Source organism: Caloranaerobacter azorensis DSM 13643 (assembly GCF_900129995.1).
GTDB lineage: Bacteria > Bacillota > Clostridia > Tissierellales > Thermohalobacteraceae > Caloranaerobacter > Caloranaerobacter azorensis.
On sequence record NZ_FQXO01000005.1, the window covers coordinates 1 to 57671 of the forward strand.

Annotated in this window: 49 protein-coding genes, 1 pseudogene, 1 riboswitch and 1 other annotated feature (1 of these 52 running past the window's edge); of the genes and pseudogenes, 42 read left to right on the forward strand and 8 right to left on the reverse strand. The window is 29.8% G+C overall.

Annotated elements, in window-relative coordinates; genetic code table 11:
* A partial coding sequence (locus tag BUB51_RS00405) for a hypothetical protein (protein WP_278293534.1) occupies nt 1-288 on the reverse strand: 288 nt, incomplete at its 3' end.
* 128 nt (nt 289-416) lie between these two features.
* Between BUB51_RS00405 and BUB51_RS00410 the strand changes: the two genes are divergently transcribed.
* From BUB51_RS00410 to BUB51_RS00430, 5 genes are all read left to right on the forward strand, one after another.
* Complete coding sequence (locus BUB51_RS00410; RefSeq protein WP_073194486.1) at nt 417-2000, forward strand: DEAD/DEAH box helicase; 1584 nt, start codon at nt 417-419, stop codon at nt 1998-2000.
* A 350-nt stretch (nt 2001-2350) separates the two neighbouring features.
* Entirely contained in the window at nt 2351-3100 is a 750-nt protein-coding gene (locus BUB51_RS00415; RefSeq protein ID WP_073194488.1) for a peptidylprolyl isomerase, read from the forward strand.
* A gap of 372 nt (nt 3101-3472) precedes the next feature.
* Nucleotides 3473-4015, forward strand: a complete 543-nt coding sequence (locus BUB51_RS00420) for a phosphatase PAP2 family protein (protein ID WP_073194491.1) — start codon at nt 3473-3475, stop codon at nt 4013-4015.
* 240 nt (nt 4016-4255) lie between these two features.
* Nucleotides 4256-4918 (forward strand): TMEM165/GDT1 family protein, encoded by a 663-nt coding sequence (locus BUB51_RS00425; protein ID WP_073194494.1) that lies wholly within the window; start codon nt 4256-4258, stop codon nt 4916-4918.
* A 528-nt stretch (nt 4919-5446) separates the two neighbouring features.
* On the forward strand, nt 5447-6481 hold the full coding sequence (locus BUB51_RS00430; protein WP_159430362.1) for a M28 family metallopeptidase: 1035 nt from the start codon (nt 5447-5449) through the stop codon (nt 6479-6481).
* Nucleotides 6482-6791: 310 nt separating this feature from the next.
* Here the strand turns inward: BUB51_RS00430 and BUB51_RS13655 are convergent, their stop codons facing one another.
* The 4 genes and pseudogenes from BUB51_RS13655 to BUB51_RS00450 all read right to left on the reverse strand — a co-directional run bounded on the left by BUB51_RS13655 (nt 6792) and on the right by BUB51_RS00450 (nt 8607).
* Nucleotides 6792-6974, reverse strand: a complete 183-nt coding sequence (locus tag BUB51_RS13655; protein ID WP_081943478.1) for a thioredoxin family protein — start codon at nt 6972-6974, stop codon at nt 6792-6794.
* A 66-nt stretch (nt 6975-7040) separates the two neighbouring features.
* Nucleotides 7041-7280 (reverse strand): thioredoxin family protein, encoded by a 240-nt coding sequence (locus BUB51_RS00440; RefSeq protein ID WP_035162076.1) that lies wholly within the window; start codon nt 7278-7280, stop codon nt 7041-7043.
* Between the two features lie 19 nt (nt 7281-7299).
* Nucleotides 7300-8283: pseudogene (locus BUB51_RS00445) on the reverse strand (permease).
* Nucleotides 8284-8607: an ArsR/SmtB family transcription factor gene (locus tag BUB51_RS00450; protein ID WP_073194497.1), complete on the reverse strand. Its 324-nt coding sequence runs from the start codon at nt 8605-8607 to the stop codon at nt 8284-8286. It lies immediately after the preceding pseudogene.
* Nucleotides 8608-8801: 194 nt separating this feature from the next.
* On the opposite strand from BUB51_RS00450, the gene BUB51_RS00455 reads away from it, so the two are divergent.
* From BUB51_RS00455 to ppsA, 18 genes are all read left to right on the forward strand, one after another.
* The gene (locus tag BUB51_RS00455) at nt 8802-9905 is read left to right on the forward strand and encodes a metallophosphoesterase family protein (RefSeq protein WP_035164343.1); all 1104 of its coding nucleotides are present in this window, start codon (nt 8802-8804) and stop codon (nt 9903-9905) included.
* Nucleotides 9905-12655, forward strand: a complete 2751-nt coding sequence (locus BUB51_RS00460) for an AAA family ATPase (RefSeq protein WP_073194500.1) — start codon at nt 9905-9907, stop codon at nt 12653-12655. The genes BUB51_RS00455 and BUB51_RS00460 overlap by 1 nt, the downstream gene beginning before the upstream one ends.
* 81 nt (nt 12656-12736) lie before the next feature.
* A complete protein-coding gene (locus tag BUB51_RS00465; RefSeq protein WP_035164346.1) occupies nt 12737-13423 on the forward strand; it encodes a metallophosphoesterase in 687 nt (228 codons plus the stop codon).
* Nucleotides 13424-13504: 81 nt separating this feature from the next.
* On the forward strand, nt 13505-14056 hold the full coding sequence (locus BUB51_RS00470) for a class IV adenylate cyclase (protein WP_073194503.1): 552 nt from the start codon (nt 13505-13507) through the stop codon (nt 14054-14056).
* A gap of 168 nt (nt 14057-14224) precedes the next feature.
* The gene (locus tag BUB51_RS00475) at nt 14225-14986 is read left to right on the forward strand and encodes a M48 family metallopeptidase (RefSeq protein ID WP_073194506.1); all 762 of its coding nucleotides are present in this window, start codon (nt 14225-14227) and stop codon (nt 14984-14986) included.
* Nucleotides 14987-15041: 55 nt separating this feature from the next.
* Nucleotides 15042-15887 carry a class I SAM-dependent methyltransferase gene (locus BUB51_RS00480; protein ID WP_073194509.1) on the forward strand — a complete coding sequence of 282 codons (846 nt, stop codon included), beginning with the start codon at nt 15042-15044 and terminating at the stop codon, nt 15885-15887.
* Between the two features lie 31 nt (nt 15888-15918).
* The gene (locus tag BUB51_RS00485; protein WP_073194511.1) at nt 15919-16434 is read left to right on the forward strand and encodes a hypothetical protein; all 516 of its coding nucleotides are present in this window, start codon (nt 15919-15921) and stop codon (nt 16432-16434) included.
* Between the two features lie 47 nt (nt 16435-16481).
* Complete coding sequence (locus BUB51_RS00490) at nt 16482-17180, forward strand: hypothetical protein (protein ID WP_073194514.1); 699 nt, start codon at nt 16482-16484, stop codon at nt 17178-17180.
* Between the two features lie 242 nt (nt 17181-17422).
* Entirely contained in the window at nt 17423-18376 is a 954-nt protein-coding gene (locus tag BUB51_RS00495; protein WP_035164356.1) for an ABC transporter ATP-binding protein, read from the forward strand.
* A 15-nt stretch (nt 18377-18391) separates the two neighbouring features.
* The gene (locus tag BUB51_RS00500; protein WP_073194516.1) at nt 18392-19138 is read left to right on the forward strand and encodes an ABC transporter permease; all 747 of its coding nucleotides are present in this window, start codon (nt 18392-18394) and stop codon (nt 19136-19138) included.
* 106 nt (nt 19139-19244) lie between these two features.
* Nucleotides 19245-20450, forward strand: coding sequence for a WD40/YVTN/BNR-like repeat-containing protein (locus BUB51_RS00505; protein WP_073194519.1), 1206 nt, complete (start codon nt 19245-19247; stop codon nt 20448-20450).
* 155 nt (nt 20451-20605) lie between these two features.
* Nucleotides 20606-21184 (forward strand): hypothetical protein, encoded by a 579-nt coding sequence (locus tag BUB51_RS00510; protein WP_073194521.1) that lies wholly within the window; start codon nt 20606-20608, stop codon nt 21182-21184.
* Between the two features lie 521 nt (nt 21185-21705).
* Entirely contained in the window at nt 21706-22566 is an 861-nt protein-coding gene (locus BUB51_RS00515) for a GNAT family N-acetyltransferase (RefSeq protein ID WP_073194524.1), read from the forward strand.
* Nucleotides 22567-22589: 23 nt separating this feature from the next.
* Complete coding sequence (locus BUB51_RS00520; protein WP_073194527.1) at nt 22590-23978, forward strand: TldD/PmbA family protein; 1389 nt, start codon at nt 22590-22592, stop codon at nt 23976-23978.
* A 2-nt stretch (nt 23979-23980) separates the two neighbouring features.
* Nucleotides 23981-25333: a TldD/PmbA family protein gene (locus BUB51_RS00525; protein ID WP_073194530.1), complete on the forward strand. Its 1353-nt coding sequence runs from the start codon at nt 23981-23983 to the stop codon at nt 25331-25333.
* Nucleotides 25334-25355: 22 nt separating this feature from the next.
* Nucleotides 25356-25718 (forward strand): hypothetical protein, encoded by a 363-nt coding sequence (locus BUB51_RS00530; protein ID WP_073194532.1) that lies wholly within the window; start codon nt 25356-25358, stop codon nt 25716-25718.
* Between the two features lie 226 nt (nt 25719-25944).
* Nucleotides 25945-26778: a carbon-nitrogen hydrolase family protein gene (locus BUB51_RS00535; protein ID WP_073194535.1), complete on the forward strand. Its 834-nt coding sequence runs from the start codon at nt 25945-25947 to the stop codon at nt 26776-26778.
* Between the two features lie 168 nt (nt 26779-26946).
* Nucleotides 26947-29295 carry a phosphoenolpyruvate synthase gene (gene ppsA, locus BUB51_RS00540; protein WP_073194538.1) on the forward strand — a complete coding sequence of 783 codons (2349 nt, stop codon included), beginning with the start codon at nt 26947-26949 and terminating at the stop codon, nt 29293-29295.
* Nucleotides 29296-29351: 56 nt separating this feature from the next.
* On the opposite strand, the gene BUB51_RS00545 is transcribed toward ppsA, so the two are convergent.
* Complete coding sequence (locus tag BUB51_RS00545; RefSeq protein ID WP_073194540.1) at nt 29352-30623, reverse strand: M14 family metallopeptidase; 1272 nt, start codon at nt 30621-30623, stop codon at nt 29352-29354.
* A gap of 184 nt (nt 30624-30807) precedes the next feature.
* Nucleotides 30808-30989: riboswitch (cobalamin riboswitch) on the forward strand.
* An 86-nt stretch (nt 30990-31075) separates the two neighbouring features.
* Here BUB51_RS00545 and cbiB point away from each other — a divergent pair.
* From cbiB to trpS, 15 genes are all read left to right on the forward strand, one after another.
* Nucleotides 31076-32032 carry an adenosylcobinamide-phosphate synthase CbiB gene (gene cbiB, locus BUB51_RS00550; RefSeq protein WP_073194543.1) on the forward strand — a complete coding sequence of 319 codons (957 nt, stop codon included), beginning with the start codon at nt 31076-31078 and terminating at the stop codon, nt 32030-32032.
* A gap of 29 nt (nt 32033-32061) precedes the next feature.
* Nucleotides 32062-33102: a threonine-phosphate decarboxylase CobD gene (cobD, locus tag BUB51_RS00555; RefSeq protein WP_073194546.1), complete on the forward strand. Its 1041-nt coding sequence runs from the start codon at nt 32062-32064 to the stop codon at nt 33100-33102.
* A 24-nt stretch (nt 33103-33126) separates the two neighbouring features.
* Entirely contained in the window at nt 33127-34368 is a 1242-nt protein-coding gene (locus tag BUB51_RS00560; RefSeq protein ID WP_083599450.1) for a helical backbone metal receptor, read from the forward strand.
* A gap of 13 nt (nt 34369-34381) precedes the next feature.
* The gene (locus BUB51_RS00565) at nt 34382-35437 is read left to right on the forward strand and encodes a FecCD family ABC transporter permease (RefSeq protein WP_035163658.1); all 1056 of its coding nucleotides are present in this window, start codon (nt 34382-34384) and stop codon (nt 35435-35437) included.
* 12 nt (nt 35438-35449) lie between these two features.
* A complete protein-coding gene (locus tag BUB51_RS00570) occupies nt 35450-36232 on the forward strand; it encodes a heme ABC transporter ATP-binding protein (protein ID WP_073194548.1) in 783 nt (260 codons plus the stop codon).
* A gap of 32 nt (nt 36233-36264) precedes the next feature.
* Nucleotides 36265-36825, forward strand: a complete 561-nt coding sequence (gene cobU, locus BUB51_RS00575; RefSeq protein WP_035163656.1) for a bifunctional adenosylcobinamide kinase/adenosylcobinamide-phosphate guanylyltransferase — start codon at nt 36265-36267, stop codon at nt 36823-36825.
* Nucleotides 36826-36832: 7 nt separating this feature from the next.
* On the forward strand, nt 36833-37567 hold the full coding sequence (gene cobS / locus BUB51_RS00580) for an adenosylcobinamide-GDP ribazoletransferase (protein WP_073194551.1): 735 nt from the start codon (nt 36833-36835) through the stop codon (nt 37565-37567).
* Entirely contained in the window at nt 37564-38142 is a 579-nt protein-coding gene (gene cobC, locus BUB51_RS00585) for an alpha-ribazole phosphatase (protein WP_083599451.1), read from the forward strand. The genes cobS and cobC overlap by 4 nt, the downstream gene beginning before the upstream one ends.
* A 16-nt stretch (nt 38143-38158) precedes the next feature.
* Nucleotides 38159-38677 carry an ECF transporter S component gene (locus BUB51_RS00590; RefSeq protein ID WP_073194556.1) on the forward strand — a complete coding sequence of 173 codons (519 nt, stop codon included), beginning with the start codon at nt 38159-38161 and terminating at the stop codon, nt 38675-38677.
* Between the two features lies 1 nt (nt 38678).
* The gene (locus BUB51_RS00595) at nt 38679-39422 is read left to right on the forward strand and encodes an AIR synthase related protein (protein WP_073194558.1); all 744 of its coding nucleotides are present in this window, start codon (nt 38679-38681) and stop codon (nt 39420-39422) included.
* Nucleotides 39423-39536: 114 nt separating this feature from the next.
* Nucleotides 39537-39971, forward strand: coding sequence for a GNAT family N-acetyltransferase (locus BUB51_RS00600; protein WP_073194561.1), 435 nt, complete (start codon nt 39537-39539; stop codon nt 39969-39971).
* Nucleotides 39972-40095: 124 nt separating this feature from the next.
* Nucleotides 40096-40932, forward strand: a complete 837-nt coding sequence (locus BUB51_RS00605; RefSeq protein WP_073194565.1) for a DegV family protein — start codon at nt 40096-40098, stop codon at nt 40930-40932.
* 119 nt (nt 40933-41051) lie between these two features.
* Nucleotides 41052-48812: an isopeptide-forming domain-containing fimbrial protein gene (locus BUB51_RS00610; protein WP_073194568.1), complete on the forward strand. Its 7761-nt coding sequence runs from the start codon at nt 41052-41054 to the stop codon at nt 48810-48812.
* 124 nt (nt 48813-48936) lie between these two features.
* Nucleotides 48937-49701, forward strand: coding sequence for a TIGR00266 family protein (locus BUB51_RS00615; protein ID WP_073194571.1), 765 nt, complete (start codon nt 48937-48939; stop codon nt 49699-49701).
* A 141-nt stretch (nt 49702-49842) separates the two neighbouring features.
* Nucleotides 49843-50844: a tryptophan--tRNA ligase gene (trpS, locus tag BUB51_RS00620; RefSeq protein ID WP_035163645.1), complete on the forward strand. Its 1002-nt coding sequence runs from the start codon at nt 49843-49845 to the stop codon at nt 50842-50844.
* Nucleotides 50845-50923: 79 nt separating this feature from the next.
* Here the strand turns inward: trpS and BUB51_RS00625 are convergent, their stop codons facing one another.
* Nucleotides 50924-51268: a hypothetical protein gene (locus tag BUB51_RS00625; RefSeq protein ID WP_073194574.1), complete on the reverse strand. Its 345-nt coding sequence runs from the start codon at nt 51266-51268 to the stop codon at nt 50924-50926.
* A 147-nt stretch (nt 51269-51415) separates the two neighbouring features.
* Between BUB51_RS00625 and BUB51_RS00630 the strand changes: the two genes are divergently transcribed.
* On the forward strand, nt 51416-53401 hold the full coding sequence (locus BUB51_RS00630; RefSeq protein ID WP_073194576.1) for a M28 family metallopeptidase: 1986 nt from the start codon (nt 51416-51418) through the stop codon (nt 53399-53401).
* Nucleotides 53402-53482: 81 nt separating this feature from the next.
* Here BUB51_RS00630 and BUB51_RS00635 read toward each other — a convergent pair whose 3' ends face one another.
* Nucleotides 53483-54487 carry an ABC transporter substrate-binding protein gene (locus tag BUB51_RS00635; protein ID WP_073194579.1) on the reverse strand — a complete coding sequence of 335 codons (1005 nt, stop codon included), beginning with the start codon at nt 54485-54487 and terminating at the stop codon, nt 53483-53485.
* Between the two features lie 266 nt (nt 54488-54753).
* Here BUB51_RS00635 and pgsA point away from each other — a divergent pair, with 266 nt between their 5' ends.
* The 3 genes from pgsA to BUB51_RS00645 form a co-directional block, all read left to right on the forward strand.
* On the forward strand, nt 54754-55296 hold the full coding sequence (pgsA, locus tag BUB51_RS00640; protein ID WP_073194583.1) for a CDP-diacylglycerol--glycerol-3-phosphate 3-phosphatidyltransferase: 543 nt from the start codon (nt 54754-54756) through the stop codon (nt 55294-55296).
* 98 nt (nt 55297-55394) lie between these two features.
* Nucleotides 55395-55618: a binding site (T-box leader), on the forward strand.
* A 78-nt stretch (nt 55619-55696) separates the two neighbouring features.
* Nucleotides 55697-55846, forward strand: coding sequence for a hypothetical protein (locus tag BUB51_RS12945; RefSeq protein ID WP_159430363.1), 150 nt, complete (start codon nt 55697-55699; stop codon nt 55844-55846).
* A 24-nt stretch (nt 55847-55870) separates the two neighbouring features.
* Nucleotides 55871-57671 carry the 5' portion of a valine--tRNA ligase gene (locus BUB51_RS00645; protein ID WP_073194585.1) on the forward strand. 848 nt of this gene lie beyond the right edge of the window, so only the first 1801 of its 2649 coding nucleotides appear in the window; its start codon is at nt 55871-55873; its stop codon lies off the right edge, out of view.

A 57671-nucleotide genomic window follows, 5' to 3' on the forward strand; every position in this document is an offset into this window, starting at 1 on the left:
CGATAATAACTCTGCATCTGTTATAGCATATGGTATATCTGTTAAACTTGTTTTTATCTTCATCTTTGCTGCAATTGATAAAGCTAATATATTTTCCATTGGTATGTGCTTATTTTTCTTTCGCTTATCTTTAAATACTTTTGTTAAATCCTTTATTAACCCCTTTCTATTCATTTTCATTATTATATCGTCTATTAAATTTGGAAAACTTATATCAGCTGCATCAATTCTTCCATTTTTAATTGATTCTATTATTTTTTCTTTGTCTTTTCTACTTATCTGCATCATATATTATTTATCGGCACTTTTTATCATTATCTTAAATTACGAATTGAAGAAAATGAAAAAAAAGATTGCTTTTTGCGCATAATAAGTATATACTAGTTAAGTTAACTAAATATGGAGTGAGGTAAAATATGATAAAAATAGGATTTAAAGATTTAATGTTATCAAAGGAAATATTAAAGGCAATTGAAGATATGGGTTTTGAAGAACCGTCTCCAATTCAGGCAAGAGCTATTCCTATATTAATGGAAGGGAAAGATGTAATTGGTCAGGCTCAGACTGGTACAGGCAAAACAGCAGCTTTTGGAATTCCTGTTTTGGAGAAAATAAAATCAGAAAATAAGAAATTACAAGCTTTGATTTTATGTCCAACAAGAGAGTTAGCTATACAGGTTTCAGAAGAATTAAGGAGACTTTCGAAGTATAAAAATAATATTAAAATATTACCTATTTATGGGGGCCAGCCTATAGAACGACAAATTAAAGCTTTGAAAAAAGGGATACATATTATAGTTGGTACTCCCGGTCGTGTTATGGATCATATGCGCCGTAATACTTTAAATATGGATAATATTAATATTGCAATACTAGATGAAGCAGATGAAATGTTAGATATGGGATTTAGAGACGATATAGAGAAAATACTAAAAGAAATACCTAAAGAAAGGCAGACAGTAATGTTTTCAGCTACGATGCCTAAACCTATTCTTGAACTAACGAAGAAATATCAAAAAAATCCGCAATTGGTTAAGGTTGTGCATAAGCAGCTTACAGTTCCAAATATAGAGCAAATATATTTTGAAGTAAAAGAGAAAACGAAATTAGAAGTTTTATCCCGCTTAATTGATATGTATAATCCTAAACTTTCATTGGTTTTCTGTAATACGAAAAAGCGAGTAGATGAACTTGTTTCTCAGCTTCAAGGAAGGGGTTATTTTGCAGATGGTCTTCATGGAGACATGAAACAATCACAAAGAGACAAAGTAATGGCTAAATTTAGAAATGGCACAATAGAGATTTTGGTGGCAACCGATGTAGCAGCTAGAGGTATTGATGTTTATGATGTTGAAGCTGTATTCAACTATGATCTTCCAAGAGATGAGGAATATTATGTACACAGAATAGGAAGAACTGGGCGAGCAGGTAAAGCAGGTCGTGCTTTTAACTTTGTAGTGGGTAAAGAAATCTACAAACTAAAGGAAATACAGAAATATACAAAAACTAAAATTGTGCGACAAGATATTCCTACTATTAATGATGTAGAAGAGATTAGAACTAATTTATATTTAGAAAAAGTAAAAGCTGTTTTGAAAGAAGGGAATATGACTAAATATATTAAGTATATTGAAAGATTATTAGAGGAAGACTATACTTCTATAGATATAGCAGCGGCTCTACTTAAAATAGCTATGGGAGAGCAGAGTAAAGAAGATTTTGAACTTGATGATGAATTTGAAAATACAGGTGCAGAGCCAGGAATGGTAAGATTGTTTATAAATATAGGTAAAAAGCATAAAATAAAGGCTAAAGATATTGTAGGAGCAATTGCTGGTGAAACAGGACTTTCAGGTAAACTGATTGGAATAATCGATGTTTTCGATAGATATACTTTTGTAGAAGTACCAAGAGAGTATGCAAAAGAGGTATTAATGATTATGAAAAATAATAAAATAAAGGGAAAAAGGATTAATATTGAACCTGCTAATTCAAGATAGAAATACTACAAAAGAGCCTGTACAGGCTCTTTTTGTAGTGGGGAATTTATATAAAATAGTTTATGCGTAATATAATGTTTAGCATCTGTAATTGCAGCAATTACATAGAATAACTACTAATAATAAGAAGAAGAATAACAATTCTGTACTTTGTCCTTCCATTATTTGTGCAAATAAACTTTTACCTTCAGCCATTTAGATGACCTCCTTAACTAAGAATATTATGTTGTAAATACTTCTTAATATAAAATATGTTAATTAAATAATTTTGTGAATAAAATAAATTTTGGACATGATATCTTTTTTGTGTTATTATAACAGTATATTTTAATGCAAAGGAGAGTTTATCAATGGAGGAAAATAAAGTTTTAGCAACAGTAAATGGTAAAGAAATAACAGAAAAAGATGTAGATTTACTTTTAAAGAATTTAGGACCGCAAAGAGCAATGCAGTTTTATTCGGAAGAAGGAAGAAAAAAATTAGTAGACGAACTTATTAATCAAGAGCTAATTTATTTAGATGCATTAGAAAATAAATTGGATAGTGATGAAGAATTTTTAACAGAATTAGAATATATGAGGCAAAACCTATTAAAACAATTTGCAGTTAGGAAACTATTAGAGAATGTATCTATTGAAGAAGAGGAGTTGGTTGCTTTTTACAATAGTAATAAGACAAGATTTAAAAAACCAGAAATGGTTAGGGCTAGACATATACTTGTAGATACAGAAAGTGAAGCTAATAGAATAATAGAAGAAATAAAGAAGGGGTTAAATTTTGAAGATGCTGCTAAAAAATATTCTAAGTGTCCTTCAAAGGCAAATGGAGGAGAGTTAGGATATTTTACGAGAGGCAAAATGGTTAAAGAATTTGAAAGTGCTTCATTTGAATTAGAAAAAGGCCAAATGAGTGAGCCAGTAAAGACTAGTTTTGGATATCATATAATTGAAGTATTAGATAAAAAGGAAGAAGAAGTTAGTCCTTTTGAAGCAGTAAAGGAGCAAATCAAAAATCAATTAATTGCAACTAAACAGAATGAGGTTTATTTTAAAAAAGTTGATAAGTTAAGAAATACATATGAAGTAAAAAAATATCTCTAGTTTTATACTAGAGATGAGCTTGTTGACAAAGTAAAATATTTTATGAAAATGACGCTCATGCGGACGAATTTAGAAAAAACTAAAGGTTCAAATTTTTAGAAAATCCTAACGCACCTAATCAAGACATCCTGTCTTGTAGGATGCTGGTTTGACCTCCTGTCAAACCTACGGATTTTCTCAAAAATTTTCACCTAGTTTTTTTACTAAATTCTTTCAAGCATTCGCTTTCATTTTCATAAATATTGAAAAATATAAGTTTGTCAACAGTCTGATCTCTAGTTTTATACTAGAGATATTTTTAATTTAAATTGTATTTTTTAGTCTATTATTGTAAAATATAATTAAGTATATTGTAATTTGAGGATGATTTTAATGAATAGAGTTATAAATTTTATTAATAGAGAAGATATAAAATTATTTTATATTATAAACGATAAGATAAAGTGTAGTTTTCTTGATAAGATTATACCTCTTATAACTAATTTAGGAGGAGCAGTTTCGACTATATTAACATGTCTTATTTTAATCTATTTCGGAAATGACGAAGTAAAAATGGCTGGCTATAAATCAATAACTGCTCTTAGTACGAGTCATGTTTTAGTACATTTTTTAAAGAAAATATTTACTAGAGAGAGGCCTTTTGTTAAACTAAAGAGGATTAATACTTTTAAAAATAAACTCTTTGATTATTCATTCCCTTCTGGGCATACTACTGCAATATTTTCTATATGTATAACTTTAGCATTAAATTTTTCAGTTTTTACACTGTTTTTTATAGCTATAGCATTTGTTGTAGGTTTATCTAGAATTTATATTGGAGTGCATTATCCATCGGATGTTTTGGTTGGAATGATTATAGGTACAATTTTTGCGATAACTAATAATGTATTTTTAGATATGCTTATTTTTTCTTAAATTTAATAAAGGTAAAATTAGCTAAAAGGGAGTAGCTGCGAATATTCGCAAATAGAATCAACATGCTGGTTTTATACCTGGTTCTATTTACTTTAGAGTGTCATTCTAAAGGAGCGAGACTTTTAGCTTAGTAAAATTTCCTTTTGGGAGTTATACTAAGCTAATAGTTTCGCTTTTTTCTTGGTCAAAAATATTAAATATACAAATAAATAAATATAATAAATAAAGGAGGTAACAGATATGATAAGAGAATTTATAAGGGCACTATTTTTAATTTTTATGGCCGAAATGGGTGATAAAACACAAATATTAGCAATGTCATTTGCTACACAGTTTAGTATTGAGAGTGTGTTGTTGGGAGTATTCATAGGTTCATTTTTAAATCATGGTTTAGCAGTAATATTAGGTACATATTTATCTAGTATAATACCGGTAAATTTTATTCAAATTTTAGCAGGATTTTTATTTATAGGATTTGCATTATGGACTTTATACGATCAAGATGAAGAAGGAGAAGGCAGTAAAAAGAGTAGATTTGGTCCTGTTTTAACTGTGGCTTTAGCGTTTTTTATTGGTGAATTGGGGGATAAAACACAGCTTACGGCTATTACTCTATCAATAGATGCAAAATATCCATTTTTTATATTATTAGGGACAGTAACCGGCATGGTTTTAACTAGTATATTAGGAATTTATGTAGGTAGCAAATTGAGTAATAAAATTTCAGGATTTACATTAAAAATACTTTCAGCGGCAATATTCATGTTTTTTGGGGTTTCAAAATTATATTCAACGCTACCTAAAAGTTTCTTGACTTCGTCTAATGTTTTGATATTCATATTATTAATAATAGTTATTATATATATGATTTTGAAAAAATCTTTAAGAAAAAGGGAAAATTGAGGGATATTTTGTCCCTCAATAATCTAAAAATTTTTCCAGTCCGATTTTTATCTTTTATTTAAAATGCATCCAAAACCACGGAAGCAGAAGATGAATATGAAGAATATGAAGAAGAAACCTCCTCCACAGAAAAATTGATTTTTAGGTTTGGAGCTTTCTACTACAGAAATGCTATTATTATCCATATATAAACCTCCCCGTAACGGATATTTGCTATCCCTCTCAATACATAATATGAGAAGATTCTGATTATGTTACTATTTTAAATTAAAGCTGTTGGGCAGGATAAAAAAATAAATTGTCGAATATGGAAAATGAAATAATTTATTGAAAAAGTATTAAATTTTAAAAATATCATAAGTAAATTTTCTTATGAATTGTAAAAGGGAGATGGGGGTTGTGTATAGTTATAATTATTTAAAAAAATTATGTTAATTTCCACATCGTGGCAGTTGCTCTGCTAATGAAAGTAAAGCGGCAGAATATATTTATGAAGAAATGCAAAAACTTGGATTTAAAAATGTCATTATGCAAAAATTTAAATCACCAAAGGATTGTATGTATACATTTCCTATACAATTTGGAGTTTTTATAGTTTTAGCAGGCGTAATGTTGTTATTACAAGTTAATCCATTATATTTATCTATATTTTTAATTCTTCCTATACTTATGATTTATTTAGAAGTTACAGGTTCATTAACAGAGATTAATTTTTCTCCTAAATATGATTCTCAAAATATAATTGTTTTTGATGAGCTTAAAAAAGAGAATCCGACTATAATTATATCAGGACATTATGACACACAAAAAGGGAGTTTATTATTTGCTCCTAGTTTTCAAAAATATATACAAACATATTTTAATCTTTCATATTTAAGTTTTGCACTAATAATAATTTCTGTTGTTGTCAGTAATTTTATAGTAAGTTCAACCATTTATATTTTAAATACGATAGGAATTGTTTTATCTTCGCTATCTATTATTTTTCTCATATATTCAAATGCGATTGGTAGATATATAAATGGGGCAAATGATAATGGTACAGGGACATGTTTAACTATGGCTTTAGCCAAACATTTTAAAAATGGAGAGTTTGGTGTTTATAATGACGTCAATTTTATATTCTTATTAACCGGTTGTGAAGAAGTTGGTTCAAAAGGTATGAAAGCATTTTTAAGAGAATATAAGGATAAATTAGATAAAAGTAATACATATTTTATTGTTATTGATAATATAGGTAGTGGGAATATTACTTATTTAGAAGGCGAAGGGATGATAGTATTTAAAGAATATAATAAGCAGCTAAAGCATATAGCGAATGAATTAAAAGATTCTTACGACATACAAAAATTCAAAAATTTATTATTGCCTACCGATTCACTTCCTGTGCTCAATCAACGGTTTAATACTATTAGTTTTTTGGGAAAAGATAAGTATGGTAATATGGAAAATTATCATTGGCATACAGATACTATTGATAAAATCGAAAAAGAGCATATGGATTACTGTGAAAGGTTTTTTATTGATTATATCAACTTATTAATTAAAGAAGTTATAATATAAAAAGGGCAGGATTATTCTTGTCATCATACTGTTAACAAACTTATATTTTTAAATATTTATGAAAATGAAAGCGAATGCTTGAAAGAATTTAGTTAAAAAACTAGGCAAAAATTTTGTAGAAAATCCGTAGGTTTGACAGGAGGTCAAACCAGCATCCTACAAGACAGGATGTCTTGATTAGGTGCGTTAGGATTTTCTACAAAATTTGAGCCTTTAGTTTTTCTAAATTCGTCTGCATGAGCGTCATTTTCATAAAATATTTTACTTTGCTAACAAAAACAGGGCAAGATTATTCTTGCCCTCTAGTATATTATATATTCTTAAGTACTTCAACTACTTCATCAACAGTAGGAATTTTACCTTCGATTTTGATTTCACCATTCACCATTAAAGCAGGTGGATTAGTAACACCAGCTTTAGCTATTTCAGGTAAATCGCTTATTAGATCAAAATCATAATCGAGTCCTAATCTATCTAATGCCGCATCAACGATGGGCCCTAATTTACTGCCGCCTCAACAAACCATTTCAAATATTTTAATATCCATTTTCATGCCTCCTTATAAATATTTTTGAATAAAGTCTTTAATCTCGTTTTTAGAAGGTACTCTGCCAGATACTACAACCTTTTCATCTATTACAAGTCCTGGAGTTTTCATAATCCCGTAACTTAATATATCTTTGAATTCAGTTACTTTTTTTATTTCTGCTTCTATACCTAATTCATTTACTACTTCATTAGTCAAATTATATAGTTTTTCGCAATTTTTACAGCCAGCACCTAATATTTTGATAACCATGTTTTCACCCCCATTTAATTTATAATATTATATTAAACAAATAACCTACTAATATTATAGAAATTCCTGTAATAGCTATAAAAATAGCAATTAATTTAGTCTTTATAACCTTTTTTAATAATATCATTTCTGGCAAAGATAGTGCAACTACAGACATCATAAAAGATAAAGCAGTACCTACTCCAACCCCTTTATTTATAAGAGCTTCAACTATAGGAATAGTACCAACGGCGTTTGAATAAAGAGGTATTCCCAAGACTACGGCTACAAATACGGCAAATGGATTATTAGGTCCAGCATATTTTACTAATAAATCAGCGGGTGCATAACCATGGATTAAAGCTCCTATACCGATACCTATTAATATAAAAATCCAAACTCTTTTAACAATGTCTTTTACGGCATTTAATGAGAAAATAATTCTCGATTTAAAATTCATCTCTTCGATTTCAGTTTCACCCATATGAATCTGATAAACATATTCTTCAACTAAATGTTCCAAATGTAGTTTTTCAATAATTATACCAGCTATTACACCTATAATCATGCCAGCTATAGTATAAATAGCGGCTATTTTAATTCCAAAAGAAATAAATAAAAATCCTAGAGCTATTTCATTAACAATAGGTGAAGTTACTAAAAAAGTAAAAGTAACGCCTAGTGGAATACCCGATTCCACAAATCCGATAAAAATCGGAACTGTACTACAGCTTCAAAATGGAGATAATACACCCAATACAGAAGCTATAATATGAGCCCAAACACCATTAAATTTTGATAAAACTTTTTTTACTTTTTCCGGTGGGAAAAAACTTCTAATAAAAGATATAACAAATATCATGAAACTCAATAAAATTATTATTTTTAGACTGTCGTATATGAAAAAATTTACTGCACCGGCAAAAGAATCTCCAGCTCTTAAAGTTACACCTAATTTACTTAAAATCCAATTGAAAAAATTTACTATATAAGGTGTAACAGTATCGGCTAAAAATTTTAGCACCTATATTCCTCCTTTCTTTAGTTGTTTTTGTGTTTCATTAAGTTGTCTTATTAATATTGTTCTAACTTTATCTATAATATCAAAGACTTCAGTATCTTTGACTTTATACATTATTTTTGAACCATCTCTTCTACTTACTAAAATACCTTGATCTTTTAAAATTCTTAAATGCTGTGAAACATTTGACTGTTCTAAATCTAATGCTTCGAAAATTTTACATACGCATAATTCATTTTCTTTCAGAATATCGAGTATCTTTAATCTTGTAGGATGCGAAAGAGCCTTTAAATAAGAGGCTGTAAGCTTAAATATAATCTCATTCATAAAAGTTACCACCTTTCTTCAATTCTCTGCCAATAATCAAATTATAATATTAGAAAATTCTAATATACTTAATTAAATTATATACTTCAATAAATCAAAATGCAACAGTTATTATTTTAAAATAAGTTTTTTTATTGTATGCAGGAAAAGGGAGGTATTTTGACGAATATATGTTCTATTATGGAGGTGTTAGTTTGAAAATAAGATGTATACATACAGGTGATATACATATAGGAATAGAATTTAAAAATGCCAGTTTTGATAGAGAATATGCATATAAGAGGAGAATGGAAATATGGGAAACGTTTAATAAAATAATAGATAGAGCTAGAGAAACGAAAGCAGATATATTATTAATTGCTGGGGATTTGTTTGAAGAAGATTACTGCAACTTGGGAGATATTAAGAGGATAAATTTGAGATTTAATGATATTAAGGATACTAAAGTTGTAATTTCAACGGGAAACCATGATATTTTAGGTAAGAAGTCATTATATAGATTGATTGAATGGGCAGAAAATGTATATATATTTGATACTGGTAAAATTAATAAAATTGAATTTAAAGATTTAAATACAGTAGTTTGGGGATTAAGTTGGGATAAAAAAGAGATAAGAGAAAATTTATTAAAAGATTTTAGTATAGATAATAAAGAGTTAATAAATATTTTATTAATCCATGGCGATGTTCTTAATAAAAATTCTGAATATTTGCCTTTAGATAAAGAATTTTTAAAAAAACTAGGATTTGATTATATAGCATTAGGACATATACATAAACCGCAGATTATAGATAATGCGCTTTATTATTGCGGTAGTCCAGAACCTTTAGACTTTGGGGAAACTGGAGAACATGGAATAATAGAGGGTTTTATTTCAAAAGAAAATGTAGATATGAAGTTTATTCCGTTTAGCAAAAGGAATTTCATCATAAAAACTTTAGAGATTAAAGAAACTATGAGTTTAGCTGAAATAATGGAGAAAATAGTGGATATAGATGATAGAGAGAGTAGAAAAAAGAATATGTATAGAGTAATATTAAAAGGTATAAGAGATAGATATATTACTATTGATTTATACGAAATAAAGGAGAATTTAAAAGATGAGTTTTTTTATCTAGAAATAATAGATAAGACAAATCCAGATTATGATATTGATAGAATATATAGAGAAAATAAAGACAATATTATTGGATATTTTATTGAAAGTATGAAAAGAGAAGGATTAGAGAATAAAATAGTTAAAGAAGCATTATATTTAGGGCTTGAAGCGCTACTTGATGAGAAGGTGAAAATTTAATGGTTATTCGCGAACTTATATTAAATTCATTTGGAAAGTTTAAAAATAAAAGTATAACTTTTACTGAAGGCATAAATATAGTATTTGGTAAAAATGAATCTGGTAAGACAACTATCCATAAATTTATTGAAGGCATGTTTTACGGTTTTTTTAAGCCGTATACAAAGAGAAAGAATTATACAGAAGATTATAATAAGTATTTTCCTTGGAATGATAGTGAATTTTCCGGGATTTTAAAGTATTCATGTGATGGAGTGCTTTATCGAATAGAAAGAAATTTTTTAAAAGGGAAAGAAGAGGTAAAAATCTTTGATGATGAAACAGGTGAAGATTTAACTTACTTATTTGAATATGACAATGCAAAGAAACTTCATATTCCTGCATCATTGCATATCGGACTGAATAAAGTTGTCTATAACAATACTATAAGTATTAGTCAAATGCAGAATAAGACGGACAAGCATTTGGCTAAAGAGATAAAGGATTCTCTCATAAATTTAGGTGGAAGCCTTGATGAAGATATTTCAGTCAAAAAAGTAATCGATAAATTAGATAAAAAAATAAATGATATAGGGACTAAAGCAAGGGTAAAAACATCACCTTATGGTAAACTTGTAGAAGAATTAGACAGATTATATAAAGAAAGAAGGAAATCAGAAAGTGTTTTAGAAGAAATAAGACAGCACCAAATACAGTTAAATTCCATTAAAGAAGAAATTAAAAAACTTGTGTCAAAAAAAGAGAAAATCGAAAATGATATTGAAAAAATAAAAACGTATAAAGCAAGAGAAAGATATAGTGATGCAGTTAAATTAATTGAGCAGATAAATGAACTGAAAGAGAAGGCAGAAAGATTAAAGGCATATAGTATAATAAATCCTGATGATTTTACAGAAACGGTTAAGTTAAAAAATAGTATAGATGAAATAAATTTTAGTCTAAATAAGTTAGAGAATAAGAAGAAAAAGCTGATAGAAGCTATCAATGATATAACAGATAAGATTGATAGATTTAGTAATTTTGAATCTATAAAAAACATAGATGAAATTGATAATATTTTAAGTGATTTTTTCGTTTTACAAGGTAAACGCGAAAAATTGATAGAAATTAATAATAAAATATTAGATATTTCAAATATGAAAGAGACGATAAAGGAAACTAATATTGATAAGATGGAAGAAGATTTGTATAGAGTTGAGGAATTAGAGGATGAAAAAGGCAGTATTAAATATAATAGTGAGTACGGCAAAATTAGTTTTTTAAGATTAAGATTAGAGGAAAAGGAAAAACAATTGAATAAATTAAAAACGTATAAAATCTTATCGATAATAGGTACTATACTGTCTTTACCATTAGGTTTTTATATAAAGCCGATATTTTTTTTAACTTCATTAATACCTTTAATATTTCTTATACTTATGTTAATCAAACATAAAGAGTTGAGTAATTATCTAAATAATATTAAAATCAATATAGCAGATATAGAGAAAAAAGAGCGAGAGAGAGAACATCGTATTAATATAATTGATAAGGAAATAGAGGATATATTAAATAGGTACAACGTAAGTAATAAAGTAGATTTAAAAAAGTTGATATCAAATAGTACAAAGGAATTAATGTCAATTGAGGATAAAGAGAATTTGCTTAAAGAACTTAAATCACAAAAGCTGATTTTGGAGTCAGAGGTTGATAAATTGAAAAATATTATAGAAAGATATCTGTCTCAAATTGGTTTTGATCATGAAGTAAATCTTGAGAATATTAAAAAACTGAAAAAAGAATTTCTAGATTATATCGAATATAAGAAACATTTTGTTTTAGTTAATGAAGATATGAATGCAGTTAATAATGAAATAAATGAATTAAGAAATAGGATTAAAGAATTTAGTTTACAGTTAAATGAAAAACTTGAAAATAATAAAGTTAAAAATATAGATGAATTCAAAATTGCATTAGAAAAGAAAGTGGAATTTGAAAAAGTTATGCACGAATTAGAAAATAAAAAGAGTCTATTGAATAGTGTTCTTGGAGATAACAATTTACAATATTTAAAGAAAAGGGCAGAGTTAAAATTAGATTATGATATTTCAAAAATAGAAAGTAATGATATTAAAAAATTAGAGGAAGAAGTAATTTCAATTACACAGCAAATAGCAGCTAAAAAAGAGCTTTACGCCAGATTAGAAGAAAAAATGAAAGGATTGACATTGTCATCAAGGCCGATAGTCGATATAGATGAAGAGATAGATAGAAAAGTAAAGCTTAAAAAATATTATGAAGAAAAACTTGAAGCTCTAGAACTAGCTAAAAATACTATAGAAAGGATATCTAGAGAAATACATAAAGAATTTGCACCTAAATTAAATAGGAAAGTAGGAGAAATAATATCGAATGTAACTCAAGGAAGATATACAGATGTTAAAGTAACTGAAGAACTCAATATAAAGGTAGTAGATCCAATGAGTAAAAAATTAGTTGATATTGAAAGTTTAAGCGGTGGAACTATAGATCAGTTATTTTTTGCTATAAGGTTTGGTATAATAGACATTATTAAAGAGGGTAAAAACTTACCTTTAATATTAGATGATTGTTTTATACAATACGATAATGATAGGCTTAAAAATATCCTAGAATTTTTAGTTAAAGAGAGTTTAAACAGACAGATTATACTGTTTACTTGTCATACAAGAGAAAAGGATATTCTTGATGAATTAAAAATTAATTATAATTATATTGATATTAAAGTATAACTTTAACTTTTATAAAACTGAAAAATTCAACGTTTATAACTTAAAGTTAAAGTTTAACATTAACTAGTTGAGGTGAATATTGTGAGCATATATGGAATATCAGATTTGCATTTAGATTTTTCAGGTGAAAAACCAATGGACATTTTTGGAGATAATTGGCTAGATCACGAAGTAAAAATATTTGAAAATTGGAAAAGAATCATTAAAGAAGAAGATTTAGTATTAGTGTCTGGTGATGTTAGTTGGGCCATGAAACTTGAAGATGCGTATATAGATTTATTAAAAATTGATCGATTACCTGGTATTAAGGTAATAACTAAGGGTAATCATGACTATTGGTGGAGTACGAAATCTAAATTAAAAGCATTAAAGTTTAATACAATTCATTTTTTACAAAATGATTATTTTTTATATAAAAACATAGGGATATGTGGAACTAGAGGATGGATTAGTAGAGATAGTGATGAGTTTAAAGAAAAAGATGAAAAGATATTTAACAGAGAGCTAAATCGACTGAAACTTTCATTAGAATCTATCAAAGAAGATGTAAAAGAAATTATTGTAATGCTTCATTATCCACCTTTTAATATTGATGGAACTCCTAATGAATTTGTTGAAGTAATGGATAAGTATAATGTATCTACTTGTGTTTATGGACATTTACATGGAGAAGGGCATAAATTTGCTGTTGAAGGTAAGATAGATGGTATAAAATTTTATTGCATTTCTTGTGATTTTATAGATTTTAGTCCAAAGAAGTTATTATAGTTTTGCTGGGGACAAGTGTATTTTTGCGAAAAAGTATAAAAGGCTGCTGATAAAATATAGAAATTGAAAGGATTGATTAATATGGCTAAAGAGTTGGAAGTGAAGGTACTCGATATAGATAAAGATGAAATAGAAAAAAGGCTTAAGGAAGTAGGGGCAAAGCTTATAAGTAGAGAATATCAAATTAATACAATTTTTGATACAGAGGATAGAGCTATAAAGAATAAACAAAACGGATATCTTAGAATTAGAGAAAAAAGAGATTTGGATAAAGGTTCGGTTAGCTATATATTTACGTTAAAGAAAAATATTTCAAGAGATGGCGTTAGAGAAAATTTAGAAATAGAGACTAAAATCGAAAATAAAGAGGCTCTTATAAGGATATTAGAGTCGTTAAATTTAAAAATTGTACATGAGGGAACTAAAGAAAGAATTAAATATAAGTATGAAGATATTACTTTTGATATAGATACTTGGGATAATGAAACTTATCCGTATACATATCTTGAAATAGAAGTTAAGCAAAAAGATGATTTGCAGAGAGCAATTAGACTACTTAATTTAGATGAAAGTAAAGTTACATTAAAATCTTTAGCGCAGCTTAGAATGGAACTAGGGTTAGGAGATTTGTAGTTAATTAAGGTGGTTTTTCCACCTTTTTTCTTTTTATGGAATAAAATCACTATTAAAATACAAACAAAAATAGATAAAATTAGAGGAATTTGTTATTTAATGTAGAATATAAAAGAACTAAATGTAGCAAATACACATGGGAAAATATTACATCAAGGAGGAGATTCAATGAAATTAAAAGTGTATCCAAAAGAAAGATTTTATCTATTTTTAATGTTTATAGTAAGTGCAATAATTTATGCTATATTGATTTTATCAGGAATAGGAATTATGTATTTATTAATAGCTACTATTTTTGCTTTTTTTGCACATGGGATATTTATTGGAAGTATAAGAGGCAATAGTATACGAGTATCTGACAAACAATTTCCAGAAGTTTATAAAATAGCAAAGGAGTTATCTCAGAAAATTGGTTTTGAAGAAGTACCTTTAATATATATTATGCAGTCTGGCGGTATGCTTAATGCTTTTGCAACAAAGTTTCTAGGAAGGAATTTTGTTATTATTTATTCTGATGTGCTTGAGTTGGCATATAAAGAAGGTGAACCCGCTGTTGCATTTATTATAGCTCACGAATTAGCACATATAAAAAGAAAGCATCTTACATGGAGAGGATTATTGTATCCTGCAATGTTAGTTCCGTTTTTAGGTCCAGCATATTCAAGGGCATGTGAATATACAAGTGATTTAATTGCTGCTCAGCTTGTACCGGATGGAGCTATACAGGGACTTACAGTATTAGCAACAGGGAAAAGATTATATCAGAAATTAAATATATTAGAAGTAATAAATCAATCGGAAGAAGAAAGTGGATTTTGGATTTGGTTGTCTGAAAAATTTTCAAATCATCCTAATCTGATTAAACGAATAAATAGAGTATATTATGAAACAAAAGTTGTAATAGATTCAAAAGGATATCAGATGCAGTAAAATAATAAGATTGAAATATAGATAAAAAAGATATTGAGAGGAGAAATGAATTTAAATGTTTAATAGTAAAAAGAATATGGAAGAGGTATTAGAATATTATAATAGAGGGCTAGAAGTAGATAGGTTGCAGTGTGGAATAGGTAAAATCGAATTTGAAAGAACGAAAGACATAATATCGAGATATTTATCAAAAGAAAAATTAGTAATATATGATATAGGTGGAGGTGCTGGTGCATATTCAAGATGGTTAGCAAAACTGGGACATGAAGTTCATTTATTTGATTTATCTCCAAAACTGATTGAAATAGCAAGAGAAAAATCAAAAAACGAGAGCGAGAATAGTATCTACAAGATAGAATTAGCAGATGCGAGACAAATTAATAGACCAGATGGAAGTGCAGATATTGTTTTATTAATGGGTCCTTTGTACCATTTGACAGAAAGAAGAGAGAGATTACTAGCTTTAAAAGAAGCAAAAAGAGTACTTAAAGAAGATGGAGTAATGATAGTAGCAGCAATAACTAGATTTGGTTCAACACTATATGGTTTATCAGTATATGGAGAAAAGAATAATTTAATTGAAGAAGATGAATTTATGAAGATGATAGAAAGAGAATTAACAGATGGACAGCATATAAGGCCGGAGAAATATCCCGGATTTATAGCAAGAGCATATTTTCATTTACCTGATGAATTAACAAATGAAATAACAGAGGTAGGACTAAAACATGAAAAGAATATAGCTGTAGAAGGGCCAGTCTGGATAGTACCGGCGTTTGAAGAAAAATGGAATTTTGAAGATAGTAGAAGAAGAATGTTAAAAATAGCAAAGATAGTCGAAGAAGAAAAGAGCATAATGGGTATGAGTCCTCATTTTGTAGCAATTGCAAGGAAAAAATAAAATTAACTATTACAAGTTTCAGGGGGCTAACATGAAAGGTAAATATCAAAAAATTATATTAGTATGTTTAATTATAGTAATAGCAGTTTATATTTCCTATACTTTTCCTAGGGAATATGATGTTGCTTTTCAAGGTATCAAATACAGATTGAAAGATACTTTATATCAAGAAAAGGTTGAAGTAAGAATTAAAGGTTGGTATACAAAAAAAGTGTTTTTAGGAAATCGATTTAAAGGTGAAATCTATTTAGGTGATAAGAAATTTTTGAATGTAGATTTAAAACTTAATAAATACAATAGTGATATTTTGGTGGGGTATAGAGAAGAAATTGGGGAATTTAGGATGTATGGGAAAATTTATTTAGGAAACAATCTTGATAAAGTTGCAATATTATTATTCGAGCCTGTTAATAGTGATTATTCAAAAAGTTATTGGAGCAGTAAAGACGGACTTATGATATCGGCTCCAGCTGAAAATAGAGTAGAGGCGATTAGTTTGTCTAAAGAACTTATAAAATCTGGAATAATAAAGTATGATGATTCATAAAAATAAAAAGATTATTGAGAATATTATGCGATTTTAGGGGTGATTGTATGAAAAAAAGTTTTATTGTAGTGGTAATTTTAATATTTATAATTATTTTTTCTATAGTATCTATTTTTAATAAAGATAAAAAAGATATTATAAAGACTGAGGAATTAAACTTTGAAAACTTTGATTTAGGAAAAATGTTAGCTTTAGTTGAAGGTAAGGATGTTGATAAGTCTAAATATTGGGTTGAGGACTTTACTATGCTTTTATCAGATGATAAAACTATTAGGAGCATGAATATCACTGTATTTAAAGAAACAGTTTTTGGAGACAGAAAACTGATTATGCATTTAAATAGAAGAGATCATGAACTAATTGTATGGGATAAGTCAATAAGAGATGCAAAAGAAAAACAAGTGAAAAAGAGTCATTATTTTGAATTACAGCGATTTACAGATTTAATATCTATAATTAGACCACAAATTATAGATGATCTAAAAAATAATAAAAGTCTATATTTAGATTTGAAGTTGGGGTTTCCTTTAAGTATTGATAAAACTCAAAGCGCTTATTTAGTAAACATTGAAGACAAGAAGATTTTTAATATAAGTGATAAAGTTGATGGGAAAAGAATAGAAGCAATAAAATCGGATAATAAAATAAAAAGGTATAGGTTAAATAATTTTAAAGTAATTAGAGTATTTGGTTCGCCAGATGAATATAAGCTCTACTGTTTAGATGAGGTTGAAATGGGATTTTAAATGTTTATCGTTTTAATAATTGTTTTAATCTTTTTTACTTAATATAGCTATTCTTTTAAGATTAAATTTATTGCAGGAAAATCTGGAAAAGAGTTTGATTATATCAGATGGAAAATAAAAATTATGTGTTAGAAGATTTAAAAAATATAGGTTTATTATCACTTGAAGAATATGAACAGAAATTAAAAGTATTAGATTATGTTTATAAGGTTAATTGAATCTAGCATGAGGGAGTGGTTATAATGCTTAAATACACAGAAGTAAGTAAAGCGTTTGGGGAACTTGTAGCTGTCAATAAGTTAAATCTGAATGTTGAAGCGGGAACGATATTAGGCTTTTTAGGTCCAAATGGGGCAGGTAAAACTACGACTATTAAAATGAGTTGTGGATTAGTGAAGCCAACTTATGGAGATATAGAGGCTTTTGGAATATCTATAAGTAAAAGCAGAAAGAAGTACATAAAAAATATTGGTGCAGTATTAGAAGGGAACAGGAATATTTATTGGAGGCTAACACCAATTGAAAATATGGAATATTTTGCGGGACTAAGAGGTATAAGTCGTAAGAAAATTAGAGAGAAAATGGATGAATACTTAGAAATATTTAATTTAAAAGAAAAGAGAAATGTTGAGTGTGGTAAGCTATCAAGAGGTATGCAGCAAAAGGTAGCAATATGTTGTGCGATGATTCATGAACCTAGGATTTTATTTTTAGATGAACCTACATTAGGATTAGATGTAGAATCGGTAGATTCTATGGAAAATATTATTAAAAAGATTATTTCAAAAGATCGAATTATTATTATAACTTCTCATGATTTAAAGTTTGTAAGCGATTTATGTAACCGAATAACTATTATACATAAAGGGGTTCTTGTGCTAGATAAAGATATAAGTTTTCTTGAAAGTTATTCGGATAATATTACATATATAATAGAGACTCAGGTTTTGCAACAAGAGATTAAAAATGATATACATAAAAATTTTCCAGTTTATATTGAAGATAACAATAATAAAACTCAAATAAGGATTACTTTAAAAGAAGATAATGAAATATTGGAGATTTTGAATTATTTAAAAGAGATTTCTATAAAATTATTTAATATTAGAAAGGTTAATTTTGAACTCAAAGATGTATTTATGGATATTATAAAGGGGGACAATGGGGAATATGCAAGAAGCAATTTTGATATTTAAAGGTGAATTAAAAAAATGCTTATACTTAAAAAAAGATATATATTAAGTTTTATTACCGATATAGTAGTATATTATATTTTGTTTATGGGGCTTTATTTCTTTATAGTAAATAATATGGGTAAAATGCCTAAAGAGGAAATAGATAAGATAGTATCAATGCAAATAGTTGGCTATATGTCATGGTTTTTCTTTTCATTTACTATAAGTTTTATGAGTAATGGTATTTATAATGAACTAGTAGAAGGTACTTTTGAACAATTATGTCTTACCTATAACAGTATAACAAAAATTTATTTTATCAAATTACTTGTATACTCTTTGATAAATACTTTAATAATCTTTCCACTATGGTTATTATTAGTTTTATCTACTGGAGTGTCTTTGATGATAAATAAAGACTTAATAATCGTTTTTTTGATTATGTTAATTGGGACAATTGGATTTTCGTATCTATTGGGAGGTATAACGATTAGATATAAGCGAACAGGACAGCTTGCATTCATTATAAGTATATTTTTCTTAGGAACTAGTATTATTGATTTTTCGAATATTCCAGAGGGCTTAAGGAATGTTTTTTATGCACTACCTTTTACAAAAGGAACCGATTTAATGAAAAGTACGATTATTAATGGAAATTGTGTTGTACTGAAAGATATAGTATTTTTATCAATAAATTCTTCAGTTTATTTAATTATAGGTATAATTATATTTAGATTAGCTTTTAGTAAAGCAACTTCAGAGGGGACAACATCAAGATTTTGATGGTAATAGGACTTAAATATGGGCAGAAAAATATAAAATATCAAAAAAAAGACATACACACTTAAGAATTTTTTGTTAATTAGATTTAGTATAGGAGATGTAAAAAATGGCTCGTTGGAAGCTAGTTTTGATAGTAGTGTTGGTTGGATTAACATTGTTTGTGTTTCTTAATTTTGATATAAGATATAAATATAAACAAAACTTGCCTATTGAAACAAAAATATCAGAAACTAAAAAAAGTGATGATAAAACTTACACAGAAAAGGAAGTAAAACAATCTCTGGCAATCAGGTGTATTATAATGATTGATGAGAGATTAGGATTTGTTGTTGAAGATGATAATATTTTACGAACAATTGATGGGGGTAAGACATGGAGTGAAGCAATTGTGTCTAACTTTTCAATTGGGAATTTACCAGATGGTATTGTATATGATTTTATTAATTGTAATATGGGATGGGTCGTAATAGGCAGTACAGATGAATCTAATGCAATGATCCTTAAGACTGTCGATGGAGGTCAAACTTGGAATGTTAAAGAACTTAGTGGTATAAGGAATGTTGCTGCACTAGATTTTATAGACCAAGATAATGGATGGCTTATGGCAAATACTGATGGTGCTTTAGGAAGTGAAGTTGTAGAAATTTTTCATACTAAAGATGGTGGAGAGAACTGGATAAAAATAATGACGAATGAACCAGATAAAGAAACGCATGGTGCATTGCCATTTGCTGGGCATAAATACGGAATAAGTTTTAGAGATATACAGACTGGCTGGACAGTAGTAGATTGTGGTGGATTAGATGAAAAAATGTTTTATGTCACAAGAGATGGTGGCTACACATGGCATGCAGAAAAACTTCTAATTCCTAAGGGAATAGAATTGCTTAATGTTGGTTTACATATATCACTACCAAAATTTTTCTCAAACAGAGAAGGGATGTTTTGGGGAGTATCTTTTGAAGATACAAAAGGCAAGAGTAAGATAGTTTTTTTTCAAACGGAGGATGGAGGAGTCAGTTGGAAGCCATCTATGCCTATAACTATTTCTGGTAAATTTGCGATAGATTTTGTTAATTTAAAAGAGGGATGGATTATTAGTGATGGGTATATTTATAAAACAAAAGATGGAGCACAACATTGGGAGCAAATTTCAACAGATATAAATCTTAATGGGAATATAAAGTTTACGTTAGTCAATAGTAATGATGGTTGGATTATTAGAAAAGATATTTCAAAATCGGGAACTTGGCACTTATACAAAACTAATGATGGTGGATATACATGGTCAGAAATTGAAATTAAAAAGTAGTTTTTTATTCAGATAAAGAGATAGAACGCTTTACTGAAAATATGAAAAATATATATGATACTAAATGATATCTTCTTTCACCTTTATTCTATATTTGCATAAAATATATTAGAAATGACTAGACATGCTAAAAAGAATAGAGGTGAAAATAAGATATGTATAATAGACTACTTAATAGTGATAGTCAAAATCCTAAAAATTTATTTGGTTCATTTGGAATGATAATTCCTTTGTTTCTTTTATTTAAATCTGAAAATTCGAATATTAATCTAGGAAACATTAATGTTGAAGATAGAATTGAAATGATGAAGAATATTAAACCTTATTTTTATGAAAAAGATCAAAAAATTTTAAGTAAAGTACAAGATGTATTGGAGATAATTTATAAAATTAATAGACTTACAGACGGCGATTATTCTGAAGAAGTTATAAATACACTATCGGATATGGATAGAATACAGAGAAAGGAAAAAATATTGAAAGAGATATCAAAATATGTAAAAGAGAGAGACAAAAAAATAATTAATATGGTTGTAGATTCAAAAGAGAGAATATATGAAACAAAAGCTAATATATCAGGATATAAAAGTAAAGCTACTCAAGCTAATGCAAATAGAGCTGAATCTATGGTAGATTTTATAAAATGTTTTAAGCCTGTTTTAGATGAGAAAACTAATAAGCAAATTAGAAAAATAGAAAAAATAATAGAAATAATTAAGTCCGATAATATATAATTAGCTAATTTTTGTAACCAAAAACTCCCTTCTAGAATACTATGTATTAGGTGAAACTTATAACATATTTGGGGAGGGAGTTTGAGTGGCTGAAATATTGTCCTATAATGATCAAAGTTTACTATTTTTCTTTTTATTATTAGTTTTATTCTTTAATAAGTGTGATTGGTGCGGAGACGGAGACGATAGCTTGTTGTTTTTTTTCTTATTATTAGTAATACTATTTGGCTGCTATTGCTAGAACAATACCTACTTTAAGCAGAGGTATTAAAACCCTGTTCAGATTGTTGACAAACTTATATTTATAGAAATGAAAGCGAATGCTTGAAAGAATTTAGTTTTTTCTAAATTTGTTCGCATGAGCGTCACTTTCATAAAATATTCTACTTTATCAACAATATCAGCAGAGGTATTAAAACCTCTGCTAAAATTTTGATTTGTAAAAGTTAGTTGTTGACAATAGCTGGATTCATTGATAGATTTTTATTAACAGATAATATTTTGATGGGGGAGTATTGATTATGATTAATATTAGAAGAGCAACAGAACATGACAAAGAATCGATATTAAGTATTTCAAAGACTATATGGGATGGGGATGATTATATTCCGTTAATTGTAGACGAATGGATAGCTGATAGAAAAGGAGAATTTACAGTAGTAGAAGTCGATGGAGAGATAAAAGGTTTTGCTAAATTTACAGTATTGGGACCTGAAGAATATTGGCTTGAAGGAATAAGGGTAAGTAGTAAATCTAGAGGGCTTGGGATAGGGAAGGAAATAACTAAGTATTATATTGATAAGGCTAAGAAAAAAGGATATAAATCTTTAGCTTTATCTACTTATATAGAAAATTATGAAAGCATAAAAATTGTTGAAAAGTTTGGTTTTAAGAGGACTGCTGCATTTAAATCTTTTTATAAATCTGGTAAGGTTAATTTAAACATATCAAACATAAAACGTTTTGATAGGGTAACTAGAGTTGAAGAAGTCAAACATATTTTAAATAGTAGTGAAATAAAGGCTAGTAATGGGTATTTATCATTTGATTGGACATTTATGAGAATAACAGAGGAGTTAGTTGAAGAATTGATAAATGAAGGTTCAGTATATGTATTAAAAGAAGATCAAAATATTAAATCTACAATTATATTGAGTAATAAAAAGGCAAAGGGTAAAGGCCTTTCAATATCATATTTAAGTGGAGAAGGATATTATTTAGATGGCATCAATTTTGCATTTTCAAAATATTTAGAAGGTGGATATGATTGGCTTTTGTTTATGTGTCCAGATATACAAGATATAAAAGAAGCCGCTTATAAAGCTGGTTTTGAAACTTATGGAGATTATCAGACAGATGTATTTGTATATGAATATATTTAATTATAGGACAAGGGGGAATTAAAATGTTAAGCAAATCAGTAATAGAAGATGTTTTACTCGAAGCTCTGTCTACAGGTGGAGATTTTGCAGAAATATTTGTTGAAGATAAAATTAATAATAGCCTCTTAATGATAGGTGGAAAGATTGAAAAAGCAGTATCAGGCAGAGATTTTGGAATAGGAATAAGGATATTTAATAAAACAAATAGTGTATATGCATATACGAACAATTCATCAAGAGAAAACCTTTTGAAAGTAGCAAGAGAGGCAGCTTTGGCTTTAAATGGAGTAAAAGGCGATATTACTCTAAATTTAATGAAAAGTGAGATAAAAAGCATACATAACATAGTATTATTGCCAAGAAATATAGAAAAATCTAAAAAAATTGATTTGATGAAAAGAGCATATTTTGCAGCAAAAAATTATGATGAGGTTATAACACAAGTTACTGTCAGATATTCAGATGAAGAACAAAATGTTTTAATTGCTAATACTGAAGGGCTTTATGTGGAGGATAAAAGAGTAAGAACGAGAACGGCTATTCAAACTATAGCTTCAAGAAATGGAGAGATGCAGTCGGGATTTTATGCTCCTGGTGCTCATATGGGATTTGAATTTTATGATAAGATAAATATTGAAGATTATGCAAAAGAAGCGGCAAGAATCGCTAAAACTATGATATATGCAGACTATTGTCCAAGTGGCAAGATGCCAATAATTATTGATAATGGATTTGGTGGAGTAATATTCCATGAGGCTTGTGGACATGGACTTGAAGCTACTTCTGTGGCAAAAGGGACTTCAGTGTTTGCAGGTAAGATAGGAGAAAAAATAGCATCAGAACTCGTTACTGCAATAGATGATGGGACAATACCGAATGCATGGGGCTCACAAAATGTAGATGATGAAGGAACTCCTACTCAGAAAAATATACTTATTGAAAATGGTATATTAAAAGGTTATATGGTTGATAAGTTAAATGGTAGAAGGATGGGAGTAAAATCAACAGGTTCTGGTAGAAGACAATCTTACAAATATGCTCCAACTTCAAGAATGACAAATACTTATATTGCTAATGGTAAGTCTACGAAGGAAGAAATAATAGCCAATACAGAATATGGTTTATATGCAAAATATATGGGTGGGGGTTCAGTAGATACTTCAACTGGTGATTTTAATTTTGCTGTTATGGAAGGTTATTTGATTAAAAACGGAAAAATAGAAAAACCTGTTAGAGGGGCTACATTAATCGGCAACGGTTTGGAAGTTCTGAAAAAAATAGATATGGTAGGAAACAATTTAGAATTTGGACAAGGTATGTGTGGTTCAGTAAGCGGAAGTATTCCAGCTAATGTTGGACAACCTACAATTAGAGTTCAATCTATGACAGTAGGTGGGAGAAAGGAGGAATAAAAGTGGATAAAAGAGTTTTAATAAATCGAATATTTGAAGAAGGCAGAAAAAAAGGGTTAAAAGATATGGAGGTTTTTATACAGGAAAGCAATGATTTTAAATTAAGAGTATTTAAAGGCGAAGTAGACGAATTAAATATATCGAAAGAAGAAGGACTTTCATTTAGATGTATTTATGATGGTAAAATGGGATATTCTTATACAGAAAAATTAGATGAAACGTCGATAGATATGTTAATTAATGAGGCTGTGGAAAATGCAAGTGCAGTAGATAGTGAGGATGTTGAAGAAATATTTGCGGGTTCAAAAAGTTATACAGAGGTTGATAGTTTTAATACTAAATTAGAAAATTTAAATGTTAAAGATGGAATAGAATTTGCGAAGTCATTGGAAAAAGAGGCTTTAGAGCTTGATAAGAGGGTTATATCTGTACCCCATTGTATTTTTAATAAACAGTCTATGCATACAATTCTTGTCAATACAAAGGGACTCAATTTAGAGGATAAGTCTAACATTGCTTATTCATATGTTAATGTAATGGTAAAAGAAAATGATGATGTTAAGACTAGCAGTAAATATATAATCTCAAATGATTTTTCTAAATTCGATTATAAAGTTTTGGCTAAACAGGTTGTAGATGAAGCTGTTTCAATGTTAGGAGCTGAAAGTGTTAAATCTGATGCTTATCCTGTAATATTGAGAAATGATGTTGCAGCGGATATTTTAGGGGCTTTTTCACCTATTTTTTCAGCTGAAAATGTTCAAAAAAATTTGTCTTTATTAAAGGGAAAATTAAATAAAAAAATAGCAAGTGAAATTATAACAATAGTAGATAATCCATTTATGAAAGGAGGAATTGCTTCTTGTAGTTTTGATAATGAAGGAGTGGCTACAAAATATAAGAAGGTTGTAGATAGAGGTGTACTTACAACATATTTGCATAATATAAAGACTGCTAAAAAAGATGGAGTACAGTCGACGGGAAATGGTTTCAAACCTTCATTTAAATCACCAGTTTCTATATCGCCAACTAATATGTATATTGAAAATGGAGATAAAAGTCTTGATGAAATGATAAGAAGTGTTAAAAGGGGTATACTTATAATTGATGTAAAGGGATTACATTCAGGTTTAAATACTGTTTCCGGAGATTTTTCACTTGCAGCGTCAGGTTATGAAATAATAGATGGAAGAATAAATAGGCCTGTAAATCAGATAACGATAGCTGGTAATTTTTATGACTTATTAAATAATGTATTGGAAATAGGTAATGACTTGAAATTTGCATTGCCTATGAATGGTTTTATTGGTTCGCCGTCTTTAAAGATAAAAGAGCTTTCTGTTGCCGGGATGTAAGTTAAAGAAGGAGGACAGCACAATGGATAAGAAAAAAAAGATTATTAGGCAATATTATTTTACACTCGTTGCAGTATTAATAGCTTATTTTCTGGTGTTTTTGGCTCTTAAATATTTTAATGTTTTCAATATAGGTGAAAATAAATTATTATTTATATTTATAACTTTTGTATATTATATTATTGTCAAAAATGCTTTATCCAATTATTTTAAGAAAAAAATATTTGAAATTGATCCTGAATTGAAGCAAAAAGAAAACGATAGAGTTAAACAGGTAAAACAAGTATTTTTCAATTCTGAAACTAAATGGTATAAGAACGTTAATTTAATATATATATTAGGTATGATAGTCATAATATTATTATTCACAATATTTAATAAGTAAAATTGATACATTAAATAATAAAATCCAACCTCATTGGTTGGATCAGGCTGTTGACAAACTTATGTTTTTTGTATTTATGAAAATGAAAGCGAATGCTTGAAAGAATTTAGTTTTTTCTAAATTCGTCCGCATGAGCGTCATTTTCATAAAATATTTTACTTTGTCAACAAGCTCATCCAACCTTATTGGTTGGATTTTATTATAAAAATGATTGGGAGTGAGTGGATTGAAAAAATTTAAATTAGGTTTGTGTCAGTTGTTAGTTAGTGAAAATAAGAAAGAGAATATAAAAAATGCAGAAAAAATGATAAATAGCGCAGCAGATATGGGGGCCGAACTTGTTGTACTGCCTGAAATGTTCAATTGTCCTTATAATAATAGTTATTTTCCTAAATATGCAGAAAGCTATCCAGACGGAGAAACTATTAAAATGTTATCAAAAATTTCTAAAGAAAGAGGCATTTACTTAATAGGAGGTTCTATACCAGAAAAAGATGATAAAGGTAATATATATAATACAAGCTTTGTTTTTGATAAAAAAGGTAATATAATCGGTAAACATAGAAAGATACATCTGTTTGATATAGATGTTGAGGGGAAAATTAGCTTTAAAGAATCAGATGTATTGAGTAGAGGGGACAGTTTAACTATTGTAGATACAGAATATTGTAAGATAGGTGTGGCAATTTGTTATGATATCAGATTTCCTGAATTGTTTAGATTGATGGTTTTAAAAGGTGTAAAAGTTATAATTGTGCCAGCTGCATTTAATATGACAACTGGCCCTGCTCATTGGGAATTGTTGTTTAGAGCAAGGGCGTTAGATAATCAAGTTTATATGGCGTCTGCAGCACCGGCTAGAGATGAAAATGCATCATATATATCATATGGGAATTCTATTATAACCAATCCTTGGGGAAGTATAGTAGGAAAACTAGATGAAAAAGAAGGAATTTTAATTAAGGAAATAGATTTAAATAGAATAGATGAAATTAGAGAACAATTACCTATATTGAAACATTTAAGGAAGGATTTATATCAGATAAGTTTACAAAAATAATAAATAATATTATTTTTTAAACACACTTGTAATTGCCATTTACAGGTGTGTTTTTTGTTTAAAACATTTAAATTATACATACTATATTAAATAAATTTCAAAAAGTATAACACATTTAATGAAATATGATATAATATATATAGAATTATTATAAAGGAGGAACTTTTAATGGGGGTATACAAGTATATAAAATGGTTTAAAGAAGTAGATAAGAAGGATTTATCTATAGTTGGTGGCAAGGGGGCAAATCTTGGAGAATTAACCAGAAATGGAATTAATGTTCCGCCGGGTTTTTGTATTACTTCAGATGCATACAGTTATTTTATTGAATATTATAATCTAAAACCTAAAATAGAAGATTTAATAAGAAATTTAGACATAGAAGATTCTTCTGAATTATATAAAAGGAGTTCTAAAATAAGAGGATATATTGAAAATTATGACATACCTGAAAGCATTAAAATAGAAATAGTAGATGCATATAATGAGATTATTGATAAGCTTAATATAAAAGATTTGTATGTTGCTATTAGGAGTTCTGCTACTGCTGAAGATTTGCCTGAAGCCTCATTTGCAGGCCAACAAGACACTTATTTAGAAATAAAGTCAATAGAAGAAGTATTAAAACATATTAAAAAATGTTGGGCTTCGCTTTGGACTGCACGTGCGATTTATTATAGAGAAAAGCAGGGATTTAATCATTTTGAGGTTTCATTAAGTGTGATTGTTCAAAAAATGGTTAACAGTATAAAATCTGGAGTTTTATTTACAGCAAATCCTGTAACTAATGATATTAATGAAATAATGATAAATGCAAGCTGGGGGCTTGGTGAGGCAGTAGTTTCTGGATTGGTTACACCAGATGAATATATTATCGATAAAAAGACATTACAGATTAAAGATAAAAATATTGCAGAGAAAAATGTTATGATAGTTAGAAGAGATAATGGGGTTGGTACAATAGAAATTGCTGTTAAAGACATTTTAGGCTATGATAAAGTTATTTCGCAATGTTTAAGTGACGATGAGATAAAAATGTTAAGTAAGCAGGGAATTTTGATTGAAAAGTTATACAATTCACCACAAGATATAGAATGGGCAATCGATAACGATACTAAAAAATTGTATATTTTACAGGCTAGGCCAATTACAACATTAAAGGAGAGCAAAGATATGGATGACGCTAATATTAACTTAAATGTTTTAGTTAGAGGGTTATCTGCATCGCCAGGCATAAGTAGTGGAAAAGTTGTAAATATAGACGATATTAATGAAATTCCAAGAGTTAAAGAAGGAGATATATTAGTAACTGTAATGACTAATCCAGATATGGTACCGGCAATGAGGAAAGCTGCGGCTGTTGTTACAGATGAAGGTGGAAGAACTTGTCATGCTGCAATCGTATCAAGAGAATTGGGAATACCATGCATTGTTGGAGCAAAAAAGGCGACAGAAATATTGAAAGAGGGTATGGTAGTTACTGTAGATGCTACAAGAGGAGTTGTTTATGAAGGCAAAGTACTCGATGCAGATGATAAGAGTAAAAATAAAAAAACAGAGGGAATTAGTTTAAGTGAAGAAATATTATATAAGTTAGCGCCTATTACAGGTACTAAAATATATATGAATTTAGGTGAACCGTCAATTATAAGTAAATATAAAAATTTACCTTTCGATGGAATAGGACTTATGAGAACAGAATTTATTTTTACAAATTTAGTAGGTGCTCATCCTATGTATTTATTGAAAAAAGGGATGGAAAGTCATTTTATTGAGAAAATGGCAGAAGGAATAACTCTAGTAGCTCAAGAAGTATATCCAAAACCTATAGTAGTAAGATTAAGTGATTTTAGGACTAATGAATTTCGTGGGTTAAAAGGTGGAGAAGAGGTAGAACCAATTGAAAATAATCCTATGATTGGTTGGAGAGGTGTTTCAAGATATATATCTTCCGAATATGAGAAAGGGTTTAGACTAGAATGTAAGGCATTAAGAAAAGTTAGAGAAGAATATGGATTAATAAATGTATGGGCTATGCTTCCTTTTGTAAGAACTACATGGGAATTGGAAAAAGTAATGGGAATAATGGCATCAGAAGGCTTGGAAAGAACAAACAATTTTAAAATTTGGATAATGGCAGAAGTTCCTTCTGTAATATTTGAAGCTGAAGAATTTGCTAAACTAGTCGATGGATTTAGTATAGGAAGTAATGATTTAACACAACTTATACTAGGTGCAGATAGAGATTCAGGAATTTTGAACAGTATGGGATATTTTGATGAAAGAAATCCAGCAGTTAAGAAAGCAATAAAGATTTTAATAGAGGCGGCACATAAATATGGTAAGACTGTGTCTATATGTGGGCAAGCTCCTTCATTATATCCTGAATTTACTGAATTTCTAGTAAATGAAGGGATAGATAGTATAAGTGTCAATCCGGATGTAGTTGATTATACAAGAAGGTTAGTTGCGCACGTTGAACAGAAAATTATTTTAAATAAAATTAGAAAGCTGTAAAATTGAACAAAGTAGGCTTATCGTTTATGATAAGCCTACAACTTTCTATTCTTTGATCAAACAATTGCCGCTAATAGCAGTAGTTCTTCATTATCGGCGTATATTTTATCAAATTGAGATATCGGGAGCGGATTTTTTCCTCTACCGACTTCTATTGTATAACCTGGCCTACGATATTCTTTTATAAACCAATCTTTATATCCTGCATAGCTGGCAATGCCGTAAGCTTCAGCCAATGAATAGCCGCTTACTTCAGATAATTTTTTGCCTATTTTCAATGCTTCGGCTGGAGCTAGATTTTTATAATTCCAATAAATTATTTCACCTTGACTGTGATATGCTAAAACGAGTCTAAAGTTATGTTTTCTAGTAAAATTTGCAACTGATTTAGATTCTGGTTCTGATTCTGGATAAGGGCCAGAGTATCTTGTAGGGCCGGGGCCATATACTCCGTATAGAGGTTCGGCTTTTTTAGATTCTTCCCATGAAGCATCATAATTATGATTTAAGTCTACACCGTGTATATTAGCTTGCCATGTTTTAGAAAAGTCAGTACTGCCTTTATTCCATTTTATTAAATCATCGTAATATGGATTATTATTATCTAGTCCGTTCAATACTAAGTCTATTCCGTCTGGGTTTACCATAGGAACTATATAAATGCTACTTTTTTCAAATATTTTTCTAATGCTGTAACCTTTAATATATTTATTTTCGCTATAAGCTTTACAAAAATTTTCGATAAATTTCATTAATAGTGGAGAGGTTATCCATTCTAATGAATGATGAGCAGCATTATAAAATACTTCGTTACTGCCTCTACCTAGTTTTAAATAATAAAGTTTTCTGCCAAGTACGCTTATACCGATACTACCCGATTGTAAGAAAGGATATCTAGCTAAAAGTCCTTTTATATCATCAGATAAAATATCATAAGTGTAATTTATATTAGTATCAACGACATCGATACTATAAGGGACTATTATTTTTTCACCGATAGTTAAATTATAAGGTACTAGATGAGGGTTAGCCGTAATGATTTTATTAATAGTCGTATCGTATTTTTCGGCAATGTCAAATAGTGTGTCTCCTTTTTGTATGATATAGTAATCATAGCCTAATATTAATCTTTTGATTTGGTAATAAGTAGCTTTATCGATTGCTCCTGTTATTGGAAGGTTTCTATGTTTTTGTAATTTCTTTATTGCTAATTTAGTATTAGAATCGAAAATACCATTTATAGGGCCGGTATAATATCCGATTTTCTTTAAAACTGCTTGTATTTTCATTATTTCTGTTCCAGTTGTTCCAAATTCTATAATCTTCATAACAACACCTCTTTTTAAATTGAAATTTTTTAAAAAGATATATACGAGTACTCTCGTTATTAATTTATTGCTAGAAAATATATTTAGTTACAAAGATTTTTTAGATATTATTGGAGAAGTCGCAATTTAAAGAAAATTTAATTGACAAAAAAATCTAATTTAAATATAATGTAATTGATTAAAACAATCCCATAGATTTCAAGGTGTTCCTTTACGGAACTTAAAAGGGAAAGAGGTGAAAATCCTCTGCAGCCCCCGCTACTGTGAGTAGAGATGAAATCTTCCGTAAACCACTGGGCAACTGGGAAGGGGAAGAGAGTAAGATGAACTACGAGCCAGGAGACCTGCCTTGAAAGCTGTAGGCTTATACTTCGGAGGGAAGTATGCGGTTTTTGTATACACATAGTTACCTCTATGTGTTTTTTTATTAAGTAAATTATGGAGTTGAAATAATGGGAATATACATTTTAATAATAGCAGTTGTTTTAGACTATATTATCGGCGATCCAAATAATTGGCCGCATCCTATAAGATATATAGGTAGATTAATAACAAGATATGAGAAAGTTATTAGAAAAAGTAAAGTGTTATCTGGGGAAAAAGGCGGATTTGTTCTAACTTTTGCAACTTTAGCTACAGTATTGATTATAATTCATTATTTAATAAGATTTACATATATCGTACATTTTGAGTTAGGCTTTATATTTTCAGTTTATTTAATATATACTTCTATAGCGGCTAGGTGCCTAGATAGGGAAACTATGAAAGTCTACTATGCATTAAAAGAAGATAATATTACCAAGGCAAGACAATTACTTTCTTATTTAGTTGGGAGAGAGACTAGTCAGCTTCAGAAGAAGGAAATAATTAGAGCAACGGTTGAAACGATTGCTGAAAACACGATAGATGGGGTAATTGCACCATTAATGTTTATAGGAGTTGGATTAGTATTAGGAATACCAGTAGAGATGGCGTATTTTTATAAAACTGTTAATACGTTAGATTCAATGGTTGGATATATTCAAGAGCCGTATAGAGAAATAGGTTATGCTTCTGCAAAGTTAGATGATTTAGTAAATTATATACCTGCCAGAATAGGTAGTCTGCTTATGCTTATTGCTGGATTTTTACTCGGATATGATTTAAGAAATGGATATATGATTTTAAAACGAGATAAAAGGAATCATAAGAGTCCTAATAGTGGATATTCTGAAGCTGCGGTTGCAGGTTTATTAAATGTGCAGCTAGGTGGAACAAATATTTATTTTGGGCAGAAAGTGTACAAGCCTACTATAGGGGATAAAAATAGAGAATTAAGTATCATTAATATAAAAGATGCAATAAAAATTATGTATGCATCAGAGATTTTGTTAATAGTAATTATTATTTTGATTTTCGTTTTGCTGTAATTAAGTATATTGAATGAAAGGAGTATTGTATGAATAAACATGGCGGATACTATGGAGAAAATAAGGAAAAAGTTTTAGATTTTAGTGTAAATATAAATCCCCTAGGTGTAACTGAAAGAGTAAAAGAAAAGCTTATCGAGAGTATAAACATAATAAATAGATATCCGGAAATAGATGGGGAAAGCGCAAAAAAGGTATTAGCAGATAGATTAAGTATTGAACATTCTGAAGTTATAATCGGTAATGGGGCGACAGAATTGATTTATTTGTTTGCGAGAGCTTTTAGCCCGAAAAAAGTAGTGATTATACAGCCGACTTTTAATGAGTATTTTAGAGCATTTAGATTGACAGGAAGCAGAATTTGTAATTATGAATTAACATATTCTAATGATTTTAAATTAGAAGTAAACGATTTATTAGATTATCTTAAAGATATAAATCCTAATGTATTAGTAATCTGTAATCCTAATAATCCAACTGGTTATTTTATTAGACAAAAAGAATTATTGCCTGTTGTTAATTATATTAGAGAAATAGGTTCATATTTGCTGCTTGATGAATCTTTTATTGATTTTACTGATGAGAAATCATATGTAAATCTCATCAAAGAATTTCCTATATTTATTCTTAGATCGATGACTAAATTTTATTCTGTACCAGGTTTAAGGCTTGGATATGGTGTGGCCAACAGTGAAATTATTAAGAAATTAAATGAACATAAGGAGCCTTGGACAATAAACAGTTTTGCTTTATCGATAGTTTCGACAATTTTAGATGATGAAGCATTTTATAGAGAGTCTAAAAAGTGGCTTCAAGATGAAAAAAATTATTTATATAAAGAATTGAAAGAAATTAGAGATATCGATTTTTTTAATAGTCAAACGAATTTTATTTTATGCAAGGTTAAAAAAGGCAATGCATACGAAGTGAGAGAAAAGTTGATGCAGTACAATATCTATATTAGAGTGTGTGATGATTTTATTGGGCTTGATAATACTTATTTTAGAATTGCTATTAAAAGTCATAAAGATAATATTAAATTAATTAATGCTATAAAAAAAGTTTTATAAAATATAAAGTCAAGGAGGGTTATCATGAAGAAATTTTCAAAAATTACAATTTTATCACTTATTCTAGTATTAATATTTTCAAATTTGGTATTAGCTACAAATGTAGCAGTTGATGGATTAGACAAAAACCTTAATATTGAAATTAATAATGCTAGATCTTATGTTGCATCAAAGAGTTTACAAGAATTTGGATTAACCACAACTGAAAATGGGAATACAGTAATTGTCAAGAATGATGAGGTAGTGTTTGAATTTACTTTAGGAAGTAATCGAGTTAAGGTTAATGGTTTAGACTTAACATTAGATGCTAAACCATATAAAAATGATAAAGATATATACTTACCATTAAGATTTATACTTGAAACTTTAAATTACAAAATAGGTTGGGATGCTGAAGCACAGAAAATTAAAGTCGAAAAACTTCAGGATATAACATTTCCTATTACAATTGTAGATGGCGATAATACTTATGTTGTTGAAAAAGAGGCTAAAACTATAGTATCTATGGCTCCGGGAGTAACAGAAAAATTGTTTGCATTAGGTGTTGGAGACAGAATAAAGGGTAGAACTCAATATTGTAATTATCCTGAAGAGGTTAAAAATATTCCAAGCATTGGTACCTTATATGAGCCAAATCTAGAAACAATATTAGATATAAATCCTGATTTAGTTATTTGCGAAACACATTTCAAAGATGAAGTTATAGCAAAACTTAATGAAGCAGGTATAAAAGTTATAGCTAAATCGACAGCTAAAGATATAGAAGGCGTATATGATTATATGCTTAAATTAGGTGCTATAGTTAATAAAAACTACGAGGCGAGGGCATTAGTATCAAGTTTAAGGGCTAAAGTTGACAGAGTTAAATATGTATTAAAAGATTTAAAAGAAAGCGATAAGCCAAAGGTATATTATGTAGTGGGAACAGGACAATGGGGAGAATATACAGCGGGTAAAGATACTTTTATATCAGAACTTATTTCATTAGCAGGTGGTAAGAATGTTGCTGATGATATAACAGGCTGGAAATATAGTCTTGAAAAACTTATAGATCATAATCCGGATATTATTATAGGTAGTCAATTTAATATCGATACAATGGTTAATGGTGAAAATTATCAGGCATTATCAGCTATTAAAAATAAAAAATATAAGATAGTAAATGAAGATATATTTGTTAGAGCAGCTCCAAGAGCTATTGATGAGGGACTTAAAATATTAGTAGAGACTTTCCATAAATATAAGGTAAAAGAGTTAGGTTTTTAGTTTGGTGGTTTAAATGACATATTTAAGACAGAAGAAATACTACAAAATTTATATGCTTATACTGTTGTTAATATTTATATTTATTTCTATAATGGCAACGACTTTAGGGACGGTAAAGATACCGGCAAGGGATGTTGTTAAAATCGTTTTAAGCAAAATAAATTTTTTAAGTGAAAAGATTGATATTAGTAATATAAAAAAATCGAATATATTTATAGTTCTTAATATTAGATTGCCTCGAATAATATTAGCTAGCTTGGTTGGAGCAGTGCTTTCGGTTGTAGGGACATGCTATCAAGCTATTTTTAGAAATCCAATGGCTGACCCCTATGTTATGGGTGCTTCTTCGGGGGCAGCCTTTGGGGCTACTTTTGGTATAATTTTAGGATTTAATAATACAGTTTTGGGATTTGGATTAACCTCTTTATTTGCTTTTGCAGGGGCTTTATTGACTACATTGATAGTTTATAATCTAGCTAAAGTTGGAAATAAAATATCTACAACTTCTGTTTTATTAGCAGGAATTGTTGTAAGTTCTTTGCTGTCATCTGTAATTTCAATAATGATGGTGCTCAATCATGATGAATTAGCAAAAATAGTAACTTGGACGATGGGGAGCTTTAATGGAGCAAATTGGAAGCAGATAATTATTGTTACTATTCCTATATTTTTAGGAATAATAGTTTTATCTTCAATGACTAAAGAAATGAATGCAGTAGTAATAGGGGAAGAAAGCGCACAAAATTTAGGTGTAAATATTGAATTAGTAAAGAAGATAATTCTAATATTGTCATCTTTTTTAGCTGCTTGTGCAGTTTCTGTAAGTGGGATTATTGGATTTGTAGGTTTAATTGTACCCCATTTGTTCAGATTAATATTTGGTTCAGATCATAGAATACTTATACCGATTTCAGTTATTGGCGGAGCGATCTTTTTGTTAATTTGCGATACTTTAGCTAGAACTGCTTTAAATGGAATTGAGATACCAGTTGGGATTATTACTTCTATATTTGGCGGGCCTTTTTTTCTTTATCTTCTTAGAAAATCTAAACGTAATAAATTTATATAAGGGAGTATCTTTATGTCTAATGCAGTAGAAGTTAGGAATATATATTTTAGCTATGGGTATGAGGAAGTACTAAAAAACATCGATTTGAGCATTCAAGAAGGAGCATTTATAAGCATATTAGGGCCTAATGGTTCGGGTAAGACGACTTTATTGAAAAATATATGTAAATTGCTTAAGCCATTAAAAGGGGAAATATTTGTTGATGATAAAGATTTAAATAAAATAGCATTTAAAGAATTAGCGAAGATAATGGCTGTAGCACATCAAGATAGTAATGTAAATTTTGAGTTTACGGTATATGATATTGTCATGATGGGTAGATATCCATATCAGAAGAGATTTAAATCTGAATCTGAAAATGATGTTAAAATTGTAAAAAGAGCCATGGAAAATACTGAAACATGGGCTTTGAGAGAAAAGAGTATTCATGAAATAAGTGGAGGAGAAAGGCAGAGAGTTATAATTGCTAGAGCTTTAGCACAGGAGCCGAAGATACTTCTATTAGACGAACCGATTTCGCAATTAGATATAAAGCATCAAATAAATATATTAAATTTATGTAAAAGGCTTAACAGAGAAGAAAAGATAACTATAATTACGACATTACACGATATAAATTTGGCTGCTAGGTATAGTGATTATATATTACTTATGAATAAAGGGGAAATAAAAGCATTTGGCTTACCTGAAAGCGTATTGACGAAAGAGAATATTCAGGATGTTTATGGTATTGAAGTGAAACTAATAAAGCTCGATGACTATAAGGTACCATATATAGTTCCAGTAAGCTCTTAACTGTTGGAGTTTTAATAAAAGAAGGTGGAATATTGAAAGATTTTATATTAATAACTGGTGGTGCAAGAAGCGGTAAAAGCACATTAGCAGAAAAATTAGCCAAAGAGTTAGGAAAGAAAGTAGTTTATATAGCTACCGCAATACCTTTTGATGAAGGTATGATTGATAGAATAGAAAAGCATAGAAATTCTAGGCCTAAAGAATGGGTAACTATTGAAAAATATAAAAGTTTTAATGAACTTGTATATAATAAGGATTTTATTGAAGCAGATACTGTATTACTTGATTGTATGACTCTTATGGTAACAAATTTATTATTAGAGAGCGGATTAGATTTTGACAGATGTTCAATGTCTGATGTTGAAAAGGTTGAAAAAGGTATTATAGATGAAGTCGAAAAATTATTATCTATAATTGAAAAATATAATAAAAGACTAATTGTAGTTACAAATGAGGTAGGCATGGGAGTCGTACCAACATTTAGATTAGGGAATATATTTAGGGATATAGCTGGCAGAACAAATCAGTATTTAGCAAGATGTGCGCAGGATGTTTATTTAACAGTTTTAGGAATACCAATTAAAATTAAGTGAGGTTGCTATGAAAAGTTTTCTATTGATGACAACATTTTTAACTAGATTACCAATTAAAGTCAATTTTGAATTTACAGAAGAGGATTTTATTAAAGGTATTAAATATTTGCCAATTGTTGGTTTCGTGATTGGAGTGCTGTTATGGTGTGTAAGTAATACTAATTATTTAATAGATAGAGCTGTAACAGTATTATTTGTTTGGATGTTTTATATTTGGGTTACTGGGGGATTGCATCTCGACGGTTTAGCCGATTCATTCGATGGAGTTTTTAGTAATCGTAATAAAGAGAAAATATTAGACATAATGAAAGATAGCAGAATAGGTACTTTTGGTGTGATAGGAATTATTTTTATTATATTACTTAATATCGTATTGAGTTATTTTTTAGATTTTAAATTGTTAATAATCATACCTGTTTTAGGTAGGAGTTGCGGAGTAATTTCTTGTGCTATTAATACTTATGCTAGAAAAGATAACGGGATGGGAAAGAGTTTTGTAGAATATTCGAATTTTAAAGATGCCGTATTTGTCATATTTATTACAATTATAATATCTATTATATTTTTCGATTACACATTAGTTTTTAGTGAAATAATTATATTTTCGTATGCCCTATTACTTGGTGTGTATTTTAAAAAGAAAATAGGCGGGATGACAGGAGATACTATAGGAGCGGTTATTGAGTTATCTCAAACTTTCTCACTATTATTATTTTACTTGTTAAGGGGACTGATATTTTGAAATTAATTTTGGTAAGGCATGGAGAAACAAAGGCGAATGTAGACAAATTGTATAGTGGTTGGACAGATTTTCCATTGACAGATAGAGGAAAAGAGCAGGTTAAAAATCTATTGGAAATTTTAAGTAGAGAAAATATTGATGTTATATATTCTAGTCCATTGTCTAGGACTTTAGTTACAGCCGAAATCATATCGAAACATATAGGTAAAAAATTTTATGTTAATGAGAAATTAAAGGAAATGAATTTTGGTATTTTTGAAGGAAAAACTTATAAAGAAATATCAAAAACTTATCATTTGGAGTGGGAGAAGTGGATAAGTGATAATATTAAATATAGGATACCTAATGGTGAGAGTTTAATAGATATGTATAATAGAGTTACTCAATTTATAGATGAATTAAAAGACAAAGATGGGACTTTTCTTTTAGTTACTCATGCGGGCGTAATTAGGATTGCCATTACTTATCTTTTGAATTTAAATATTGATGAAATGTGGCATTTTAAGATATTACCTGGAGGTTTAGTTGAAATATTATATGAAAATGATTTTGGAGTATTAACAAAGTTAGTTTAATTAGGTAGGTGAAATGATGAATACAATTAAAACGGGTAGGCAAAATAGTAGTACTATAAAAATAGTATACTGCGGTATGCTTATTGCACTTTCAGCAGTAGGAGCGTTGATTAAAATACAGGGGAGTATAGCATTGGATTCAATGCCTGGATTTTTCGCTGCACTATTTTTAGGGCCAAGCTATGGTGCTTTAGTAGCGGGTTTAGGGCATATACTTACAGCTGCTACTAGCGGATTTCCTTTAACGCTTCCAATGCATATTATAATAGCTTTACAAATGGCATTATTTGGTTATTTATTTGGAGTATTTTATAGAAAACTTAATTATTTAATAGCTATAATATTGGCAATTATTTTAAATGGCCCTGTTGGAGCGCTTACTGCAGCGTTTGTTTCAACGCTGCTTGGATTACCTTTTAGTGGCAGTGCATTGTTTTATGCTGTAATTACGCCTCTTACATTAGCATCAGCTGTAAATATTATATTAGCTTATTTGATTTTCAGATTAATAAACAAGAATAAGTCGAGGGTGTAAAATGAAAGCAAGAAGATTTAGAGATTTAACATTTGTAGAAATTAATGATGAGCAATTACTAGTTATAGCTTGTGATTCAAGTGGAGCTATAGGAAGTAAGGAGAATGATATTGTAAAGGTTTCTCCTGATATTTTAGGGTATTTTACTACAAATGTTGCTTTATGTGAAATTTTATCTGTTGGCGGAGAGCCTCTTGTTATAGTTAATACATTATCTGTAGAGATGAATGATACAGGAAGTAAGATAATAGAAGGAATAAAAAGGGCTATCGAGCCTATACCTAATAAAGATATCATAATTACAGGTAGCACAGAGGAAAATTTTCCCGTTATTCAAACAGGAATGGGGATTACAGTCATTGGTATTATAAATACTAAAGATTGGACTATGCCTATGACAAAAAAAGGAGCTATTGCTTTGGTAGTTGGGGTACCTAAAGTAGGGGAAGAAGTCATAGCCGATAATGGGAAAGAAATTTTTTCATTAAAACTTCTTTTAGAATTAAGAGAATATCATTTTATACAAGAAATACTCCCTGTTGGCTCTAAAGGTATTTTGTTTGAGTTAAAAGAAATGGCTAAAACAAATGGTTTAAATTTATCTGTATTTAGGGATGTAAAAATAGATTTGTATAAATCGGCAGGGCCTGCTACTTGTGCTATTGTTTCAATAGAAGAGAAATATTTCGATATATTGAAGGATAAATGTCCAATACCTATAAATAAGGTTGCTAGGTTTTATTAGAAATCAAAACTCGGGTGTCGAAAAGACACCTTATTTTTTGTTATAGAATAGTATGCACCAAAATATGTATTCAGTACATATTTTAAAGTATAGGTAGTACTGGAGGATGATATCATGGTAAAAATAGAAAATATTAAGGAGTCAGAATTAGAAGATTTATCGATATTATATGAGGAATTAACATGTAAAAAAAGTGATAAGAATAATATATATAAAGTTTTTTATTCTATTAAAGATAATCCAAATTATTTCTTACTAGGTGTAAAATATTACAATAAATTAATAGGAAGTGCTATGGCCATAATCTGTAATGATCTTACAGGAGAATGTAGGCCATTTATGGTTGTTGAAAATGTGATAATTAAAAAGGAATTCCGTCAAAAGGGCTTTGGGAAAAAGTTATTTGAATATATTGAAGATATCGCTAAAATGCATAATTGCCATTTCATAATGTTTGTATCTAATATAAAAAGAGTAGGTTCGCATAAGTTTTATGAAAAACTTGGATATAACAGTAAAAATAATTTGGCTTTTAAAAAATATTTGTAAAAGTTTAAATAAAATTAAATAGGGTAAAATATAAAAAATAATAAGATATTTTAAATACTGATTGTAACATTGCATTAAATAGTATAATATAGATATGAGTATATAAAATTGAAAGGGGAATTTCATGAGCATTAAGGTTGTTACAGATAGCGGTTGCGATTTGAACAATAAGTTGAAGCAGGAGAGGGAAATTGATATTGTTCCTTTATCAATACAAATCGATGATAAGCATTATAAAGATGATGAACAATTGAATACAAAAGATTTATTGAAGCAAATGAAAAACAGTGATAGTGTTCCTAAAACTGCAAGTCCTTCACCTATGGAATTTATAAAACGATTTAAAGAGGCAGAAAGTATTTTTGTAGTTACATTGTCATCTTCATTAAGCAGTACTTATAATAATGCAATGATGGCTAAAGAAATGTATAAAGAACAATTCCAAGATAAATTTATACACGTTTTTGATTCATTAAGTGCTTCAGTTGCAGAAACACTAATAAGTTTAAAAATATTGGAACTTGCCAAAAAGAATCATAAAAATCTAGAGATTGTTGAAAAGGTTAATGAATATATCAGCGAGATGAAAACCTTATTCGTTTTAGATTCGCTAGAGAATTTAATAAAGTCAGGTAGAATGAGTAGATTAAAGGGGAGAATAGCAACAGCTTTAAATATAAAGCCGATTTTAGGAGGAAATAAAGAAGGAAAAATTGAATTAGTAGACAGGGTAAGAGGTTCAAAAAAAGCATTTAAAAGGTTGATTGAGCTTATAGGTGAAAAAGGTGAAAAATTAGAAGAGAAAATTTTAGGAATAGCTCATTGTAATTGCCTGGAAAAAGCAGAAAAATTTAAAGAAGAAGTTATGAAAAGATATAATTTTAAAGATATTATTATTGTAGATGCTGGTGGAATAAGCACAGTTTATGCAAATGAGGGAGGCCTAATAATAGCGTTTTAAAAAACCTGCGATTTGAGATCGCAGGTTTTTTTAATTTTAAGAAGTTTGTTTTATGTTATAATCACAAACATTAATTTAATGAATATATTGATATTATAAGGTTGAATGGAGGTGAGTATATGGCTATATCCCAATCTGATTTTATCTTAAATATAATTCCTAAACCAATAAAAGTCGTTCTAGGAATGAACGGAACTTTTGAATTACTGTTTAAAAATATAAATCCGACAGAAAGAGGATACAATCTGACTGTAGAAATAGTATTACCAGATGGAGTATCATATGTAAATAGTTCGGTAGTACCAACATCGATAGAAGAAAATCCAGATGGAACAATTACAATATCATGGATAAACATAAAAGATTTATCCCCAAATGAAACAGATTATAGCATTGAAATCGATTTAAAATCGGATGATGTATTCAGAAGCACAGGATTACCAGTACCTTTTGATGTACCTTTAGTAAGTGTGGATGTTACTGCAACAGTAGATACACTGCCAAGAGGAGATGAAGATATAGGTAATGTTAAAATAACTAAAACAGATTCATCAGACTTTATACCTCTTCGATACAATATTTTTAAAATAGCTCCGAGAAAAATGCCTAAAGGAGCAGGTTTACTATCTCCAGATTTGCAGCCATTATGGACATATAAATATAAACTCGTAGTATTAAATAATACAAGAGAACAATCTACAGTTACGCTAATAGATAACTTGCCAAACGGAGTAAGATATTTAGGAGGATTAACAGTAAGTGGCCCAGATTCGGCCGAATTATCTACACCTAATATAATTATACCGACACCAGGGCCAAATTGCCAAGATTATGTAACATTAGATTGGCAGACAATAACTTTATCGGCAGGTTCAGTAAACATAATCACTTTTGACGCAGCGATTTGGGATAACTATACAGAAGGATGTGAAGAAAATAGCGGAGAAAGAATACCGCATTTAACCCCACTTCAGAATGTAGCTACATTAGAAGGAATATCAGGCCCGGTACAAGTAGGAATTACTACTAAAGCAATGGATGCTGTAATATATAAAACAGTTGATAAAAAGATAACAGATGTAGGGGAAATTAATACGTATACTTTAACATACAGGATAAACCAGTATGACGATATAGATTCATTTATAATAACAGACATAATAGAGGATGGACAGGAATATAATGTAGGTTCAGCATCATTAGCTCCTGATTCAATTACAGTAAATCCAGATGGGACTACAGAGCTAATATGGAATTTAGGTTATATGAGTAAAGGAACATCGGGGGAAATAACTTTTACAACAACAGTAAAATCAAATTATTCAGATGGAGAGCCTGTAAGTTCAGATGATATCTTGGAAAACAATGTGAATATAGATGGCATCAATCAAACAACATTAACAGATACACCTGACAGTTGGAATACGACTTTAACAATACGAGAGCCGAACATAAAGAAAGAAGTATTAAATTATTATTATAAAGATGGAACGTTAAAGCCTATGAATGTAGCAGCGCCTGGAGATGAAATAGAATTTAGAATAACATATAGTTCGGTAGGTATAACGGCATCACAAAAAAATGTAAAAATTGATGAATATGCTCCGCTCAATATGGGGCCACTAACAGCAAGTATGCCAATAACTTATGGAGGAAATTTGCCAGGCCCATTCACACCATTTACAGTATTTCCTAATGGTATTAGATGGGAACTAGGGACAGTACCAGGGAATACGACGTGGACAGCAACTTTTAAAGTTCCTGTAAGGAATATAAATATCGTAGGTACAAAGAATAATTTAGCTAAAATGGAAGAAGAGAATACAGAAGGCCTTATATTCGGCAAAAGAGATCAGGTAGAAGTAGTATTCGGAGAACCAAATATACAGTTTCAAAAAACAGTAACAGGGCCAAATGTAAATGCAATAAAGGCCGGTGAAATATACACATATAGTATAACAGTATCTAATATGCAAAATGAAGAGGGGACAGTAGTAGATGCATTTGAGATGGATTTAACAGATGTAATACCAGATGGATTGACGTATACGGGAACATATACGGTTACAGGAACTGGAGAATATGATATCCCAATATTTTCAGGGCAAAATGTATCAATGACAATAAAAAAACTAGCACCAAATGAAAGTTTGACATTAACTTTTGATGTAATAGTAGATTCGACAATAGTAAGTGGGCAGACGTTTACAAATAATGCTGTACTGCAAAGGCCGTATTCTCAATATGATAGATCGTATCAGTATCCTGGAGAGCCCTTTACGGCACAAACTACTTTGAAAGCCGAAAGTATAAAGATAGTCAAATTGGTTAACCCACTTTTTGCAAAAATAGGGGATGTAGTTACCTATATAATACAAATAACTGTGCCTAAAGGTACAAATGCATATAATGTACAGGTTACAGATACTTTTCCAGATTCTGAACAGACATATATAGTAGGGAGTGCAACGAAAGACGGAGCGCCAATTACACCTATAGTTTCAGGAGGAACTGTAACATTTCCTGTAATACCCCATATAGATGCTACAGTCGATTCTGTCGATATAATATATTCTTTTGATGTTAGAGTTATAAATGGTACTCATGTATCTCCATATATTGAAGATCAAATAAATAAAGCTAAAGTAAAATGGGATATAGATATTTCAGGAACGCCAGCTATTTCAGTTAGTACTTCTGCAAAATTAGAAGTAAGAACTCCTCATTTGAGGGGATTGAAAGAACAGCGAAATGTAACTAGAGGTGGAATATTTACTAAAAGAGGTATTAATTATACGGTTGGAGATATAATAGAATATCGAATATCAATAACAAATGATGGAGCAGAGACGGCATTTAATTCAGTTATTACAGATAAATTGGATTCACTCCTTTTATTAAATCCGGGTTCTATTACAACAACGCATGGTACAGCGACAGAGACAGGAGGAATTATTACTTGGAATATACCTATTCTAAATGCCGGAGAAACAGCTACATTAATGTTTTCAGTAACAACATTACCGGGAGTTGCTGCAGGAGGAAGTATACCAGACACGGCTTCTTTTATATATAGTACTAACGATAATGGCTTTGAAGTAACTTATGGGCCGGATAAAACGAATACAGTTAGATTAAGAGCCCCTAAAGTTAAAATAGATAAGTCTGCATCATTAACAGAAGGAGAAATAGGAGATGATATAACCTATACAATAACTATAACGGTACCAGATGGAACGATAGCATATACACCACTTGTAGAAGATATTTTACCAATAGGGCAAGTATATATAGGGCCAGCTACTAGACAAGAGCCACCGAATCCACCGGTAACAGTTGTGCCGACAATATCAGGGCAAACAATTACTTTTCCTATAAATTCGGATATAGATGCTACAGCTGGGCAGAGAACAATTGTTTATACTTTTGTTGCGAGAATTGTAGATGCAACTCATAATCCGCCATTTTATGAAATCCAGACTAATATTTCAAGAGTAAAGTGGGCTATCGTTTCTGGAGGTTCATTTAAATGGCAGAGAGAAGATAAAATAGATATAGTGGCAAGAACGCCTAATATAACAATATTAAAAGAACAGAAAAACTTTACAAATGGTGGAAGTTATACTACAGAAAGTATATCGGGGTTACCAGAGGATTTAATATATTATCGTTTAAAGGTAACTTCTAATGGAGCTTCTCCAGCTTATAACATCAATATACAAGATATAATAAGTAATGATTTAACGTTTATTAGTATAATTTCAGGCCCTACAGATGGAAGTGTTGTACTATCTGGTAATTTATTAAAATGGAATATACCTCAATTAGATGTTGGGGATATAGCAGTATTAGAATTTGCAGTTTCTGTAAATATAGGAGTGGGTGCAGGCATAGAGATAACAGACAAAGCATCATCGACTTATGATTCGAATGATGTAAATCCTATTACGTACACTGAAGATTCAAATCTAGTTTATTTAAATATTCCTCCATTAGATATTGAAAAGACAGTTTCTGCAAGCGTTGTCGGTATTGGAGATGTAGTAACGTATACTTTGAAAATTACAATACCGTATAAAGTTAATGCATATAATTTAGTTATTAGAGATATAATACCAATCGGCCAGCAATATGTATCTGGAAGCTGGTTTCCAGGGACACCAACTGTATCAGGAAATGAAATAATATTTAATGAACCGACTTCACCGCAAACAGGCCCGCAGATTTTAACTTATACATTTCAAACAACAGTTATAAGTGGTACGACAACCTATCCATATACTGAAACACAAAGGAATTTAGCAAAAGTTATATGGGATATTACACCTACAGGCCCTGAAGCACCGCCAGTTTCAGATTATGTTGATATAGAAGTTAAGGCTCCTCATATAACTGCTTTGAAGGAGCAAAGGAATGTTACGCAGGGTGGTAATTTTACAACAGAGCCTCTGTTGGGAGTAGTTACAGGAGATATAGTAGAATATAGGATAACTATTACAAATGATGGAGCCAATACTGCATATAATGTTGTAACGACAGATAATCTCGATTCTTCTTTAACATTTACTGGTGTTGTAGTATCACCTCCTGGAACCGTTGTATCATCTGTTCCATTAGGTTCGCCAGATGGTGTTATAACTTGGACGGAAACCAATATTGGTGTAGGCGAAAGCAGAGTATTAGTTTTTTCTGTTAAAGTAAATTCTGGCCCAGCACCGGGTACTAATGTGTTAAATCAGACTTCAACAGTATACGATACTTCGTTAGTAAATCCAACTACTCTAGGCCCAGAATTATCAAATATAGTAGGATTTAATTATACTTTGCCAGAAATAATTAAGAGGGTTGACAAAAATAGCGTTTTTGTAGGAGATACTATAACTTATACAGTTGAAATAACCATACCGAATGGTAATATAGCTTATGATGTACAGGTAGTAGACAATTTGCCACCTAATCAGAGTTATGTTCCAGATAGTTTAACAAGAAATGGGATTTCGATTATACCTTCTCCGACTTTAACGTTTCCACAAGAGGGGACAATAGATGCTACTGGAGGAGCTGTAACCATAGTCTATACATTTAAGGCAGTTATTAATTCAATGAGTACGTATCCACAAGATACACAAATAAATACAGCGACAATTAATTGGGCTACTGCTCCTGGAGGGCCAGCTGGAACGCCACAAAGTGATACAGTAGAAGTATATGTAACAGATCTTGATATTCAATTAGAGAAAGAACAAAAGAATTTTACTATTGGAGGTTCATTTACAACCGATCTTATACAAATTTCTGTCGGAGATGTTATACATTATCGATTAACCGTTACAAATCCTAGTTCGACTTATACGCTTTATAATGTTGTTATTAAAGATGATTTAGACAGTTTGTTAAGTTTTATTAGTCAAGTTACTTTGCCACCTGCTGGAGTTATTATTCATACAGGAGGCACGATTACCTGGTCGATACCTTCTATTCCACCGTCAACTAGTTATAGTGCAGTTGTTGCTGTCAAAGTATTGTCGGGAGGAGTAGCTCAAAGTAGTATTTTAGACAGTATATATGCGACTTTTTCAGCTGTTAGTGGACTTTCGCCTACTTTTGGGCCTATAATTTCGAATTCAGTTGAAGCTAAACTTCCTTCATTACAGATTGATAAATTTGCATCAAATGATGATGTAGAAATAGGGGAACTTATTGAATATGTATTAACTGTTACAGTGCCAAAAGGGACTATTGCATATGATGTTGTTTTGACAGATACTTTACCAGATGGCCAAATTTATATAGGGGAAGCTACTAAAAATGGGGCATTAGTTTTTCCAAGCGTATCAGGGCAATTAATAACGTTTGATACCGAAAATCTTATAGATGCAACATTAGATAGCGTAACTATTATATATACTTTTAAAGCTAGAGTAGTAGAAGGAACTACATCATATCCGTTTATAGAAACTCAAACGAATAATGCAGAAGTAAATTGGGATATAGATACGTTAGGAACACCTGCAGTGCCTTCAAAAGTATCAAAAGATATCGTAGTAAAGAGTCCATTTCTATTTATTAGAAAAGATCAAAGTAATATAACAAAGTTTACTTGCTGTGAAACACAACCTATATTTGTAGAAATGGGAGATATAGTAGAATTTAGATTAGTCGTTCATAATTTTGGGAAAGCGCCTGCTTATAATGTTGTTATAACGGATGTTTTAGATAGGTTTGAAGAATATAAAGGAGTAGTATATATTTCAGCAGGTACGGCAGCATTTGATGCATCAAATAAAAAACTTACATGGACGATAGATGTATTAGATGTTGATACTGTCGAGGTGTTAAGTTTTAGAATAGAAGTGTTAGGAGGAATATCTGCGGGTGGTAGAGATTATAATTCAGCTACTGCTTATTATGATACTAATCAAGCAACTCCTATAACATATGGGCCATTTAAATCTAATGAAGTTGTTCAAATATATCCGAATGTACGAATAGAAAAGACATCAGATATTGATAATACTGCCATTGGAGGTATTATAACCTATACGGTTAAATTTATTTTACCAAAAGGGACAGTAGCGTATAATGGACAATTTACCGATATATTGCCAATAGGACAAAAATATAATGGTAATGCGACGTTGAATGGAGTTCCTATTATTCCAGAAGAAGTACTAGGACAATTTATAGCATTTCCAGCAGTTCCTTATGCAGAAGCTTTATATGAGGATGCAGTATTTAAGTATAAGTTTGAGGCTAAAGTCGTATCTGCGATTGTAGATCCTGTGAGTTTAGTAGAAGTACAGACTAATGAAGGATATGGGCATTGGGATCTTGAACCGGGAGTTTCAGCTAATCCAGTAAAGTATATTAAAAATGTTAAAGTTACGGATAGTAAAGTAGATATTCATAAAGTTCAAAGAAATGTTTCGAAAGGTAGAGACTTTACGGAGAATCCAATATATGTTTATCCAGATGAAATAGTGGAATTTAAGATACAAATAGTTAATACAGGGCCAAGAACGGTTTATGATATTGAAGTTACTGATGTATTATCAGATGAATTAAAATTTGTAGAATCTATATATGTACCAATAGGCACTGTTTTGACTCATAGTGGGGAAAATCGAGGAGGCACAGTAAAATGGCTGATACCATTACTTGATTTAGGCGATTCTCTAGAAGTTATTTTCTCGGTGAAATTAACCGATTCTGTATTAAGTCCAATTTTTAATAAAGCTTTAGCTAGTTTTAGAATTAGTGAAACAAATCCGGATAGATTTGGTAATTTATTTTCAAATACTACTCAAATCGATATACCTCTAAAATCTGAATGTATTATTGCAAAGAAGATTTATAGTCAATGTTTGAAGAAAATATGTCTTTATGATATAAAATTAGAAGTTCCTTATTGCTATAAGATAGATAGTATAAAATTCAATAAAGGAGAAATAGTACCCGGTTCTTTAAAGATACTAGAAATAAATAGGCAGCACTTTAGAAGAGTTACTTTTTTAGTAACAATCAGTTATTTGGTAACGTTGAAAAACGAAATGAATGAATATTTACAGCTTCAATGTAAATTACCAGATTATAAAATTGATGTAGTTATGTTCATACCAAAGCACGATGATGAGCAACAATTTGATATTTTATTAGACACATATAGTAATGTACTTTATATCGATGAAGTGAATAAAACGTTAACAGTAGGAATCTATAATATCATATCAGCCGCATTAAAAGTACAATTATTGCTTCCTTCGTTTGGATACTGTCAAAATGTTTCAGGATGTAAATGTGAAGAATATAATGATATATGTAGAGAGTTTAATAATACAAATACAGATTTGTATAGAGATTTTTATCCACAGCAAGAATGAAAATAATCCCCGAATTTTCGGGGATTATTTTATGAAGATTAAATAAGAGAATATGGATATATTTTTTTCAATGATGATATAATTAAATAATAAATATTAACTAATTATGAAAGGTGGTAAATATATGGGTGATATTATTGACTACAAAATTTATGGAGATGATATGCAGATTGTTGAGATTGAATTAGATCCTAATGAAGGAGTAAGGGCAGAAGCAGGTGCTATGATGTACATGGAAGACGGTATAGTTATGCAAACTTCTACGGGAGGAGGACTGTTTAAAGGTTTTAAGAGAATGATTACAGGAGAGAGTTTTTTTATTACAACATTTATGTATCAGGGCAGAGGAAAAGGACATGTTGCATTTGGAGCACCTTATCCTGGTAAAATAATACCTATTCAATTAGAAAAATACGGTGGAAGATTTTATTGCCAAAAAGATGCTTTTTTATGTGCAGCTAGAGGCATTGACATAGATATAGCTTTTACAAGAAGATTAGGAGCAGGTTTTTTTGGTGGGGAAGGTTTTATACTTCAAAAATTAGAAGGTAGCGGTATGGCTTTTATTCATGCAGGCGGTACAATTATAAAAAAAGAGCTATCTCATAATGAAACATTACGTGTAGATACAGGATGTATAGTCGGTTTTGCACCAACAGTCGATTATGATATTCAATTTGTTGGAGGATTTAAAAATGCGTTATTTGGAGGAGAAGGCCTTTTCTTGGCTTATTTACGAGGCCCTGGAGAGGTTTATTTGCAAAGTTTACCTTTATCACGTTTAGCCGATAGAATATATGCGGCAGCACGTTTTCATCAAGTTGATGAAAAAAGAGGAATAGGAGGAATAGGGGCTAGTATTTTAGGAGAAATATTCGATGGCGATTAAAAAGATGCTTTTATATTGAATATGTTTGGTTATATGGTATAATAAAAAGAAATACGAAAAAATGATGAATAAGAGTAGTAGATACATATTTGACTAAAGCGATTCGAGGATGGTGGCAGGTTCAAAAAGGAAGGTGATAAAATGAGTGATAAAAAAGTGATTTTTAGCGGAGTTCAACCTTCAGGCGAATTGACACTTGGTAATTATTTAGGGGCAATAAAAAATTGGATTGAGCTTCAATATGAATATGAGTGTTATTATTGTATTGTCGATTTGCATGCTATTACTGTGCCTCAAGTACCAAAAGATTTAAGGAGAAATACTTTGGAGATTTTAGCACAGTATATTGCTAGTGGAATAGATCCAGAGAAAAATACTATTTTTATTCAGTCTCATGTAAGCGAACATGCAGAATTAGCTTGGGTTTTAAATTGTTTAACCTATATGGGTGAATTAAATAGAATGACACAATTTAAAGAAAAATCTAGAAAGAATGAAGCAAATTTAAATGCAGGGTTATTTACTTATCCTGTGTTAATGGCTGCGGATATATTACTATATCAGACTGATTTAGTTCCTGTAGGAGAAGATCAAAAGCAGCATTTAGAACTAGCTAGAGATATAGCTAAAAGATTTAATAATAGATATAGTGAAACCTTTAAAATTCCAGAAGTTTATATATCTAAAGTAGGAGCTAGGATAATGAGCTTACAAGATCCTTTAAGTAAAATGTCTAAATCGGATAATAATGAAAATGGATATATTTTGCTTAAGGATAGTCCAGATGTTATCAGAAGGAAGATAAAAAGGGCAGTTACAGATTCGCTAAATAGAGTTAAGTATTGTGATGAACAGCCTGGAATAAAGAACTTGATTACCATCTATTCTAAACTTTCAGGGGATAGTATTGAAGAAATTGAAAAAAGATACGAAGGGCAAGGATATGCAAAATTTAAGGCTGATTTGGCTGAAGTAGTGGTTGAAGGATTAAGGCCTTTAAGAGAGAAATTTGAAGATTTAATGAAAAATAAAGATTATTTGGAAAAGGTTTATATTGAAGGAGCAAATAAAGCACAGAGAGTAGCGAGAAAAACATTGAGTAAGGTGTATAGAAAAGTTGGATTTATACAGAGAAAATATTAAGGATGCAAAAAGTACCCCCACTATGTAATTATTATTGTGGGGGTATTAGTATGTCGTGAATATTAATAAAATAAAATTTTTATTGAGCAATATGAACAGTATCAACAACAGTTCTTTTTACATAGCTGTCTCCACAAAGGCAGCGATATTCCTGATTTTTATATTTTTTATAAATTTTACATTTGAAATAATAATCGTCACTACTATCATAGTGCATATGTGTATCATAATAAACCCAATCATATGTAGGGTCTCCTGCCTTTTCATATCGATGTTGACCTTGCCATATAGGACAAGGAACATAGTTTGGGCTAATTAAAGACCCTTTTTTAAAGCTGATATTCTCTTGTGCATATATGGATTCAATAGGTACAAGTATCATTAAAGTTAGAAGGAAAAGTAATATAAAACGTTTTTTAAACATATAAAAACCCCCTTTTTAAATGTTTTAATTTATTAGAAGCTTAACCTAATAACAGTATAATATATCCTTTATTAGCATGTCAAGAAAAAATTGACATAAAATCAATATTATATTACAATATATTAAAAAAGGTATAGGAGGCATAATATGAATACGAATATCAAAAAACTACTTGCATTATTTATAATCATAAGTTTAATAACCGGATGTACCCAGTCAATTTTTACAACAAAAGATAATGATACGCTACTTCATACATTGTCGTCAGATTTATATAGAGGACGCATGATTGGTACAGAAGGGAATATTTTGGCAGAACAAAAGTTAGTTGATATCTTTAAAACTATAGGGTTAGAACCTTATGATGGAAAAGGTTATTTATATAAGTATGAGCAAACTTATTATCCTTTGGACAAGCAGAAAATTACGATGATGATAACGTTTAATAATGAAAAGTCTTATTGTTTAAAATATGGAGAAGATTTCCTAGAGAAAATTCCTATAGCCAATTTCGATATGGAATGTCCTGTAATATCAAATATAAATGAGTTACCAGACAAAGATGTTTTTATATTAGTAGATGGGATGCAGGTAGATGATTTTGAACTTACAAAGATTATGGATTTAGAAAACATAAAAGCAGTTTTATTTAAGACAGATGTATTAAGAAAAAATATAAGGGTATGGCCGAAAAGTAAACCTTTTTTTCAATTAGAACCGTCTATATATGATAAACTTGCTAATGCATCTAATTCAAAAGTACATATAAAAGTAGAGATGACTGAAGAAAAAATAAAAGCCAATAATGTTATAGGGAAGATAACGGGAAATAATAATAAAGAAGCATTAATTATATCTGCTCATTTTGATCACGTTGGATGGGCAGGAGATACCATTTACAATGGGGCATTAGATAATGCATCTGGGATATATGCTATTACAGAATTAGCTAAGAGGTTAAAAAAATATAGTGAAAATCATTTGTTTCCTAGAGACATCTATATTTGTGCTTTTAATGGTGAAGAAACAGGACTAAATGGAAGTATGAGTTTTGTAGAATATATAAAGCCGAAATATGAAAAAGTTGTTGCGATTAATTTAGATACGATTGGATTAAAAGGAGGTAAAGTTTTTGATATTGTTGGTAATCAGCACGTGAGTGGGATGCTTATTGAATCAATAGCTAAATATTTAAACGATCGAGACATTAGGTGTAATATATTATATACAAATAATTTAGTGAGCGACCATATTGCTTTTTCTGATGCACATATACCTGCATTAACAATAGGGGAACAAGATATATCATATATTCATACAGAAAAAGATACGATAGACATTATCGATATACAGAGAATTAACAGATTAGTGAATGAGCTATTTGAATACATAATAACAGAGCAAGATAAAATATTTGATAATGAAAAATTGTTTGAATGTGAAGAACATATTTCAGACGAAGCAGAAGAAGAGTTTGATGAAAAATATCGAGCTTTTTATCAAGAACAAATAAAAGATGTTCCTTTTGATAAATACAAGGTAGTAAAATATGATGGTATATTATTTAGTATTTATAATATAAACAAAACTTTCTATTCTGTTGATGAGGTAAATTCCATTTATGATAAATTACATATTGAAGAAAATTATGGTGGGTATAAACTTGGTTTTATAAAAATTATAGATTCATCATGTCCTGATGTAGATTATAAAGCGATTGAGTTAAATAAGTTGTATGACCGTCAATTATCTGTAGAAACTATTGAAACATTAAAATTAATATATAAGAACAAAAATAAAGAAACAAAGGGATTTCATGTTTCTATTAGTACATTGCCAGTTTCATTATCACAATTATTACAAGATAATCCTTTTGAAATTAAAACAATTTATGTCGATAACAGAACATATACTATCTTATATGATAAGAATACTAATATTGTATGGGGAATAAATTTCAAATTAAATGATAAATTATATATATCTTTATTAAGAGGAGAAATTATTGAGAGAGAAAATCCAGTAATAAAATCTGACCTGAAAGTTGACAATATAGAAGATATTAAAAGATTTATTAAATTTGTTGATGTTTCTAAATTAACTAATTATAAATTTCAACAAAATCTGCTTTAATTGATTTAAATTGAAGATTCTGTTCCAAAAATGAATAATTTTTATTATATGTAAATCAAGTAGCAGAAATTGTAATTTCTGCTACTTGATTGTTTCAACAGCTTTTTTGGCAAATTTAGTTGTTACGATTTTATCATAAGGAGCTCTTTTATCAAGTTCTCCGGCTAATTCCATTATATGCATTAAATGATCTAGGCCTTCTTTTGTTAATACAGGATCAGGTTTCCAAGTATCTTGCTCTTTATATCTATCTATAACAGTAATTAGAAGTTCCTTGTCTGCATCTGGGAAATAAGGTTGTATAGCTTCTGCAACTTCTTCGGATGAATGATTTTGAACCCATAGCATCCCTTTATAAATTGCGTTAGTGAAGCCTTGGATTATGTCTGGATTTTTTTCAATATAGCTTTTTTTAGCACAGTATACTGTATATGGAATATAACCGCCTTCTTTGCCTATTGAAGCGACTATATAGCCTTTACCTTCTTTTTCCATCATTGAAGCGGTTGGTTCAAAAAGTGTTGTATAATCACCTTCTCCACTTGTGAACGCTCCTGCCATCATTGAAAATTGTATATCAGTACGTACATTCACATCTTTTCCAGGTTCAAGGCCGTGTTTTTTGAGTACATATTCTAAAGTCATTTCAGGGACTCCACCTTTTCTTCCGCCAAGTATAGTTTTTCCTTTCAATTTTTCAAATGAGAAATCAGGATCTTTCTCTCTGCCTATTAGGAAAGAACCATCTTTTTGGGTTAATTGAGCAAAATTAATGGCATAATCTTTTTTGCCTTGATTGTATACGTAAATAGATGCTTCTGGGCCCATAAAGCCTATATCTGCCTGATTACTTAACAGTGCAGCCATTGACTTATCTGCACCTTTTCCATTAGTTAATTCTATCTTAATACCTTCTTCTTCAAAGAAGCCTTTTGTTAAAGCTACATACTGTGGGGCGTAGAAAACAGAATGGGTAACTTCGACTAATTTTACAGTTTTAAGATTTTCTTTTTGACAACCTATCAGTAAATTAGATATTATAAGTATGATTATTAAAAACAGAGAGAATTTTTTTGGTAGTCTCATATTGCCACCCCTTAAGTTTTTGATTTTAAAATTATTATATTCAGTTGTAAATTCAATTGTTACATACACTTAAAGAATATATTTTAACAAAATATTAGATTATGCAGGAATTTTTGATGTAAAGTGTAATAAATTATATAAAAAATAAAACAAATCGATTTATAATTCTTGTGTATGTAGACATAATTATTTATAATATTAAGTATAGGCTTTTTGGTATTCATTGGAAACAGTGCATTATTATATTATAACAGAAGAGGTGTATTATGAACGTACCTAATATACTTACAACAATTAGGTTTTTATTTATACCAATTTTCATAAGTATTTTCTATTCATCAATAGAAAATAATATATTATATGCTACATATGTTTTTATATTAGCTGGAATTACTGATATTTTAGATGGATATATTGCTAGAAAGTATAATATGGTAACTAAATGGGGAACTGTACTTGATCCTTTAGCAGATAAGCTCATGCAGATTACTGTTTTAATCTGCTTTACAGACAAAAAATATTTGCCATTATGGGTTATTACAGTTATAGGCATAAAAGAAATTTTAATGATATTAGGAGGATTATTTTTATATTATTTTGTTGATAAGACTGTTATTCCGGCTAATAAATATGGCAAGATAGCGACGGTATCATTTTATATTGCGATTTTATCTATTGTTTTCAAAGTAAATAAACTGATAAGTTATTTACTTGTTTTAGCTGCAGTTATACTTACGCTTATAGCATTTATTAATTATTTGATTGGATTTAGAAAAATAAATCGTATGAATAAAGAGAAAAGGCATTGACAAATGAGATAATTATTATATAATATATTAAAAATTAGACTACTAAAATATAAAATTGAAAATGAAAAATGAAAAATGTAAAATTAGTTAAATATAAGATAAAAGCGTTGAAGGAGAGGAGTAGGTAAACAACCTTAAAAGAGAGCAAAACCCATTGGCTGAAAGGTTTTGCAAGGCAATGTTTACTGAAGGTAGCTCTGGAGCTTCTAGGCCGAACTTCAAGTAAGCCTAGACGGTTTTACCGTTATTTGATAAACGAGAGCCAGATATGTCTCATATCTGGAAATAAGGTGGTACCGCGAAAAAGCCCTTCGTCCTTATATTTGGATGGGGGGCTTTTAAATTTGGATAGATTTTGTATTTTAAAGGAAGTGGTTTAATGTTTGCACTGGGAGGAATTTTGTTTATAATAAGTGGATTAATTATATTTATTTCTGATTCGTATTTTAAGAAGGGCAAAATAAAGACTTTAAAGAGTTTATTGAGAATAAAGATAATTGGGTTATTTTTATCAATTTTAGGAGCACTTTTAATGTTTTACGGTAAATAGATAATTACATTGAGGAGGGAAAATATGGATAAGAATTTAGCAAAAAAGTATAATCCAAAGGATTTCGAAGAAAGGATTTATAATTATTGGTATGAGAACAATTATTTTAGAGCTGAAATTAATGAAGACAAAAAACCATTTACTATTATGATGCCACCACCTAATGTTACTGGTAGCTTGCATATGGGGCATGCTTTAAATGGTACTTTACAGGATATTTTGATAAGATGGAAGAGAATGGAAGGTTATGAAGCTTTATGGCTACCGGGAACTGATCATGCAAGTATTTCAACAGAGGCTAAAGTTGTGGCTAAAATACATTCTGAAGGTAAAACAAAAGAGCAGATAGGCAGAGAAAAGTTTTTAGAGGAAGCATGGGATTGGACAGAAAAGTACGGTGGCAATATAAGAAAGCAATTAAGAAAACTTGGAGTTTCTTGCGATTGGTCAAGAGAAAGGTTTACTTTAGATGAGGGATTAAGTAAGGCAGTTGAAGAAGTTTTTATAAGATTATATGAAAAAGGTTTAATTTATAGAGGAAATAGAATTATAAATTGGTGTCCAAGTTGTAAGACAGCCATTTCAGATGCTGAAGTAGAGTATGAAGAAAAACAAGGTAAATTGTGGCATATTAAATATCCCGTTAAGGATAGTGATGAGTATATTGTTATTGCAACTACTAGGCCTGAAACTATGCTTGGGGACGTAGCAGTTGCTGTAAATCCAGAAGATGAGAGATATAGACATTTAATTGGAAAGAAATTAATTTTACCTCTAGTTAACAGAGAAATACCTGTTATAGCAGATGAATATGTGGAAATGGAATTTGGTACAGGAGCCGTTAAGATAACTCCGGCACATGATCCAAATGACTTTGAGGTTGGGTTAAGACACAATTTAGAACAAATAAAAATTATGAATGATGATGCAAGCATTAATAAATTAGGCGGTAAATATGAAGGAATGGATAGATATGAGGCGAGAAAGGCAATAGTTAAGGATTTGCAAGACAAGGGTTATCTTGTAAAAATAGAAGATCATACTCATAATGTAGGACATTGTGAGAGATGTAAAACCGTTATTGAGCCTATAATATCAAAGCAGTGGTTTGTAAAAATGGAGCCTTTAGCTAAACCGGCGTTAAAAGCATATAGAGAAGGAAAATTTAGATTTATACCAGAAAGATTCGGCAAAATATATGTTCATTGGTTAGAAAATATTAAAGACTGGTGTATTTCAAGACAGCTTTGGTGGGGGCATAGATTACCTGTATATTACTGTCAAAATTGCGAGGAGGTTATAGTTTCAAGACAAAAACCTGAAAGCTGCCCTAAATGTGGAGATGTAGATATTAAACAAGATCCAGATACTTTAGATACATGGTTTTCATCTGCTCTATGGCCGTTTTCAACACTAGGATGGCCTGAAGATACGCCAGAACTTAAATATTTCTACCCAACGGATGTGTTGGTAACAGGATACGATATTATTTTCTTCTGGGTAGTTAGAATGGTATTTTCAGGATTAGAGCATATGGGAGATATTCCATTTAAGAATGTTTTAATTAACGGTTTAGTTAGAGATTCACAAGGAAGAAAGATGAGCAAATCATTAGGTAATGGTATTGATCCACTTGAAATAATAGATAAATACGGTGCTGATGCATTAAGATTTACTTTAGTTACTGGAAATACACCAGGAAACGATATGAGATTCCATATGGAAAGAGTTGAAGCAAGTAGAAATTTTGCAAATAAGTTATGGAATGCTTCAAGATTTGTATTAATGAATTTAGGAGAAGAGTTAATAGAACATGAAAAGGCAT

Bases quoted from the DNA above. Each gene is read 5' to 3' on its own strand.
- BUB51_RS00635 (WP_073194579.1), bottom strand. From the start codon at position 54,487: ATGAGACTACCAAAAAAATTCTCTCTGTTTTTAATAATCATACTTATA.
- BUB51_RS00615 (WP_073194571.1), top strand. From the start codon at position 48,937: ATGGGTGATATTATTGACTACAAAATTTATGGAGATGATATGCAGATT.
- BUB51_RS00530 (WP_073194532.1), top strand. From the start codon at position 25,356: ATGGATAAGAAAAAAAAGATTATTAGGCAATATTATTTTACACTCGTT.
- cobS (WP_073194551.1), top strand. From the start codon at position 36,833: ATGAAAAGTTTTCTATTGATGACAACATTTTTAACTAGATTACCAATT.
- BUB51_RS00470 (WP_073194503.1), top strand. From the start codon at position 13,505: ATGGCTAAAGAGTTGGAAGTGAAGGTACTCGATATAGATAAAGATGAA.
- BUB51_RS00480 (WP_073194509.1), top strand. From the start codon at position 15,042: ATGTTTAATAGTAAAAAGAATATGGAAGAGGTATTAGAATATTATAAT.
- BUB51_RS00570 (WP_073194548.1), top strand. From the start codon at position 35,450: ATGTCTAATGCAGTAGAAGTTAGGAATATATATTTTAGCTATGGGTAT.
- BUB51_RS00485 (WP_073194511.1), top strand. From the start codon at position 15,919: ATGAAAGGTAAATATCAAAAAATTATATTAGTATGTTTAATTATAGTA.
- BUB51_RS00520 (WP_073194527.1), top strand. From the start codon at position 22,590: ATGTTAAGCAAATCAGTAATAGAAGATGTTTTACTCGAAGCTCTGTCT.
- BUB51_RS00460 (WP_073194500.1), top strand. From the start codon at position 9,905: ATGGTTATTCGCGAACTTATATTAAATTCATTTGGAAAGTTTAAAAAT.
- BUB51_RS00590 (WP_073194556.1), top strand. From the start codon at position 38,159: ATGAATACAATTAAAACGGGTAGGCAAAATAGTAGTACTATAAAAATA.
- pgsA (WP_073194583.1), top strand. From the start codon at position 54,754: ATGAACGTACCTAATATACTTACAACAATTAGGTTTTTATTTATACCA.
- BUB51_RS00495 (WP_035164356.1), top strand. From the start codon at position 17,423: ATGCTTAAATACACAGAAGTAAGTAAAGCGTTTGGGGAACTTGTAGCT.
- BUB51_RS00475 (WP_073194506.1), top strand. From the start codon at position 14,225: ATGAAATTAAAAGTGTATCCAAAAGAAAGATTTTATCTATTTTTAATG.
- cbiB (WP_073194543.1), top strand. From the start codon at position 31,076: ATGGGAATATACATTTTAATAATAGCAGTTGTTTTAGACTATATTATC.
- BUB51_RS00440 (WP_035162076.1), bottom strand. From the start codon at position 7,280: ATGGTTATCAAAATATTAGGTGCTGGCTGTAAAAATTGCGAAAAACTA.
- BUB51_RS00515 (WP_073194524.1), top strand. From the start codon at position 21,706: ATGATTAATATTAGAAGAGCAACAGAACATGACAAAGAATCGATATTA.
- BUB51_RS00610 (WP_073194568.1), top strand. From the start codon at position 41,052: ATGGCTATATCCCAATCTGATTTTATCTTAAATATAATTCCTAAACCA.
- BUB51_RS00420 (WP_073194491.1), top strand. From the start codon at position 3,473: ATGAATAGAGTTATAAATTTTATTAATAGAGAAGATATAAAATTATTT.
- BUB51_RS00600 (WP_073194561.1), top strand. From the start codon at position 39,537: ATGGTAAAAATAGAAAATATTAAGGAGTCAGAATTAGAAGATTTATCG.
- BUB51_RS00425 (WP_073194494.1), top strand. From the start codon at position 4,256: ATGATAAGAGAATTTATAAGGGCACTATTTTTAATTTTTATGGCCGAA.
- BUB51_RS00630 (WP_073194576.1), top strand. From the start codon at position 51,416: ATGAATACGAATATCAAAAAACTACTTGCATTATTTATAATCATAAGT.
- BUB51_RS00500 (WP_073194516.1), top strand. From the start codon at position 18,392: ATGCTTATACTTAAAAAAAGATATATATTAAGTTTTATTACCGATATA.
- BUB51_RS00450 (WP_073194497.1), bottom strand. From the start codon at position 8,607: ATGAATGAGATTATATTTAAGCTTACAGCCTCTTATTTAAAGGCTCTT.
- BUB51_RS00545 (WP_073194540.1), bottom strand. From the start codon at position 30,623: ATGAAGATTATAGAATTTGGAACAACTGGAACAGAAATAATGAAAATA.
- BUB51_RS00415 (WP_073194488.1), top strand. From the start codon at position 2,351: ATGGAGGAAAATAAAGTTTTAGCAACAGTAAATGGTAAAGAAATAACA.
- BUB51_RS00560 (WP_083599450.1), top strand. From the start codon at position 33,127: ATGAAGAAATTTTCAAAAATTACAATTTTATCACTTATTCTAGTATTA.
- BUB51_RS00565 (WP_035163658.1), top strand. From the start codon at position 34,382: ATGACATATTTAAGACAGAAGAAATACTACAAAATTTATATGCTTATA.
- BUB51_RS00490 (WP_073194514.1), top strand. From the start codon at position 16,482: ATGAAAAAAAGTTTTATTGTAGTGGTAATTTTAATATTTATAATTATT.
- BUB51_RS00625 (WP_073194574.1), bottom strand. From the start codon at position 51,268: ATGTTTAAAAAACGTTTTATATTACTTTTCCTTCTAACTTTAATGATA.
- BUB51_RS00430 (WP_159430362.1), top strand. From the start codon at position 5,447: ATGCAAAAATTTAAATCACCAAAGGATTGTATGTATACATTTCCTATA.
- BUB51_RS00605 (WP_073194565.1), top strand. From the start codon at position 40,096: ATGAGCATTAAGGTTGTTACAGATAGCGGTTGCGATTTGAACAATAAG.
- cobD (WP_073194546.1), top strand. From the start codon at position 32,062: ATGAATAAACATGGCGGATACTATGGAGAAAATAAGGAAAAAGTTTTA.
- BUB51_RS00505 (WP_073194519.1), top strand. From the start codon at position 19,245: ATGGCTCGTTGGAAGCTAGTTTTGATAGTAGTGTTGGTTGGATTAACA.
- BUB51_RS00510 (WP_073194521.1), top strand. From the start codon at position 20,606: ATGTATAATAGACTACTTAATAGTGATAGTCAAAATCCTAAAAATTTA.
- ppsA (WP_073194538.1), top strand. From the start codon at position 26,947: ATGGGGGTATACAAGTATATAAAATGGTTTAAAGAAGTAGATAAGAAG.
- trpS (WP_035163645.1), top strand. From the start codon at position 49,843: ATGAGTGATAAAAAAGTGATTTTTAGCGGAGTTCAACCTTCAGGCGAA.
- BUB51_RS00410 (WP_073194486.1), top strand. From the start codon at position 417: ATGATAAAAATAGGATTTAAAGATTTAATGTTATCAAAGGAAATATTA.
- BUB51_RS00595 (WP_073194558.1), top strand. From the start codon at position 38,679: ATGAAAGCAAGAAGATTTAGAGATTTAACATTTGTAGAAATTAATGAT.